At 71.4% G+C, this 55,167-nt stretch carries 54 protein-coding genes and 1 pseudogene (1 of these 55 only partly in view); 11 read left to right on the plus strand and 44 right to left on the minus strand.

All coding sequences use genetic code 11. The features are described from left to right. The 14 genes from OG386_RS14605 to proS all read right to left on the minus strand — a co-directional run. On the minus strand, window positions 1–208 hold the 5' portion of the coding sequence (locus OG386_RS14605) for a YraN family protein (protein WP_327383031.1). It extends 164 nt beyond the left edge of the window; only the first 208 of its 372 coding nucleotides appear in the window; the start codon lies at window positions 206–208; its stop codon lies beyond the left edge, outside the window. 126 nt (window positions 209–334) lie between these two features. Further along, the gene (locus tag OG386_RS14610) at window positions 335–643 is read right to left on the minus strand and encodes a DUF2469 domain-containing protein (protein WP_005311352.1); all 309 of its coding nucleotides are present in this window, start codon (window positions 641–643) and stop codon (window positions 335–337) included. A 55-nt stretch (window positions 644–698) separates the two neighbouring features. Continuing rightward, window positions 699–1,205 carry an NUDIX hydrolase gene (locus tag OG386_RS14615; RefSeq protein WP_328788538.1) on the minus strand — a complete coding sequence of 169 codons (507 nt, stop codon included), beginning with the start codon at window positions 1,203–1,205 and terminating at the stop codon, window positions 699–701. Further along, the gene (gene lepB, locus OG386_RS14620) at window positions 1,195–1,974 is read right to left on the minus strand and encodes a signal peptidase I (protein ID WP_328788539.1); all 780 of its coding nucleotides are present in this window, start codon (window positions 1,972–1,974) and stop codon (window positions 1,195–1,197) included. The genes OG386_RS14615 and lepB (OG386_RS14620) overlap by 11 nt, the downstream gene beginning before the upstream one ends. A gap of 43 nt (window positions 1,975–2,017) precedes the next feature. Further along, window positions 2,018–2,917 (minus strand): signal peptidase I, encoded by a 900-nt coding sequence (lepB, locus tag OG386_RS14625; protein ID WP_328788540.1) that lies wholly within the window; start codon window positions 2,915–2,917, stop codon window positions 2,018–2,020. Between the two features lie 112 nt (window positions 2,918–3,029). Continuing rightward, a complete protein-coding gene (lepB, locus tag OG386_RS14630; protein ID WP_328788541.1) occupies window positions 3,030–3,905 on the minus strand; it encodes a signal peptidase I in 876 nt (291 codons plus the stop codon). Next, window positions 3,898–4,635 carry a signal peptidase I gene (gene lepB, locus OG386_RS14635; protein ID WP_328788542.1) on the minus strand — a complete coding sequence of 246 codons (738 nt, stop codon included), beginning with the start codon at window positions 4,633–4,635 and terminating at the stop codon, window positions 3,898–3,900. Before lepB (OG386_RS14635) ends, lepB (OG386_RS14630) begins: the two co-directional genes overlap by 8 nt. A 45-nt stretch (window positions 4,636–4,680) precedes the next feature. Continuing rightward, on the minus strand, window positions 4,681–5,031 hold the full coding sequence (gene rplS / locus OG386_RS14640; RefSeq protein WP_030011886.1) for a 50S ribosomal protein L19: 351 nt from the start codon (window positions 5,029–5,031) through the stop codon (window positions 4,681–4,683). Between the two features lie 133 nt (window positions 5,032–5,164). Continuing rightward, the gene (gene trmD, locus OG386_RS14645; RefSeq protein ID WP_328788543.1) at window positions 5,165–5,986 is read right to left on the minus strand and encodes a tRNA (guanosine(37)-N1)-methyltransferase TrmD; all 822 of its coding nucleotides are present in this window, start codon (window positions 5,984–5,986) and stop codon (window positions 5,165–5,167) included. Next, a complete protein-coding gene (gene rimM, locus OG386_RS14650; protein WP_328788544.1) occupies window positions 5,986–6,555 on the minus strand; it encodes a ribosome maturation factor RimM in 570 nt (189 codons plus the stop codon). The genes trmD and rimM overlap by 1 nt, the downstream gene beginning before the upstream one ends. Window positions 6,556–6,680: 125 nt before the next feature. After that, a complete protein-coding gene (locus OG386_RS14655; RefSeq protein WP_030011889.1) occupies window positions 6,681–6,920 on the minus strand; it encodes an RNA-binding protein in 240 nt (79 codons plus the stop codon). A gap of 2 nt (window positions 6,921–6,922) precedes the next feature. Then, window positions 6,923–7,360 (minus strand): 30S ribosomal protein S16, encoded by a 438-nt coding sequence (gene rpsP, locus OG386_RS14660; protein WP_266605403.1) that lies wholly within the window; start codon window positions 7,358–7,360, stop codon window positions 6,923–6,925. A 248-nt stretch (window positions 7,361–7,608) separates the two neighbouring features. Then, window positions 7,609–8,205 (minus strand): hypothetical protein, encoded by a 597-nt coding sequence (locus tag OG386_RS14665; RefSeq protein WP_030012572.1) that lies wholly within the window; start codon window positions 8,203–8,205, stop codon window positions 7,609–7,611. A 228-nt stretch (window positions 8,206–8,433) separates the two neighbouring features. Beyond that, window positions 8,434–9,846 (minus strand): proline--tRNA ligase, encoded by a 1,413-nt coding sequence (gene proS / locus OG386_RS14670; protein WP_266605399.1) that lies wholly within the window; start codon window positions 9,844–9,846, stop codon window positions 8,434–8,436. Between the two features lie 131 nt (window positions 9,847–9,977). On the opposite strand from proS, the gene OG386_RS14675 reads away from it, so the two are divergent. Further along, window positions 9,978–10,685, plus strand: a complete 708-nt coding sequence (locus OG386_RS14675; RefSeq protein WP_328788545.1) for an SAM-dependent methyltransferase — start codon at window positions 9,978–9,980, stop codon at window positions 10,683–10,685. 10 nt (window positions 10,686–10,695) lie between these two features. Here the strand turns inward: OG386_RS14675 and ftsH are convergent, their stop codons facing one another. The 6 genes from ftsH to nsdA all read right to left on the minus strand — a co-directional run bounded on the left by ftsH (window position 10,696) and on the right by nsdA (window position 20,489). After that, window positions 10,696–12,669, minus strand: coding sequence for an ATP-dependent zinc metalloprotease FtsH (gene ftsH / locus OG386_RS14680; protein ID WP_443053171.1), 1,974 nt, complete (start codon window positions 12,667–12,669; stop codon window positions 10,696–10,698). A gap of 94 nt (window positions 12,670–12,763) precedes the next feature. Beyond that, on the minus strand, window positions 12,764–14,335 hold the full coding sequence (gene ffh, locus OG386_RS14685; protein ID WP_328788547.1) for a signal recognition particle protein: 1,572 nt from the start codon (window positions 14,333–14,335) through the stop codon (window positions 12,764–12,766). Window positions 14,336–14,563: 228 nt separating this feature from the next. Further along, window positions 14,564–16,990, minus strand: a complete 2,427-nt coding sequence (locus OG386_RS14690) for a [protein-PII] uridylyltransferase (protein WP_328788548.1) — start codon at window positions 16,988–16,990, stop codon at window positions 14,564–14,566. A gap of 17 nt (window positions 16,991–17,007) precedes the next feature. Then, window positions 17,008–17,346 carry a P-II family nitrogen regulator gene (locus OG386_RS14695; protein WP_030009357.1) on the minus strand — a complete coding sequence of 113 codons (339 nt, stop codon included), beginning with the start codon at window positions 17,344–17,346 and terminating at the stop codon, window positions 17,008–17,010. Further along, complete coding sequence (locus OG386_RS14700) at window positions 17,343–18,686, minus strand: ammonium transporter (protein WP_328788549.1); 1,344 nt, start codon at window positions 18,684–18,686, stop codon at window positions 17,343–17,345. Before OG386_RS14700 ends, OG386_RS14695 begins: the two co-directional genes overlap by 4 nt. 312 nt (window positions 18,687–18,998) lie before the next feature. Next, window positions 18,999–20,489, minus strand: coding sequence for a transcriptional repressor NsdA (nsdA, locus tag OG386_RS14705; protein WP_328788550.1), 1,491 nt, complete (start codon window positions 20,487–20,489; stop codon window positions 18,999–19,001). A gap of 420 nt (window positions 20,490–20,909) precedes the next feature. On the opposite strand from nsdA, the gene OG386_RS14710 reads away from it, so the two are divergent. Continuing rightward, entirely contained in the window at window positions 20,910–21,578 is a 669-nt protein-coding gene (locus OG386_RS14710) for a bifunctional DNA primase/polymerase (protein ID WP_328788551.1), read from the plus strand. A 113-nt stretch (window positions 21,579–21,691) separates the two neighbouring features. On the opposite strand, the gene ftsY is transcribed toward OG386_RS14710, so the two are convergent. Further along, the gene (ftsY, locus tag OG386_RS14715) at window positions 21,692–22,909 is read right to left on the minus strand and encodes a signal recognition particle-docking protein FtsY (RefSeq protein WP_328788552.1); all 1,218 of its coding nucleotides are present in this window, start codon (window positions 22,907–22,909) and stop codon (window positions 21,692–21,694) included. 144 nt (window positions 22,910–23,053) lie between these two features. On the opposite strand from ftsY, the gene OG386_RS14720 reads away from it, so the two are divergent. Next, window positions 23,054–24,517, plus strand: a complete 1,464-nt coding sequence (locus tag OG386_RS14720; protein ID WP_328788553.1) for a cytosine permease — start codon at window positions 23,054–23,056, stop codon at window positions 24,515–24,517. A gap of 63 nt (window positions 24,518–24,580) precedes the next feature. Then, window positions 24,581–25,567 (plus strand): LLM class flavin-dependent oxidoreductase, encoded by a 987-nt coding sequence (locus OG386_RS14725; RefSeq protein ID WP_030009363.1) that lies wholly within the window; start codon window positions 24,581–24,583, stop codon window positions 25,565–25,567. A 41-nt stretch (window positions 25,568–25,608) separates the two neighbouring features. Here OG386_RS14725 and OG386_RS14730 read toward each other — a convergent pair whose 3' ends face one another. The 4 genes from OG386_RS14730 to OG386_RS14745 all read right to left on the minus strand — a co-directional run bounded on the left by OG386_RS14730 (window position 25,609) and on the right by OG386_RS14745 (window position 32,039). After that, window positions 25,609–27,042: a sugar porter family MFS transporter gene (locus OG386_RS14730; protein ID WP_328788554.1), complete on the minus strand. Its 1,434-nt coding sequence runs from the start codon at window positions 27,040–27,042 to the stop codon at window positions 25,609–25,611. Window positions 27,043–27,225: 183 nt separating this feature from the next. Then, the gene (locus tag OG386_RS14735; RefSeq protein WP_328788555.1) at window positions 27,226–30,963 is read right to left on the minus strand and encodes an AAA family ATPase; all 3,738 of its coding nucleotides are present in this window, start codon (window positions 30,961–30,963) and stop codon (window positions 27,226–27,228) included. A gap of 227 nt (window positions 30,964–31,190) precedes the next feature. After that, complete coding sequence (locus OG386_RS14740) at window positions 31,191–31,409, minus strand: hypothetical protein (protein WP_030012524.1); 219 nt, start codon at window positions 31,407–31,409, stop codon at window positions 31,191–31,193. Between the two features lie 348 nt (window positions 31,410–31,757). After that, on the minus strand, window positions 31,758–32,039 hold the full coding sequence (locus tag OG386_RS14745; protein WP_030012523.1) for an acylphosphatase: 282 nt from the start codon (window positions 32,037–32,039) through the stop codon (window positions 31,758–31,760). A 135-nt stretch (window positions 32,040–32,174) separates the two neighbouring features. Between OG386_RS14745 and OG386_RS14750 the strand changes: the two genes are divergently transcribed. After that, window positions 32,175–33,182: a CAP domain-containing protein gene (locus tag OG386_RS14750; protein WP_328788556.1), complete on the plus strand. Its 1,008-nt coding sequence runs from the start codon at window positions 32,175–32,177 to the stop codon at window positions 33,180–33,182. 17 nt (window positions 33,183–33,199) lie between these two features. On the opposite strand, the gene OG386_RS14755 is transcribed toward OG386_RS14750, so the two are convergent. Next, window positions 33,200–33,811, minus strand: a complete 612-nt coding sequence (locus tag OG386_RS14755; RefSeq protein WP_327383051.1) for a flavodoxin family protein — start codon at window positions 33,809–33,811, stop codon at window positions 33,200–33,202. Window positions 33,812–33,938: 127 nt separating this feature from the next. On the opposite strand from OG386_RS14755, the gene OG386_RS14760 reads away from it, so the two are divergent. Then, window positions 33,939–34,343 carry a winged helix-turn-helix transcriptional regulator gene (locus OG386_RS14760; RefSeq protein WP_328788557.1) on the plus strand — a complete coding sequence of 135 codons (405 nt, stop codon included), beginning with the start codon at window positions 33,939–33,941 and terminating at the stop codon, window positions 34,341–34,343. On the opposite strand, the gene mutM is transcribed toward OG386_RS14760, so the two are convergent. The 9 genes from mutM to OG386_RS14805 form a co-directional block, all read right to left on the minus strand. After that, window positions 34,316–35,185: a bifunctional DNA-formamidopyrimidine glycosylase/DNA-(apurinic or apyrimidinic site) lyase gene (mutM, locus tag OG386_RS14765; RefSeq protein WP_328788558.1), complete on the minus strand. Its 870-nt coding sequence runs from the start codon at window positions 35,183–35,185 to the stop codon at window positions 34,316–34,318. The two genes, OG386_RS14760 and mutM, sit on opposite strands and share 28 nt — an antisense overlap. A gap of 117 nt (window positions 35,186–35,302) precedes the next feature. Further along, on the minus strand, window positions 35,303–36,151 hold the full coding sequence (gene rnc, locus OG386_RS14770; RefSeq protein WP_266605364.1) for a ribonuclease III: 849 nt from the start codon (window positions 36,149–36,151) through the stop codon (window positions 35,303–35,305). Between the two features lie 19 nt (window positions 36,152–36,170). After that, complete coding sequence (gene rpmF, locus OG386_RS14775; protein ID WP_003965982.1) at window positions 36,171–36,344, minus strand: 50S ribosomal protein L32; 174 nt, start codon at window positions 36,342–36,344, stop codon at window positions 36,171–36,173. Between the two features lie 2 nt (window positions 36,345–36,346). Further along, the gene (locus tag OG386_RS14780; protein ID WP_328788559.1) at window positions 36,347–37,015 is read right to left on the minus strand and encodes a YceD family protein; all 669 of its coding nucleotides are present in this window, start codon (window positions 37,013–37,015) and stop codon (window positions 36,347–36,349) included. A 111-nt stretch (window positions 37,016–37,126) separates the two neighbouring features. Continuing rightward, window positions 37,127–38,191 carry a cell division initiation protein gene (locus OG386_RS14785; RefSeq protein WP_328788560.1) on the minus strand — a complete coding sequence of 355 codons (1,065 nt, stop codon included), beginning with the start codon at window positions 38,189–38,191 and terminating at the stop codon, window positions 37,127–37,129. Window positions 38,192–38,294: 103 nt separating this feature from the next. Continuing rightward, window positions 38,295–38,774, minus strand: coding sequence for a pantetheine-phosphate adenylyltransferase (coaD, locus tag OG386_RS14790; protein ID WP_327388463.1), 480 nt, complete (start codon window positions 38,772–38,774; stop codon window positions 38,295–38,297). A 14-nt stretch (window positions 38,775–38,788) separates the two neighbouring features. Beyond that, window positions 38,789–39,367 carry a 16S rRNA (guanine(966)-N(2))-methyltransferase RsmD gene (rsmD, locus tag OG386_RS14795; RefSeq protein WP_328788561.1) on the minus strand — a complete coding sequence of 193 codons (579 nt, stop codon included), beginning with the start codon at window positions 39,365–39,367 and terminating at the stop codon, window positions 38,789–38,791. A gap of 73 nt (window positions 39,368–39,440) precedes the next feature. Beyond that, window positions 39,441–41,633 (minus strand): ATP-dependent DNA helicase RecG, encoded by a 2,193-nt coding sequence (recG, locus tag OG386_RS14800; protein WP_328788562.1) that lies wholly within the window; start codon window positions 41,631–41,633, stop codon window positions 39,441–39,443. Window positions 41,634–41,659: 26 nt separating this feature from the next. After that, the gene (locus OG386_RS14805) at window positions 41,660–43,330 is read right to left on the minus strand and encodes a DAK2 domain-containing protein (protein WP_328788563.1); all 1,671 of its coding nucleotides are present in this window, start codon (window positions 43,328–43,330) and stop codon (window positions 41,660–41,662) included. Between the two features lie 240 nt (window positions 43,331–43,570). Between OG386_RS14805 and rpmB the strand changes: the two genes are divergently transcribed. Further along, window positions 43,571–43,756: a 50S ribosomal protein L28 gene (rpmB, locus tag OG386_RS14810; protein ID WP_007266795.1), complete on the plus strand. Its 186-nt coding sequence runs from the start codon at window positions 43,571–43,573 to the stop codon at window positions 43,754–43,756. Between the two features lie 133 nt (window positions 43,757–43,889). On the opposite strand, the gene thiD is transcribed toward rpmB, so the two are convergent. Both thiD and OG386_RS14820 read right to left on the minus strand, forming a co-directional pair. Then, on the minus strand, window positions 43,890–44,690 hold the full coding sequence (thiD, locus tag OG386_RS14815; protein ID WP_328788564.1) for a bifunctional hydroxymethylpyrimidine kinase/phosphomethylpyrimidine kinase: 801 nt from the start codon (window positions 44,688–44,690) through the stop codon (window positions 43,890–43,892). Continuing rightward, window positions 44,687–45,670, minus strand: coding sequence for a thiamine-phosphate kinase (locus OG386_RS14820; RefSeq protein WP_266605349.1), 984 nt, complete (start codon window positions 45,668–45,670; stop codon window positions 44,687–44,689). Before OG386_RS14820 ends, thiD begins: the two co-directional genes overlap by 4 nt. A gap of 245 nt (window positions 45,671–45,915) precedes the next feature. Here OG386_RS14820 and OG386_RS14825 point away from each other — a divergent pair, with 245 nt between their 5' ends. Then, window positions 45,916–46,149 (plus strand): Lrp/AsnC family transcriptional regulator, encoded by a 234-nt coding sequence (locus OG386_RS14825; protein WP_030011290.1) that lies wholly within the window; start codon window positions 45,916–45,918, stop codon window positions 46,147–46,149. 23 nt (window positions 46,150–46,172) lie between these two features. Continuing rightward, window positions 46,173–46,685, plus strand: coding sequence for a DUF3515 family protein (locus OG386_RS14830; RefSeq protein WP_328788565.1), 513 nt, complete (start codon window positions 46,173–46,175; stop codon window positions 46,683–46,685). A gap of 94 nt (window positions 46,686–46,779) precedes the next feature. On the opposite strand, the gene OG386_RS14835 is transcribed toward OG386_RS14830, so the two are convergent. Genes OG386_RS14835 through OG386_RS14845 form a run of 3 tightly spaced genes read right to left on the minus strand, consistent with a single transcriptional unit; the run spans window position 46,780 to window position 49,736 of the window. Beyond that, window positions 46,780–47,937: a D-alanine--D-alanine ligase family protein gene (locus OG386_RS14835; protein ID WP_328788566.1), complete on the minus strand. Its 1,158-nt coding sequence runs from the start codon at window positions 47,935–47,937 to the stop codon at window positions 46,780–46,782. Window positions 47,938–47,976: 39 nt separating this feature from the next. After that, window positions 47,977–48,987 carry an NAD(P)H-dependent glycerol-3-phosphate dehydrogenase gene (locus tag OG386_RS14840; protein ID WP_328788567.1) on the minus strand — a complete coding sequence of 337 codons (1,011 nt, stop codon included), beginning with the start codon at window positions 48,985–48,987 and terminating at the stop codon, window positions 47,977–47,979. After that, entirely contained in the window at window positions 48,984–49,736 is a 753-nt protein-coding gene (locus OG386_RS14845) for a lysophospholipid acyltransferase family protein (protein ID WP_328788568.1), read from the minus strand. The genes OG386_RS14840 and OG386_RS14845 overlap by 4 nt, the downstream gene beginning before the upstream one ends. 190 nt (window positions 49,737–49,926) lie before the next feature. On the opposite strand from OG386_RS14845, the pseudogene cofC reads away from it, so the two are divergent. Next, a pseudogene (gene cofC / locus OG386_RS14850) lies at window positions 49,927–50,577 on the plus strand (2-phospho-L-lactate guanylyltransferase); the annotation flags it as partial. Between the two features lie 312 nt (window positions 50,578–50,889). Here cofC and OG386_RS14855 read toward each other — a convergent pair. From OG386_RS14855 to leuC, 4 genes are all read right to left on the minus strand, one after another. Next, complete coding sequence (locus OG386_RS14855; RefSeq protein ID WP_030009268.1) at window positions 50,890–51,570, minus strand: HU family DNA-binding protein; 681 nt, start codon at window positions 51,568–51,570, stop codon at window positions 50,890–50,892. Window positions 51,571–51,714: 144 nt separating this feature from the next. Beyond that, a complete protein-coding gene (locus tag OG386_RS14860) occupies window positions 51,715–51,942 on the minus strand; it encodes a hypothetical protein (RefSeq protein WP_030009267.1) in 228 nt (75 codons plus the stop codon). Between the two features lie 137 nt (window positions 51,943–52,079). Next, window positions 52,080–52,673 (minus strand): 3-isopropylmalate dehydratase small subunit, encoded by a 594-nt coding sequence (gene leuD, locus OG386_RS14865; protein WP_327383065.1) that lies wholly within the window; start codon window positions 52,671–52,673, stop codon window positions 52,080–52,082. Between the two features lie 3 nt (window positions 52,674–52,676). Continuing rightward, on the minus strand, window positions 52,677–54,101 hold the full coding sequence (leuC, locus tag OG386_RS14870) for a 3-isopropylmalate dehydratase large subunit (RefSeq protein WP_328788569.1): 1,425 nt from the start codon (window positions 54,099–54,101) through the stop codon (window positions 52,677–52,679). Between the two features lie 184 nt (window positions 54,102–54,285). Between leuC and ndgR the strand changes: the two genes are divergently transcribed. Continuing rightward, complete coding sequence (gene ndgR, locus OG386_RS14875) at window positions 54,286–55,002, plus strand: IclR family transcriptional regulator NdgR (protein WP_007266782.1); 717 nt, start codon at window positions 54,286–54,288, stop codon at window positions 55,000–55,002. The last annotated feature ends 165 nt before the right edge of the window (window positions 55,003–55,167 follow it).

Here is a 55,167-nt window from a genome sequence, read left to right on the forward strand (position 1 = left end):
CCATCGGATGCTCGAACTCGCCCGCCCGGCGGGTCTTGACCTCGCAGACGACGAGGGCGTCCCCGTCCCGGGCGACGATGTCGATCTCGCCGCCGCGGCACCGCCAGTTCCGCGCGATCACGGTCATCCCGGCCTCGGTCAGCCGCCGGGCCGCGAGTTCCTCGCCGTACCGCCCCAATGCCTGCTGTGCCACGCCCTTCGCGTTCATCCGGCACCACCTCCGGCACCGACGGTCCCGCACCCCCGCCCACCGTGTGGATCTTGGTGGACGGTCCGGCCGTTGTGGAGAACCGCCTCACCCTTGCGGGTGAGGCGGCTCGGCCGGTGCCGGCCCTCAGCTGCCGGGCAGCTCGAGATCGCTCTTGTTGAGCTCCTCGATGTTCACGTCCTTGAAGGTCAGCACCCGCACCTGCTTCACGAAGCGGGCCGGCCGGTACATGTCCCAGACCCAGGCGTCGGCCATGGAGACCTCGAAGAACACCTCCCCCTGGACCGAATGCACCTGCATCTCGTAGTCGTTCGTGAGGTAGAAACGGCGTTCCGTCTCGATCACATACTTGAACAGCCCGACGACGTCGCGGTACTCCCGATAGAGCTTCAGCTCCATCTCGGTCTCGTACTTTTCGAGGTCCTCGGCACTCATGGCATGTTCCCCTTCAGCCGTGCGTCCCCCTATTGTGCGCCAGGCCCCTGCGCCCCTAAACGATTTCCGGGGCCAGGACCACCGGCTCACCCGGAGGACCGTCGTCGAGCAGCGTACGGAGCAGCTCGGCGAGTCTGGTCGGGTACACCGTCTCACGGGCCGCGAGAAGTTCCTCGGAGGTCCACCACCTGGCTCCGGTGACGCTGCGCCGCTCCAGCTCGGTGAGGCCGCCCATCTCGGTCTCGGTCTGGGCGGTCCGGGCGAGGAAGTACCACTCGTCCTGTTCCCAGCGCCGCCCGTCGAAGGGGAAGGAGCAGTAGCGGTGCCACAGCACCGGACCCAGCTCCACCTCCGTGATCCCGGTCTCCTCCGCCAGCTCGCGCAGTGCGGCCTGCTCCCGGCTCTCGGTCCCCTCCAGTCCGCCGCCGGGGGTGAACCACCAGTCGTCGGAGGGGTCGGCGGGTTCGAAGCCGTGCAGCAGCAGGATCCGGTCCGCCGGGTCCAGCAGGATCACCCGCGACACCTTCCGGCGGCCGTGCCCGGCCGCCGGGTCAGCGGACACCGGCCCGCTCCTGTCGCCGGCCGCGGGCGAGGACCCGGGCGACCGGCCCGTACGAGGCCCCCAGCGCCACCAGGACCGCACCGGCCAGCACCGTCACCACCTGGAGGCGCAGCGGCCCGGGCCGCGAGATCCCGCCGGGCAGGGCGGCGTACGTGGCCGGCCGCTCCAGCATCGTCACGGAGGGCCAGGCCAGGGCGTCGACGCGGGCACTGACGGCCGAACGGGGCACGGACCCCTGCCCTGCCTCCTGCAGGTGGGCCCGGGAGTCCAGGGAGGCGGCCCGCCGGTCGCCCAGCAGGAAGAGGTTGCCCTCGGGGACCGCCACCTCGAAGGGGGTCGCGGTGGGCGCGGCCTGTCCGGGCGGCATGGCCAGGCCGGTCTCCGGCTTGGTGGTGTCGGCGTACGGCTCGTCCAGCGGGGTGCCGTTGACCGTCAGCTCGCCTGCCGCGCCGCAGCACTTCACGACGTCGCCGCCGATGCCGACGACCCGCTTGACCATGGGCGAATCGCTCCACAGGGAATCGGTGAAGATGACCACGTCCCCGCGGTGCACGTCGGCGCCGTCGATGCGCTGCGCCAGCACCCGGTCCCCGGGCTTCACCGTGGGCATCATCGAGTCCGTGGGGACCATGTAGGGCCGGTAGACGACCGCCCCCCACGCGAAGCCGCCCAGGAAGAGCGCAAAGCCGATGGCCACGGCGATTCCCGACAGCACATTGCCGAGACCGCCGCGGCCATCCTTGCCACGTATTGCTTGTGTTCCGCCCATTGCAGCGCCCCCACACTCCGGGATCGTCGACCTGGGCGGCACCCTACCCGCCGGTACGGCCCCTGGTCAGCTTCTGCCTGCGCCACATGACGAGCGGGACGGCTCCCACGAGCCCCAGCGCGGCCGGGCCGAGCCCGACGGGGGCGAGCCCGGCGGCCCCGAGGCCGAGCGCGGTCGCCGCGGCCTGGTTGCCGATGCCCGGCTGGTCGAAGGTGTCCGGGACCGGCAGGGTGGCCCAGCGGGTGACCGGCCACGCGACCACCACGGCCCGCCCGACGACCTTGTCCACCGGGACGAAGCCCTTGGTGGAGTCCTGCTGGTGGTAGCGGGAGTCCTCGGAGTTCTGCCGGTGGTCACCCATGACCCAGATCTTGCCCTTGGGCACGGTGATCGGGCCGAACGGGGCGTCGTCGCAGGGGGTGTCGCCGGGGTAGATGTACGGCTCGTCCAGCTCCTTGCCGTTGACGACGACCGGTCCCCCCTTCTTGCACTCGACCGTGTCCCCGCCGATCGCGATGACCCGCTTGATCAGGTCCTTCTCGGAGGCGTCCGGCATCAGGCCGATCTTGCTGAGCACCTGCTGGAAGATGTTCGGCTCGGGAGTGGGCTGCCCCGACAGCCAGTCCGCGGGGTCGTGGAAGACGACGACCTCGCCGCGCTCCGGCTCGGAGCCGAACCACGGGGTCAGCTTGTCCACCAGCACCCGGTCACCCATCTGCAGGGTGTTCTGCATCGAGGCCGACGGGATCGAGAACGCCTGGAGCAGAAACGTCTTGATCAGCAGGGCCAGCAGCAGGGCGATGCCGATGAGGAGCGGGAGCTCCTTCCAGAAGGACCGGTGCGCATGCTCCTTGGCATCGCCGTCCTCCTCGGCCTCGCGCTCGACGGCGTCGTCCGGCCGCTCCTCGCCTTCGTCGCGTCCGGACCGTGCGCCTACCGCCACGTCCCCCACATCCACTCCTCACTCGCGATTGCCGCCCGCGCCCAACGCGGCACGGGCCCTCCCCTCCCTTAACGAGCGGGAGTTCCCTAAGGCGCGGGAGACCGAGGACACACTATGCGAATGGTGCGCCCCGACGGCGCCGTCGTCGGCCGCGCCCCTCGCGCCGCGCCTGATCGGGCACCATTCGGAAGGTCGCCGGCTGCTCGAACTTGGCCCAGTGCCCGTAGGGCCAGGCGATCACGACGGCCTGCCCGACCACCCCGCTCTCGGGGATGGTGCCCTGGAAGCCTTCGTCGAGGTGGAACCGGGAATCGGACGAGTTCGCGCGGTGATCGCCCATCACGAAGAGCCGGCCCTCCGGCACCTGCACGTCGAAGGTGATGTCCGAAGGAGTGTTGCCCGGGTTCACGTACGGCTCATCGAGGGGCGATCCGTTGACGGTGATCCGGCCCTGACCGTCACAGCACTTGACGGTGTCCCCGCCGACGCCGATGACCCGCTTGATCAGGTCCTGCTCGTCGGCCGAGGGCAGCAGGCCGATGAAGGTCAGTGCCTGCTTGATCTGCTTGACGACGATCGGGTCCTTGGGGGGACGGGCCGCCTCGCCCTTGAGCCAGCCGCCGGGGTCCTTGAACACGACGACGTCGCCGCGCTCGATCTCGGAGCCGAACCACGGCGTCAGCTTGTCCACCAGGACGCGGTCGCCGATCCGGATCGTCTGCTCCATCGAGCCCGACGGAATGAAGAACGCCTGCACCAGGAAGGTCTTCAGGAGCAGGGCGATGCAGAGCGCCACGACCACCAGCAGCGGCACCTCGCCGGCCCGGCGCGTGCGACGGCGCCGGCGCACCTTGCGTGCCGTTCGGCGCCGTTCGGCCCGGCCGCCTTCCAGCCGGCCCCCCACCAGCGGAGCCGGGGTGGGCTCCGGCTCGGGTTCGGGCTCGAAGTCCGAGTCCCATCCGCCCTTCTTCCGCCCTCGGCTACCCATGGCTGCCGCCGACGCCGTCCCAGCGCGAGAGCGGCCAACCGATCCAGTCGGCCCGCCCGATCACGTTCTCCACTGGCACCATCCCCCCGCCCGGTTCCCCCAGGTGGTCCCGGGAGTCCCGGGACTGGGAACGATGATCACCCATGACCCAGAGGGTCCCAAGCGGTACGACGATCCGGAAGGGCACCGTCGAGGGTGCGTCGCCCGGATGGAGGTACGGCTCCTCCAGCGGCACGCCGTTGACCGACACCCGCCCTGCGGCGTCGCAGCACACCACGTCGTCGCCGCCGACCCCCACGACCCGCTTCACGAAGTCGGTGTCGGACGGCTCGGCCAGCCCGAGCGCCGAGGCCGCGCCGTGCAGCACGGCGCCCACCGGATGGCCGTCGGGGCGTTCGCGCACGAACGAGCCCGTGCCGTCGAACACCACCACGTCCCCGCGCTGCGGCTGTCCGCCGAAGCGGTAGGCCAGCTTGTTGACCAGCACCCGGTCCCCGACCTGGAGCGTCGGCTCCATGGAGCGGCTCGGGATCAGGAAGGGCTGGACCACGAAATTGCTGAACAGCAGCAGGAAGACGGTGCAGATCACACCGAGCACTCCGGCGCGGCGCCAGGTGAGGGGCCGCCCACCCGCCGTCCGCCAGGTACGAGAGAACGCAAAACGCGGCCGCCCGTCCCCCTCGAGGGGGGAAGAGTGGCCGCGCTGCGTGTGAGGTGCTTCGGTGTCCATACGGGTGCGAGCCTATCCGGCCGCCCCCGGACTCCGGGAGTGACCTCAGCGGTCGCGCTTCTCCTTGATCTTCGCGGCCTTGCCGCGGAGCTCACGGAGGTAGTACAGCTTGGCACGGCGAACGTCACCGCGGGTGACGAGCTCGATCTTCTCGAAGATCGGGGAGTGGACCGGGAAGGTACGCTCCACGCCGACGCTGAAGGAGACCTTGCGCACGGTGAAGGTCTCGGAGACACCGGCGCCCTGGCGGCGGATGACTACGCCCTTGAACTGCTGGATACGGGAGCGGTTGCCCTCGATCACGCGGACGTGCACGTTGATCGTGTCACCCGGGCGGAAGGCCGGGACGTCCGAGCGGAGCGTGGCGGCGTTGACGCCATCGAGCAGGTGAGACATGTTCTTCGTCTGCTTTCTTCGCATGACGCCACAGGTCGCCAGTGCGGGTTTCCGTAGAGAATTCGGGAGCTGCGGGACCCGGCGGACGACGGTCCCCCTGTGGCAGGGGCGCCCGCGAGCACACAGCAGCCGCCTATTCTTCCACGACCCGGGCCCTGCGCCAAAATCGGCCGTCGGCGGTCGGCTGCCAGCCCAGGACGGAGAGGATCTCCCGGTCCTTCTTGTCGAAGCCGGCGGCCTCGCAGCGCTCGATCAGGTCGGGGCGGTTCTGCGCGGTCCGGCGGAAGGCTTCGTCCCGACGCCACCGGGCGATCTTCCCGTGGTGTCCGCTGAGCAGGACCTCGGGGATGTCCCGGCCGCGCCACACCGGGGGCTTGGTGTAGACGGGCCCCTCCAGCAGGTTCGCCATCTCGCCCGGCGCGAAGGAGTCGTCGCGGTGCGATTCGGCGTTGCCGAGCACCCCGGGCAGCAGCCGGGCGACGGCCTCGGTGACCACCAGCACGGCGGCCTCGCCGCCCGCCAGGACGTAGTCGCCGATGGAGACCTCGTACACCGGCATGCGCGTGGCGTACTCGTCCATGACCCGGCGGTCGATGCCCTCGTACCGGGCCGGCGTGAAGATCAGCCAGGGCCGCTCGGAGAGTTCGACGGCCAGTTCTTGGGTGAAGGGGCGGCCGCTGGGGGTGGGGACGACCATGACGGGACCGTGCGCGCCCGCCTCGTAGCCGTCGGCCAGCGCGGAGTCCAGGGCCTCGCCCCACGGCTCGGTCTTCATGACCATGCCGGGACCGCCGCCGTACGGGGTGTCGTCCACCGTGTTGTGCCGGTCGTACGTCCACTCCCGCAGGTCGTGCACGTGTACGTCGAGCTGCCCGCGGGCGCGCGCCTTGCCGACGAGGGAGACGTTCAGCGGCTCCAGGTACTCGGGGAAGATCGTGACGACGTCGAGCCGCATCAGGCGTCGTCCCCGGAATCCGTGGCGTCCTCGTCCCGGGTCGAGACGATGACGGCGTCACGCTCGTCGATCAGCCCGGGCGGCGGGGTGATGACGCAGCGCTGCTCCTCCAGGTCGATCTCGGCGACGATCTCCTCCACGAAGGGGATCATCACCTCGGAGCCGTCCGGCCGCTCGACGATGAAGAGGTCCTGCGAGGGCAGGTGGGAGATCTCGGTGATCCGGCCGATCTCGGTGCCGTCCGCCAGCACCACGTCCAGGTCCATCAGCTGGTGGTCGTAGTACTCGTCCTCCTCCTCCGGCAGCTCGGAGGGGTCCACCTCGGCGATCAGGAGGGTGTTGCGCAGCGCCTCGGCACCGGTGCGGTCCTTGACGCCCGCGAAGCGGAGCATGAGACGCCCGCTGTGCACGCGGCCGGTCTCGATCGTCAGCGGTCCCACCGTCGCGGGCTCCGTCTTGAGCACGGCGCCGGGACTCAGTCGCAGTTCCGGCTCGTCGGTGCGCACCTCGACGGTGACCTCACCCTTGATGCCGTGGGCGCGGCCGATCCGCGCGACTACCAACTCCACTGTGCTCTTCCCTTACTGCGGCGTGGTTGCTCACATCAATGGTCGCTCCTGCCCGGGGGCAGAAACGACACGGGCCGGGGCGGGCGAACAACGCCCTCCCCGGCCCGTGCCGGTGAATCAACTGCTCAGCGGACCTGGTCCACGTCGACGAGGTCGACGCGGATCCCCCGGCCGCCGATGGCGCCCACGACGGTACGCAGAGCACGCGCGGTGCGGCCGTTGCGGCCGATCACCTTGCCGAGGTCGTCGGGGTGAACCCGGACCTCGAGCACCTGCCCGCGGCGCAGGTTGCGCGAGGCGACCTGCACTTCGTCGGGGTTGTCCACAATGCCCTTTACGAGGTGCTCAAGAGCCTCCTCGAGCATGCTCAGGCCTCGGTCGACTCGGCGGCGGCGTCAGCCTCGTCCGCCTTCTTGTCGGCCTTCTTCTTCTGCGTGATGGCCTCGCCCTTGCCCTCGCCGATGCCCTCGAGGGCCTTGGCGAACTCGTCGAAGGAGCGACGCTTGCTCTCCTTCGTCGCCGGCTGCAGGAGCGGCGCGGGGGCGGGGAGACCCTTGTGGGCCTGCCAGTCACCGGTCAGCTTCAGGATGGCGAGCACAGCCTCGGTGGGCTGGGCGCCGACGGACAGCCAGTACTGCGCACGCTCGGCGTTGACCTCGATGCGCGACGGGTTGTAGGTCGGGTGGTAGATACCGATCTCTTCGATCGCGCGACCGTCCCGGCGGGTGCGGGCGTCGGCGACGACGATGCGGTAGTGCGGCTGGCGAATCTTGCCGAGGCGCTTGAGCTTGATCTTGACTGCCACTGGAGTGGTGTCTCCTGAACTTGACGTGGTTGGGCACATGAGATGCCACGTGGGGTTGCGGTACTCGGGTGCCCGATGGACGCGTCAGCCGGAGGAGAGAGGGGTCCTATGCGACTGTCGAGTACAGCTAGCCATTGTGCCATACGCCTGCGGCGCGCTCAGCCGGGCGGGTAGGACCGGCCGCCCCGGTGGGGGCGGTGGCCCGGCGCCCGCCTCGCGGGGGGCCCCGGCGCCGACGGGGGCGGCGGTCAGGAGGCCGCCGCGATGGCCACGTCGGGGATGCGGAAGGGCTTCATGCAGCCACCGCATACGATCGGCGCTTGGGCCAGCACCGAGGGGACCACCCGGACGTTGCGCCCGCAGTCACAGACGGCCTTGACCCGCACGCCGCCGCCGGAGGAGCCGTGCCGGGCGGCCGGTCCGCGGAAGCTGCGCTTGGTGTCCGCCGCGGTGGCGGCCGTGTGCGCCTTCAGCGCGCGCTGCAGCCGCTCGATGGTGGGACGGTAGCGCCGCTTCGCCTCCGGATTGAGCGTGACCAGGGAGAAGCCGCTGCTCGCGTGCGGCTCCTCGGAGTGGTCCAGCCCCATCTCCTCGGCGATCGCGAGGAATCTTCGGTTGTGGTAGCGGCCGGCGCGCGAGGTGTCGCGGACACCGCGGGCGGCGGCGATGCCGTGGACTGCCTCGTGCAGCAGTCGCTCGAAGGAGAGCTCGGCGCCACAGGCGGACGACGACTCTCCGATCAGGGACTCGGGCGCGGCAAGGTCAGGCAGCTCGGGGTGGTACCGCTGAATATCGGCCCACGCCTGCGCCAGCTCTGCGGCGAGAACAGGTGGTGTCGTGCTCACGTCGTGACAACGAGCCGAGGTGCCCGGGTGTTCCGATTCCGGGCCATTCCAAATTTTTTGCACGTACCAGTCAGTTCACTCTGATGCGTCCTGACGAGGACGGGTGCGCCGATCTCAGGAGGAGTCGGTACGTAACGTCGACCACATCCTCCCGGTCGGCCGATACGAACCGGCCCCGGCGCGCGGCACGAGCCGCACGCCGGGGCACGAGAGGGCCGGTCGGCCCGGTCAGTACGAGCGCGCGACGATCGCGAGCGTACCGGGGGCGTCGTCCGCCTCCGGGACCGACCCGTCCTCGGCGATCAGGCAGCGCACGGAGACGGCCTGCTCGGCCAGCTTCGCCTCGCCCTCCGGACCGAGGTCCGCCCACGGGATCCGCGCCCAGCCACCGGCGACGGCGGCCTCGGCGGCCTCCCCGATCGTCGTGACGTCGGACGTGCGGGCCAGCCGGCGCTCGCGGGACTCGCGCAGCAGCTGCGCCTGGTCCTCGTCCAGCACCTTGGGCAGCAGGTCGGCGAGGGCGTCGATCTGCACGGGGGTCTTCCCGCCCGGGATCCGGCGGGCGAGCATCGCGGTGCCGGCCTCCAGGTCACGGGGACCGATCTCGATGCGGACCGGTACGCCCTTGAGCTCCCAGTCCACGGCGCGGCGGCCGAAGGGGGTGTCGACGCGGTCGTCGACCTGCACCCGCAGGCCGGCGGCCTTCAGCTGGGCACCCAGCTCACGGACCTTGGCCACGGCCTCGTCGCCCTTGATCGCCATGACGACGACCTGGACGTGCGCGAGGCGCGGCGGGACCCGCAGGCCGTTGTCGTCGCCGTGGGACATGATCAGGCCGCCGACCATGCGGGTCGAGACGCCCCACGAGGTCTGCCAGACGAGCTCCTGCTTGCCTTCCTTCGACAGGTACTGGGTGTTGAAGGCCTTGGCGAAGTTGGTGCCGAGCTCGTGGCTCGTGCCCAGCTGCAGGGCCTTGCCGTCGCCCATCATGCCCTCGAGGGTGAGGGTGTTGATGGCGCCGGCGAAGCGCTCCTTGGCGGTCTTGCGGCCGAGCACGACGTCGATGCCGAGCACGTTCGTCATGAAGTCGCCGTAGACGTCCGTGTGGATGCGGGCCGCGTAGTCGCGGGCGTCCTCGTAGGTGGCGTGGGCGGTGTGGCCCTCCTGCCAGAGGAACTCGCTCGTGCGGAGGAACACGCGCGGGCGCATCTCCCAGCGGACCACGTTGGCCCACTGGTTGATCAGCAGGGGCAGGTCGCGGTAGCTCTGGACCCACTTGGAGAAGTAGTCGTTGATGATCGTCTCGGACGTGGGCCGGACGACGACCGGCTCTTCCAGCTCCTTGCCGCCGCCGTGCGTGACGACCGCGAGCTCGGGCGCGAAGCCCTCGACGTGCTCGGCTTCCTTCGTCAGGTACGACTGCGGAATGAACAGCGGGAAGTACGCGTTCTGGGCGCCCGCGTCCTTGATGCGCGCGTCCATCTCCTGCTGCATCCGCTCCCACAGGCCGTAGCCGTACGGTCGGATGACCATGGTGCCTCGGACCGGACCGTTGTCGGCCAGCTCGGCCTTGTTGATCAGATCCTGGTACCAGCGGGGGAAATCCTCCGCCTGCGGGGTGAGAACGGGTGCCTTTGCCATGCCGCGAATCGTACGGCGCCCGGCACACGATGCGTGAATCGGGTGGCGCGCTCCTCTGGACGCGGGGGCGAATGGGGAGTTCTCTGGCAACGGGGGCAAGGGGGCGACACGGAATCAGGAGCGCTCTTTCGATGACACCGACGCCGACGGCCACGCTCGTCGCCCGGGACTGGGCGGAGATCCAGGAACGGATGCTCGTACCGCTGTACGAGGCGGTCTACGACCGGCTGGAGGTCGGGCCGGGCGACCGGCTGCTCGATCTGGACTGCGGGGCCGGGCTGCCCCTGCTGCTGGCGGCCGGGCGGGGAGCCGTGGCCACGGGCGTGGAGGCGGATCCGGCCCGGCGGGCGCTGGCCCGCGAGCGGCTGCTGGAGGTCCTGGCGGCTCCGCCGGAGCCGCCGGCCCCGCCCCGCCCGTACGACGCCCTGCTCGCCTTCTCCCCGGCCCCCGCGGCCCTGGCCGCGGCCCTGCCGGCGGTCCGCCGCGGAGGGGCGGTGGTCCTGGCCGACTGGGGGCCCGCGGAGCGCTGCACGGTGCCCTCGGTCCTCGGCGGCGGGCCCGCGCCGCGGGACCTGGACGCGCTGGTGGAGCGGGCCGGGCTGAGACCGGACGGTTCCGGGCGGGTGTTCTGCCCGTTCGGGTACGCGGACGTGGACAGCGCGGTGCGCGGACTGCTGTCGACGGGGCTCTACGACGCCACCGACGACGCCGACGACGACGCGGCCGATCCCGTGCTGGCGGAGAAGGAACTGGCCGAGGCGCTTCACCCGTTCGAGCGGTCCGACGGCGCCGTGTGGCTGCCGAACATCTTCCGGTACGTGATCGCCCGGGTGAACTGACGGCCGCTCCTCAGTCGGTGCCGTGCCCCTTCGTCAGCCGCGCGATGCCCGCGGCGGCGTAGGCGGCCGGTTCGTCCAGGGTCTCGTTGGCGAGGAGGGCCTGGGCCAGGGCGTCCAGCTGCGGCCGGTGGTCGCGCAGCAGGCGGCAGGCCTCCAGGTAGCACTCGTCCACGATGCGCCGCATCTCGTGGTCGACCGCATCGAGGGTGGCGGGGGCGGCGGAGAGTCCGTAGGGGCTCTGCCCGTCGGAGGGGATCGCGGTGAGGCGGCCGATCCGCTCGCTCATGCCCCAGCGGCCGACCATGCCGCGGACGATGCTGGTCACCTGCTCCAGGTCGTTCTCGGCGCCGGTGGTGATGACGTCGTAGACGACGTGCTCGGCCGCCATGCCGCCGAGCGCGCCGATGATGCGGCCGCGCAGGTACGGCTCGGTGTAGGCGTACCGGTCCGCGTCCGGGGTGGAGAGGGTGACGCCCAGCGCGCGGCCCCGGGGCACGATCGTGATCTTGCGGACCGGGTCGGCGCCCGGTTGGAGCATGCCCAGCAGGGCGTGGCCGCTCTCGTGGTAGGCGGTGCGGCGGCGCTCCTCCTCCGGCATGACCAGCGGCCTCTCGGCGCCGAGCTGGACCTTCTCCAGGGCGTCCGACAGGTCTGCCCCGGTCACCTGCGTCTGCTGGCGTTTGACGGCCAGCAGCGCGGCCTCGTTCGCCAGGTTGGCCAGGTCCGCTCCGGTCATCCCGGGGGTGGTACGGGCCACGTGTGCCAGGTCGACGCCGTCGGCGAGCGGGATGTCCCGGGTGTGGATGCGCAGGATGGCCTCGCGGCCGGCCCGGTCGGGCGGGGAGACGACCACCATGCGGTCGAAGCGGCCGGGGCGGGTGAGGGCCGGGTCCAGCACGTCCGCGCGGTTGGTGGCCGCGAGGACGATCACGCCCTCCGATCCGGAGAAGCCGTCCATCTCGGTGAGGATCTGGTTGAGGGTCTGCTCGCGTTCGTCGTGGCCGCCCATGGCACTGCCGCCGCCGCGGGCCCGTCCGATGGTGTCGATCTCGTCGATGAAGATGATCGCGGGAGCCACCTTGCGCGCCTCGGTGAACAGTTCGCGCACCCGGGAGGCGCCGACCCCGACGATCATTTCGATGAACTCGGAGGCGGAGGCGGAGAAGAAGGGCACCCCGGCCTCGCCCGCGACCGCGCGCGCCAGCAGGGTCTTGCCGGTGCCGGGCGGGCCGGAGAGCAGGACCCCGCCGGGCATCCGGGCGCCCATCTTCCGGTACGCCTGCGGGTTCTTGAGGAAGTCGACGACGTCGTTGAGCTCCCCCTCGACCTCGTCGATGCCCGCCACGTCCTCGAAGGTGGTGCGGCGGGCACCCGTCTCCAGCTCGACCGGCTTGGGCGGGGCCTTGCGGCCCAGCGCGCCCGTGCCGCCCATCCCGGAACCCATCCGGCGGGCGATGACCACCCACAGGAGGACCAGCAGCAGCATCGGGGCGAGGGAGAGCAGCAGGTTCGCGAGGAAGCTGCGCTGCACGACGACCGGGGAGGCCGTGACGGTCACGTTCTGCTTGGTGAGGTCGGCCCACAGCGCGTCGTCGGCGAAGGCGGGGCGCTGGGTGACGAATTTCGTGTAGTCGCCCTTGTCGCCGTCGGGCAGCGGCTGCTTGGCCTTGAGCTCGCCCTGAATGGCGTCGCCCTTGGAGTAGATCTTCTCGACGTTGCCCGCGGCGACCTGCTTGCTGAACTCGGTGTACGAGATGGTCGGCTCGTCCCCCTCGTTGAAGAAGGACAGCACGAGGTTGGCCAGCAGGTAGACGATCAGCGCGGTGAGGATCAGCCCCCGCCAGCCGCCGGGCATCCTCCGCTTCGGCGGAGCGGCGGGCGGTGCGCCTTCCGACCGCCAGGGGGTGTCGGCCCTGTCGCGGGGAGGTACGGGGGCGGGGCTGGGCACGGGGCGTCTCCTTCTGCCATCCTCCCGGCCGACCATAAGGGATAAATCGGGCCGTCGCCCCGGCGGAGGAACAGGAGGGCCCCGACCGTGCGAACACGGCCGGGGCCCTCCTCACCCACGTGCGCGGGTGCTACTTCATGAACTTCTTGAACTCGTCCGGAAGGTCGAAGTCCCCGCCGCCCTGGCCGCCCGCCGGAAGGCCGAAGGGGTTGCCGCCGGCCGCGGGCTCGATCGCCTGCGGGCCCTGCTCCCGGCGGGCCGCGGCTGCGGCCTCCTCTTCCTTGCGCTTCATCGGGTTGCCGCTCTTGCGCTTGCCCTTGGCCTGCTTGACCTGCTTCTTCTGCCGGCCGGGGCCGCCACCCATCCCGGGCATGCCGGGCATGCCCGGCATGCCGCCGCCCTGGGCCATGCGGGACATCATCTTGCGGGCGTCGAAGAACCGCTCGACCAGCGACTTGACCGCGCTGACCTCGGCGCCGGAACCCTTGGCGATACGGGCACGGCGCGAGCCGTTGATGATCGTCGGGTCGTGGCGCTCGGCCGGGGTCATCGACTTGATGATCGCGGCCATGCGGTCGACGTCACGCTCGTCGATGTTGTTGATCTGGTCCTTGATCTGGCCCATGCCGGGCAGCATGCCGAGCAGCTTGGAGATGGAGCCCATCTTGCGGACCTGCTCCATCTGGGCCAGGAAGTCGTCGAGCGTGAACTCCTTGGGACCCTTGGCGAGCTTGGCCGCCATCTTCTCGGCCTCGGCCTGCGAGAAGGTCTTCTCGGCCTGCTCGATGAGGGTGAGCATGTCACCCATGTCGAGGATCCGGCCCGCCATGCGGTCGGGGTGGAACGCGTCGAACTCGTCGAGCTTCTCGCCGTTCGAGGCGAACATGATCTGCTTGCCGGTGACGTGCGCGATGGAGAGCGCGGCACCGCCTCGGGCGTCACCGTCGAGCTTGGAGAGCACGACGCCGTCGAAGCCGACGCCGTCGCGGAAGGCCTCGGCGGTGTTGACCGCGTCCTGGCCGATCATGGCGTCGACGACGAAGAGGATCTCGTCGGGGCTGACGGCGTCGCGGATGTCCGCGGCCTGCTGCATCAGCTCGGCGTCGATGCCGAGGCGGCCGGCGGTGTCGACGATGACGATGTCGTACTGCTTGGTCCGCGCGTACTCGACGGAGTCCTTCGCGACCTGGACCGGGTCGCCGACGCCGTTGCCCGGCTGGGGCGCGTACACGGCCACGCCGGCGCGCTCGGCGACGACGCTCAGCTGGTTGACGGCGTTGGGGCGCTGGAGGTCGCACGCGACCAGCAGCGGGGCGTGGCCCTGCCCCTTCAGCCAGAGGCCGAGCTTTCCGGCGAGGGTGGTCTTACCGGCACCCTGGAGACCGGCCAGCATGATCACGGTGGGGGCGGTCTTGGCGAAGCGCAGCCGCCGGGTCTCGCCGCCGAGGATCGTGACGAGCTCGTCGTTGACGATCTTCAGGACCTGCTGGCCCGGGTTCAGGGCCTTGCTGACCTCTTCACCGCGCGCGCGTTCCTTGACGTTCGCGATGAAGGAGCGGACGACGGGCAGGGCGACGTCGGCCTCGAGGAGAGCGATACGGATTTCCCGGGCCGCTGCGTCGATGTCAGCCTCGGACAGCCGGCCTTTGCCGCGCAGGCCCTTGAAGGTATTCGCCAAGCGGTCGGAGAGCGTATCGAACACGGTGGTCGCGATTCCTCGGGTCGGGGGCGTTGTGGTCGTCCCCCAGGGTATCGGGCCCTTCCCCCATCCGGGGACCTGCCTGCTCCTGGTGCGGGTCTGCCGCTGCGCGGAGCTTCTCCCCGCCCCGCCCTTTCGCCGTTTCCCCGGGCTCCGCTCCGGACCCCGCGCCTTGAACGCCGGCGGGGCTGGATCTTCCAGCCCCGCCGGCGTTCGAGGCGCCCCATCCGGCTACGCCAGGGCCGACGCCACCAGGCCGGCCAGGGCCGTCGCCTCCGTGGGGTCGAGGGGCTTGCCCTCGGGGGTGGTCACGTACAGCGTGTCCACCGCGTTCGCGCCCAGCGTGGAGACGTGTGCGCTGCGGACCCTGACCCCCTGGGACTCCAGCGCCCGGCCGATCCGGTGCAGCAGGCCCACGGCGTCCGGCGCTCGCACCTCCAGGACCGTGGCGAGGGAGGACACGTCCGGGACGACCGTGACCCGGGGCGGCGGCGGGACCACCCCGCGCCGGCGCGGATAGGCCGCCTCGCGGTCGGCCAGCTTCGCCGGGACGTCCAGCGAGCCGTCCAGGGCGCGGACCAGGTCGGTACGGAGCCGGGCGGCCTGCGGCAGCGCGCCGTACTCCGCCGCCACCCGCCAGCGCAGCACCAGGACCTCGCCCAGCCGGTCCGGGAGCTCCATGGAGCGCAGGTCGGCCGCCCGCACCGTGAGCCGGTGCAGGGCCAGGACCCCGGCCACCGCCGGAAGGACCCCCGGCTGGTCGGGGACGGCGACGACGAGGTCCACGCCGACCGCGTCGCCCTCCTGACGGGCCTGGAGCGCCAGGACCGGCTCCCCGGTGCGCAGGGCCTCCACCGCCAGGCGTTCCTGTTCGGTGGTCGGGATCTCCGGCTCTCCGGCTGCCGGGGTCGTGCCGCGCAGTACGGCGGCGACCCGCGCGACGAGGTCCGCCACGAGTGATCCCCGCCACGCGCTCCACGCCGCCGGCCCGGTGGCCAGGGCGTCCGCCTCGGTCAGGGCGTGCAGTATCTCCAGCGTTCCCACCGAGCCCACGGCGTCGGCGACCGTGCGGACCGTGGCCGGGTCGTCCAGGTCGCGCCGGGTGGCGGTGTCGATCAGCAGCAGGTGGTGCCGTACGAGCGCCCCGAGCACGACGACGTCGTGCGGGTCGAAGCCGACGCGGGCGGCGACGTCGCGGGCGATGGTCTCGCCGGCCACCGAGTGGTCTCCCGGCCAGCCCTTGCCGATGTCGTGCAGGAGCGCGGCCATCAGCAGCAGGTCGGGGCGGCCGACCCGGCGGGTGAGGGCGGAAGCCCGCACCGCCGTCTCGATCAGGTGCCGGTCCACCGTCCAGGTGTGGACGGGGTTGCGCTGGGGGCGGCAGCGCACCCGCTCCCAGTCCGGGAGCAGCCGGGTGATCAGCCCCTCGGCCTCCAGGGCCTCCCACACGGCCACCGTAGGCTCCCCCGCCCCCAGCAGGGTCAGCAGCTGCTCGCGGGCCTCGGCCGGCCAGGGCACCGGGAGCGGTTTTCCCTGTGCCGCGAGCCTGCGCACGGCGTGCAGGGAGACGGGCAGGCCCGCCTGCGCGGCGGCCGCGGCGAACCGCAGGGCGAGTACGGGATCGCGGTCGGGGCGCGCGGCCAGGGCCAGTACGGCCTCGCCGTCGGACTCCACCACGCCTTCGGCCAGGGGGGCCCGCGCGGCGGCCCGGTCCCCGCGGGTGCCGAGCAGTCCGCGCAGCCTGGGCCGGGCGGCGCGCGCCCGCAGGACGCGTCCGACCTCCCGCCAGGTGACGTCCGCGGCGTAGGCGACGACGCGCGCGGCCTCGTACACCTCGCGCAGCAGCGCGTCCGCGTCGAGGAGTCCGAGCTGGGCCGCGACCTGGTCCTGTTCCTGGAGGGAGAGCCGGTCGGTGGCCCGGCCGGTGACCAGGTGCAGGGCGTCCCGGGCGTCCAGGAGCCGGCGCCGGGCCTCGGCGAGGCCCTCGCGCGGGGCGTCGGCCAGCCAGGACGCGGCGACCGCCCGCAGCGCGGTGACGTCGCGCAGGCCCCCGCGGGCCTCCTTGAGGTCGGGTTCGAGCAGGAAGCGCAGTTCTCCGGCCCGCTCGGCCCGCTCGCGGCACAGGGAGTCCAGTTCCGGGAGCCTCTTGGCCGCCTGGTTGCGCCAGTCGGCCAGTACGGAGGTGCGCAGGCCGGCGAGGAGTCCGGCGTCACCGGCGACGGTGCGGGCGTCCAGCAGGCCGAGGTGCACCTTGAGGTCCTCGGCAGCGGTGCGGCGGGCCTCGCCGGGGGTCCGTACCGAGTGGTCGAGGGCGAGGCCGAGGTCCCAGACCGGGTACCAGATGCGGTCGGCCAGCGCGCCCAGCGCCCGCGGCTCGGCCTTGCCGTCGTGCAGCAGCACCAGGTCGAGGTCGCTGCGCGGGGAGAGTTCGGCGCGCCCGTAGCCGCCGACGGCCACCAGCGTGGCACCGCGGACGCCCGTCTCCCGTACGGCGGTCGTGAACAGGTCGTTCAGCCATGCGTCGGTCAGCCCGGCCAGGGCGGAACGGCGCGAAGGCCCGGACTGCGACTCCTCCTGGAGGAGTCGCAGCCGGGCCGCGGCGTATCCGCTGGCTCCCGAGTCGGCCGTGTGGTCCGTGTTCTCTTCGACGCTCGTCACCCGGGAGCTCCCGTCACCTAGAGCGCGTCAGCGCCGCGCTCGCCGGTGCGGACCCGTACGACCGAGTCCACGGGGACGCTCCACACCTTGCCGTCACCGATCTTTCCGGTGGCCGCCGCGCTCACGATCACCCGGATCAGTTCCTCGGCGTCGGAGTCGTCGACCAGTACCTCGATGCGGATCTTGGGGACGAGGTCGACCTGGTACTCGGCACCCCGGTAGACCTCGGTGTGGCCGCGCTGGCGGCCGTAGCCGCTGGCCTCGGTGACGGTCAGTCCCTGCACTCCGAAGGCCTGGAGGGCTTCCTTGATCTCGTCCAGCTTGTGCGGCTTGACGATCGCGGTGATCAGCTTCATGCGTCAACCTTCTTGGTCGCGGCGGAGGGGGCGGGTGCGGCGGTGCTCCGCGAGGCGGCTCCGCCACCGGCTCCGCTGAAGTCGTAGGCCGTCTCGGCGTGCTCGACCTGGTCGATGCCGGCGACCTCGTCGTCCTCGGACACCCGCATCCCGATCGTCTTGTCGAGGAGGAGGGCGAGGAGCGCCGATGCCACCAGAGAGTAGGCGAGGACGGCGAAGACCCCGATGGCCTGCTTGCCGAGCTGTTCCAGACCGCCGCCGTAGAAGAGGCCGGCCACGTCGGACTGGACCCCGCCGGTGGCGAAGAGGCCGACGAGCAGGGAGCCGACCACGCCGCCGACGAGGTGGACGCCGATCACGTCGAGGGAGTCGTCGTAGCCGAACTTGTACTTGAGGCCGACGGCCATGGCGCAGAGCACACCGGCGATGACACCGATGGCGATCGCGCCGAGCGGGCTGACCGCACCGCCCGAGGGCGTGATGGCGACGAGGCCGGCGACCGCGCCGGAGGCGGCGCCCAGGGTGGTGAAGGAGCCGTGGCGCAGCTTCTCGTAGCCGAGCCAGGCGAGCATGGCGGCGGCGGTGGCGACCTGGGTGTTGACGAACATGACCGCGCCGACGCCGTCGTCGTTGCCGAGCCAGGAGCCCGCGTTGAAGCCGAACCAGCCGAACCACAGGAGGCCGGCGCCGAGCATCACGAGCGGGAGGCTGTGCGGGCGCATCGGGTCCTTCTTGAAGCCGACGCGCTTGCCGATGACGAGGATCACGCCGAGGGCGGCGGCGCCGGCGTTGATGTGGACGGCGGTGCCGCCCGCGAAGTCGATGACGCCGAGCTCGAAGAGCCAGCCGCCGGCGCCCCAGACCCAGTGGGCGACGGGGAAGTAGACGACGGTGACCCACAGCGCGGTGAACAGGACCCATGCGCCGAACTTCACGCGGTCGGCCAGCGCACCGCTGATCAGGGCGGGGGTGATCACGGCGAACATCAGCTGGAAGACGGCGAAGACGTAGACCGGGATGGTGTAGCCGTCCCACAGCTCGGTGATCCCGATGCCGCTGAGGCCGACGTAGTCGGAGTTCCAGCCGATGAGGGAGCCGGAGTCGGTGCCGAAGGCGAGGCTGAAGCCGTAGAGGACCCACAGGATCGTGACGATCCCGAGGCTGATGAAGCTCATCATCAGCATGTTGAGGCTGCTCTTGACGCGGACCATGCCTCCGTAGAAGAAGGCGAGTCCCGGGGTCATCAGCATGACCAGGGCGGAGCAGATGAGCATGAACCCGGTGTTCGCGGCAGACAGCGTCGGGGCGTCTGCCGCGAGGGTCGTGATGGCTGATGCCATCGGCGTCTCCTCGTCGTCGGTACGTTCGCGTGCGGGCGATCGTGAAAACCTGAGCGGCGTAAAAGGGGTGTCCGGCCGGGCTGGGGAGGCTGGCCGGTTAATGACCCCGAGATTCGCGCAGGCCGGTTTCCGGCGGCGCCGCTCGGTGTTTCGCGCCCGTGACGAAGAGGGCGGGCGTGTTACGCGTCAATGAACAGGTGGATCACGAAAAGCCGGCCGCGGCAGTACCCGGATGTCCTGGCTGGGGGAGCCTGATCGGGCTTCACGGGGTGACTGCCGCGGCCGGGGCCTCGGGGGCGGCCGCGCGGGCCGTCAGACGGCCTCCGCGGCTTCGGGGAGCCGGGAAGCGAGGTGGTCGGTGAGCCGGACCACCTCGGCGACGTCGCCGTACTCACGGGCGGCGGTGTCTACGGTCTTGCGCAGGCGGGTGTTCACCCGTTCGGACCGCACCTTTCCCGCCACGTCGAGGGCGCGGCCGACGAGGGCCGCGGCCTGCTCGGGCTCACGCTGGAGCAGGTGCACGGTGGCCATGCCGATGAGGTTGAGGGCGTAGGAGCGCTGGTGCTCCTCGTCCTTCTCGAAGAGCTCGACGGCCCGTTCCATGACGGGCTCGGCGAGGGAGGCGTACATGGGGCTGCGCCCGGCCACGTAGGCCAGGTCCCGGTACGAGTGGGAGTTCTCGCCGTTCAGCTCGGCCTCGGAGAAGAAGCGGATCCAGTCGGGTTCGGGCTCGCCCGCGAAGCCGACGTCGGAGAAGGTGTCCTCGGCCATCCGCACGGCCCGCTTGCACCGGCTGGGCTGGCCCATGTTGGCGTACGCGCGGGCCTCCATCGCATACAGCATGGCCTGGGTGCGCGGGCCGGCGCAGTCGCGGCTGCCGTACTGCGCGAGGTGGATGAGTTCCAGGGCGTCTTCGGGGCGGCCCAGGTGGATCATCTGGCGGCTCATGTTGGAGAGGATGTACGAGCCGAGCGGCTTGTCGCCGCCCTCCTTGGCGGCGTGCAGCGCGAGCACGAAGTACTTCTGCGCGGTGGGGTGCAGGCCGATGTCGTAGCTCATCCAGCCGGCCAGTTCGGCCAGTTCGGCGGCGACCTTGAAGAGCCGCTTCATGACCGGCGCCGGGTGGTTCTCCTGGAGCAGGTCGGTGACCTCGTGGAGCTGGCCCACGACGGCCTTGCGGCGCAGTCCCCCGCCGCACTGGGCGTCCCACTGGCGGAACATGACGGTGGTGGCGTCGAGGAGGTCGAGTTCCGGTTCGGAGAGCCGGGGCGGGCGGTGGCCGCCGAGGGCCCCCGTCGGCCCCGCCCCGCGCGGTCCCCGGTCGGCGGCCGGTACCGGGACGAGCCAGCGCTGCATGGGCTCGATGAGGGCGGGGCCGGCGGAGAGGGCGAGCGAGGTCCCGAGGAAGCCGCGGCGCGCCAGCATCAGGTCGCTGCGGGAGAACTCGCCGAGCAGTTCGACGGTCTGCGGGCCGGCCCAGGGCAGGTCGACCCCGGAGACGGAGGGGGTCTGGTGGGCGGTGCGCAGGCCGAGCTGCTCGATGGCGACGACGGAGCCGAAGCGCTCGGAGAACAGCTCGGACAGGATGCGCGGGACGGGTTCGCGGGGCTGTTCACCGTCGAGCCAGCGACGCACCCGGGAGGTGTCCGTGCTGATGTGGTGGGCACCCATCTGGCGCGCCCGGCGGTTGACTTGCCGGGCGAGTTCACCCTTGGACCAGCCGCTGCGGACGAACCACGAGGTCAGCTGCTCGTTGCGCGCAGCAGCATCCTCGATCGTTCCGCTTGCGCCGTTGCCGCTCACTGGAACGCCCCCATCCGCTCAGCATCTTCCACACGAAACCTTGGCCGGGACGCCGGGCGCCACCATGGACCTTCACAGGTCCTTCACATATTGCCTCCGGCATACCCACGGATGGGCCGCCTTCGGTTTCGTGTACCGAAAGTAATCCTACGATCACCCCTGCGGCGAGGTTGATTCCAGAAACGCCACCATTCGCCACCCCTTCGAATGAACTAGCCACCGGCCAGGCGCGATTCACTTGACACCGAGGTGAAAGCGGATCGGTTGGACTGGAGTGCGCTCGGGGCGCGCGCGGCGAGGAGTGCGCCGGGCGGCATCGGAGGACACCCCGCGGTGGGACGGCCGGCAGAGGTCCCGCCGAGGTCGTCGCACCGGCTTCGTAACCACCGGCACGTCCGACCCGTTGGAGGGGGCATGGGCATGGGCTTCACGATCGGCGGCAGCCGCAGCACCAAGGAGTTCCGCTCCGGCACCCGGCGCCGCGGCCGGACCTCGGAGTGCACGGCGGTGGCGGAGTACACCGGGCTGTGGGGGTGGGACGTGGTCCCCGGCGCCCGCGCCGCAGCCCCCGCCCGCGACTGCTCCTGCGGGGACGGGGCGTGCCCCGAACCCGGGGCGCATCCCCTGGCCTTCGCCCCCACGGTCCCGGCCGGGGCCACCCTGGACGAGGTCACCGAGGCCTGGAGCGAGTACCCGGGCGCCGCCGTACTGCTCCCCGTGGGCCGTTTCTTCGACGTCATCGAGGTCTCCGAGGAGGCCGGGCGGCGCGCGCTGGTGCGGCTGGAGCGGATGGGCCTGCCGCTCGGCCCGGTCATCGTCACCGCCGACGGTCGGGCGCAGTTCTTCGTGGCCCCGGGAGCGGCTGCCGAACTGCCGCAGTTGCTGTACCGGATGGGCTGGGACGACGCCGACCTCGACCTGCGGGCCCTGGGGCACGGCGCGTTCGTGACGGCCCCGCCCTCCGACCGCGCCGGGCTCGGTCACGTCGGCTGGCTGCGGCCGCCCGCGCTCGACTCCGCCGGCGGCCCGCCGCAGGCCAGGCTGCTGCTGGGGACCCTCGCTTACATCTGCCACCGCTTCCGGCGGTAGTCGCGTTCTGGTGGCGCGCCGGAGCCCCACCAGAGCCGCATCGGAGCCACGCATGACGGTGCCCCCGCGTTCCGGTGGAACGCGGGGGCACCGGTGTCCGTGCGGGACGGCGGTCAGTCGCCGATCAGGGCGTCCACGAACGCCTCCGGCTCGAAGGGCGCCAGGTCGTCCGGACCCTCACCGAGGCCGATGAGCTTCACCGGTACGCCCAGTTCGCGCTGGACGGCGACGACGATGCCGCCCTTGGCCGTGCCGTCGAGCTTGGTCAGCACGATGCCGGTGATGTCCACGACCTCGGCGAAGACACGGGCCTGGGTCAGGCCGTTCTGCCCGGTGGTGGCGTCCAGGACCAGCAGGATCTCGTCCAGCGGACCGTGCTTCTCCACGACGCGCTTGACCTTGCCGAGCTCGTCCATCAGGCCGGTCTTGGTGTGCAGGCGGCCCGCGGTGTCGATGAGCACCACGTCGGCGCCCTCGGCGATGCCCTCCTTGACCGCGTCGTAGGCGATCGAGGCCGGGTCGCCGCCCTCGGGGCCGCGTACGGTACGGGCGCCGACGCGCTCGCCCCAGGTCTGGAGCTGGTCGGCGGCGGCGGCGCGGAAGGTGTCGGCCGCGCCGAGCACCACGCTGCGGCCGTCGGCGACGAGCACCCGGGCCAGCTTGCCGGTGGTGGTGGTCTTGCCGGTGCCGTTGACGCCGACGACCATGATCACGCCGGGGGTGTCCTCGCCGCTCTCCGTCTTCACGGCGCGGTCGAAGTCGGTGCCGACCAGGGTCAGCAGCTCCTCCTTGAGCAGGGTGCGCAGGTCCGCCGGGGTCCGGGTGCCGAGCACCTTGACCCGCTCGCGGAGCCGGTCCACGAGCTCCTGGGTCGGCACGACACCGACGTCGGCGACGAGGAGGGTCTCCTCGATCTCCTCCCAGGTGTCCTCGTCGAGGTGCTCCCGGGAGAGCAGCGTGAGCAGCCCCTTGCCGAGGGAGTTCTGCGACCGGGCCAGGCGGGCGCGCAGCCGGACCAGGCGCCCGGCGGTGGGCTCGGGCACCTCGATCTCGGGCGCGGCCGGGGCCGCGGGCACGGGTTCGACTACCGGCGCCTCGACGGGAGCTGCGGCCTCCGGGAGTCCGACCTCCTCGATCGTGCGGCGCGGCTCTTCCGCCGTCTCTACGGCGTCCTCCCCCACCTGCGGCTCGGCAGGCGGAGCAGTGATGGTCGGCGTGCTCGGCGGTGCCGGCGGCGGCAGCTGCTTCTTCTTGCGGCTGCTGACCACGAGCCCGCTGATCACACCGACCGCGACCAGGGCGATGACTACAGCAAGGATGAGGATGTCCATAACCCCACCAGTATCGGACACGGCCACCCCGGAGCCGGGAACCCGGGCGTGCGGACCGGGACGTAAGCCGCGGTTTGTGGTTTTAGCAGCAAATCCATGATGATGAACGACTTCCCCTCATAACCTCCCCAACGGAGCAATCGCATGCCTGCCGAGCCCGCCGACGGCGCAGCCGAAACCGCGATCGAGACCCGCGGCCTGGAACCCGTCCCGGACAGCGAGCGCAGCGGCCGGGTCCGCGAGCTCGTACCCACCTGGGTCGCCGCCAACATCAGCGTGCTGCTGCTGACCATGGGTGCGGGGCTGGTGATCTTCAACAAGCTCAACATCTGGCAGGTGCTCGTCGTCGCGGTCGCCGCGCCGGTCGTCTCGTACGGGATCGTCGGCCTGATATCCATCGCGGGCAAGCGCGGCGGCGCCCCCGGCATGGCCCTGTCGCGGGCGGTGTTCGGGCAGCGCGGCAACCTCTTCCCGGGCGCCCTGATCTGGGTGGCCCGCTGGGGCTGGGAGACCATCAACGCGGTCAGCGGCGCCTACGCCGTACTGACCGTGCTCGACCTGCTGTTCGGGGTCCGCAGCAGCACCCCGCTCATCGTCGTCACCCTGCTGTTCTTCGTGGGCTGCACCTTCGTGGTCTCGGGCCTCGGCATCAACGCCCTGCGCGTCTGCTCCACGTGGTCGACGTACCTCTTCGGCGCGTTCAGCGTGCTCGTCCTCGGGTACCTGGTCTTCACCACCGACTGGTCCGCCGTCTTCGACAAGCCGGCCGGCTCCAGCGCGATGATGATCGCGGGCATCGGTACGATCGCGGCCGGCGGCATCAGCTGGGTGCCCTCGGGACCCGACTTCACCCGCTACCTGCCGCGCACCGCCTCCTCCAAGGGCATGGTCGGCGCGACGATCGGCGGCGCCGGCGTGGTCGTGCTCCCGATGGTCCTGATGGGCGCGGTGATGGCCGTCGGCACCCCGGACCTGGCCACGGCCCAGGACCCGGTGTCCTTCATCGGCGAGCTGCTCCCGACCTGGATCGCGGTCCCGTACCTGCTCATCGCACTCGTCGGCATGCTGCTGATCAACTCGATGTCGATGTACTCGGCCGGGTTCACCGCCCAGACCCTGGGCATCAAGGTCCCGCGGGCCGCGGCCGTCAGCGTCAACGCGGTCATCAGCCTGGTCTTCGGGTTCCTGCTGATGGTGGTCGCCACCAGCTTCTTCGGCTCGTTCATCTCCTTCCTGACCCTGCTGGCCGTGGCGTTCTCCGCGTGGATCGGCGTCTTCGGCGTGGACATGCTGCACCGCACGACCTACGACGGCCCCGCGCTGCTGGACACCACGCGGACCAGCGCCTACTGGTACAAGGGCGGCTTCGCCTGGCAGGCGATGACCGCCTGGGCCCTCGCCCTCGTCGTGGGCCTGCTGTTCACCAAGGTGGACTGGTTCGCCGGACCGCTCGCCTCCACCTGGATCGGAGAGAACGGCCTGGGCTGGGCGGCGGGCATCCTCACCTCGGCCGTGCTGTACGCCGTGCTGCCGCGCACGGCGCGGGTGGAGCCGGTGGAGCCGGCCGCGGCCGGTGAGCGCGAGCCCGCCGGATCCCTGTCCAACTGACGCCACGTCAGCTAACGTCCCCCTTCGCCCGCCCACCCACATCCGGCGAAGGGGGACTCCTCCATGCCCATCACCGTGGCCCGGTTCAATCTCGTCGACCCGAACGGCACCCCCGAGTCCCTCTCCGCCCGCTACAAGGCGGCGCTGGAGATGGCCCGGTACGCGGACGACCGCGGGATCGACACCGTCCAGACCGAGGAGCACCACGGCACCGACAACAACTGGCTGCCCTCCCCCTTCGCCTTCGCGGGCGCGGTCTTCGGCGCGACCCGCCGGATCGCGGTCACCGTCTCGGCGATCATCGGCCCGCTGTACGACCCGCTGAAGGTCGCCGAAGACATCGCCGTCCTCGACCTCCTGAGCGGCGGCCGCCTGGTGACGGTCGCGGGGATCGGCTACCGGCCCGAGGAGTACGAGCAGCACGGCGTGGAGTGGGGCCGGCGCGGCAGGCTCCAGGACGAACTGCTGGAGACCCTGCTGAAGGCGTGGACCGGCGAGCCCTTCGAGTTCCGCGGCCGCACGGTACGGGTCACCCCGACGCCGTTCACCCGGCCCCACCCGCTGCTGCTGGTCGGCGGCAGCTCCGAGGCCGCGGCCCGCCGCGCCGCCCGGCTGGGGCTGCCCTTCTTCCCCAGCGCGCACCTGCCGGAGCTGGAGGCGTACTACACCGCACGGCTGGCGGAGTACGGCACGGAGGGCTTCTGCATGATGCCGGCGGCCGAGACCCCGCTGCTGCACGTCGCGGAGGACCCCGACCGGGTCTGGGCCGAGCACGGCGAGCGCTTCCTGCACGAGGCGGGCACGTACGCGTCCTGGCAGTCCAAGGACATCCGCAGCGCCGTACGGTCGACCGCGCGCTCGGTGGCGGAGCTCCGCGCGGAGGGCGTGTACCGCATCCTCACCCCGGACGAGGCGGTCGCGTACGGCCGGGCCGCGGGCGAGGCGGGGAACCTGGTCCTGCACCCGCTGTGCGGCGGGATGCCGCTGGACGAGGGCTGGCGGAGCCTGCACCTGCTCTGCGAACAGGTACTGCCCCGGCTCAAGGACTGAGCCGGGGCAGCATCGAGGAGAAGGGGCGTTGGCGGGGGTGGTTACCCCATCTCCTCCAGCGCCTTGCCCTTGGTCTCCGGCACCCACTTGAGGATGAACGGGATCGAGAGCAGGGCGAAGCCGGTGTAGATCATGTACGCGCCGGACAGGTTCCAGTCCGAGAGCGTCGGGAAGCTGACGGTGATGACCCAGTTGGCGATCCACTGGGCGGCGGCGGCCACGCCGAGGGCCGCGGCCCGGATGCGGCCCGGGAACATCTCGCCGAGCAGCACCCAGACGACCACGCCCCAGGAGAGGGCGAAGAAGAGGACGAAGCAGTTGGCGGCGATCAGGGCCACGATGCCCTGGGCGTGCGGCAGGGAGATGTCGTCGCCGACCCCGGACTTGAAGGAGAAGGCCCAGGCGGCCAGGCCCAGCGAGATCGACATGCCGACGGAGCCGATGAGGGCGAGCGGCTTGCGGCCGATCCGGTCGACGAAGATCATCGCGATCACCGTGCCGATGATGTTCACGACCGAGGTCTCGAAGGAGTACAGGAACGAGGCGCTCGGGTCGATGCCGACCGACTGCCACAGCGAGGAGCTGTAGTAGAAGATCACGTTGATGCCGACCAGCTGCTGGAAGAGCGAGAGGCCGATACCGACCCAGACGATGGGCAGGAAGCCGAAGCGGCCTCCGAGCAGGTCCTTGAAGGTGGACTTGTGCTCGGAGCGCATCGCGTGCTCGATCTCGGCGACCCGTTCGTCCAGGTCGATCTTCGAACCCTCGACCTCGGTCAGCACCTTCCTGGCCTCGTCGTTGCGGCCGACGGAGATCAGGAAGCGGGGGGACTCGGGGATGACGAAGGACATCAGCCCGTAGAGGGCGGCCGGGACGACCATGACGCCCAGCATCCACTGCCAGGCCTCCAGGCCCGCGATGTTGCCGCGCTGGTCCCCGTCGGCGAGGTTCAGGATGGCCCAGTTCACGAGCTGGGAGACGGCGATGCCGATGACGATGGCGGCCTGCTGGAAGGAGGCGAGGCGGCCTCGGTAGGCGGCCGGGGACACCTCGGCGATGTAGGCGGGGCCGATGACGGAGGCCATGCCGATGCCGATGCCGCCGATGACGCGCCACATGGCGAGGTCCCACAGCGCGAACGGAAGGGCCGAACCGAGGGCGCTCGCGGTGAAGAGGAGGGCGGCGATCTGCATGCAGCGGATTCGGCCGATCCGGTCAGCGATGCGGCCCGCGGTGGCGGCGCCGAACGCGCAGCCGATCAACGCGGCGGCGATCACCTGGGCGAGCGCCGCGGACCCGACGTCGAACCGTTCGCGGATGGCGACGACGGCGCCGTTGATGACGGAACTGTCGTACCCGAAGAGGAAGCCGCCCATCGCCGCGGCCGCGGCGATGAAGATGACGTGGCCGAGGTGCTCGGGGTGCGGCGAGGATCCGCCGCCCGGTGCCGAGGCCCGCGATGTGCTGCTGGTCAAGGTGTGCTCCGTGGGGGTTTTGTCCGTCCTCACAGTGGCGCACAGTTCAAGATCGGGCACCACTCGAAGGCGGGAGACAGCGGAGCGAGCCTATGCGTTCAGTTTCTGAAGTCAATACTTGGCGTGAAGTTCACGTGTCCGGAAGATTGCCGACATTGAATTCACTTCTTGAATCTATGGCGCTCAGCGGAGCCGTTGGCTGATGACCTTGGAGACCCCGTCCCCCTGCATCGAGACGCCGTAGAGCGCGTCCGCGACCTCCATCGTCCGCTTCTGGTGCGTGATGACGATCAGCTGCGAGCTCTCCTGCAGCTCCTCCATGATCCGGATGAGCCGCTGCAGATTGGTGTCGTCGAGCGCGGCCTCGACCTCGTCCATCACGTAGAACGGGCTGGGGCGCGCCTTGAAGATGGACACCAGCAGGGCCACGGCGGTCAGCGAGCGCTCGCCGCCCGAGAGCAGCGACAGCCGCTTGACCTTCTTGCCCGGCGGACGGGCCTCCACGTCGACGCCGGTGGTCAGCATGTTGTCGGGGTCGGTGAGGATCAGCCGGCCCTCGCCGCCGGGGAACAGGCGCGAGAACACCCCCTCGAACTCCCGGGCCGTATCCCGGTAGGCCTCGGTGAAGACCTGCTCGACGCGCTGGTCGACCTCCTTCACGACTTGAAGGAGATCGGCTCTCGTCTTACGGAGATCCTCCAGCTGCTCGCTGAGGAACTGGTGGCGCTCCTCCAGTGCCGCGAACTCCTCCAGCGCGAGCGGGTTGACCTTGCCGAGCTGCTGGTAGGCGCGCTCGGCGACCTTGAGCCGCTTCTCCTGCTGCGCCCGGACGAAGGGGCCTGGGCGGTTGCGCGGGTCCTGCGGATCCTCCGGCAGCACCTCGCCCTCGGCGGCCGGGGACGGGGGCACCGGCTGGTCGGGGCCGTACTCCGCGACCAGCCCGACAGCCGCCATGCCGAACTCCTCCAGCGACTTGGCCTCCAGCGCCTCGATGCGCAGCCGCTGCTCGGCCCCGAGCACCTCGCCGCGGTGGACCGAGTCGGTGAGCTTGTCCAGCTCCCCCTTCAGTTCCCGGCCGCGGTTGCGCGCCTCGCCGAGCTCCCGCTCGGCGAGGCCCTTCGCCCGTTCGGCCGCCACCCGCTCCTCGTCGGCCCTGCCGAGCGACACCTCCACGTGCGCGAGGAGCTGCCGGGACCCGTCGGCCACCGCGCGGGCCACCTCCGCCTCGTGCCGCAGCCGGGCCCGGCGCCGCTCGGCGCGGGTCCGGGCCTCGCGTTCCGCACGGGCCGCGCGATCGAGTGAATCCGCCCGTCCGGCCAGCCCCTTGACCCGCTCCTCAAGGGTCCTCAGCTGCAGCCGGGCCTCCATCTCGGTCTGCCGGGCGTTGGCCCCGTCGGCCGCGAGCCGATCCCGCCGGGAGCCGTCCGGCTCCTCGTCCACCGGCATCTCCTCGGCGGTCGCGAGCCGCTCGGCGCACTCCTCCACCTCGGCCAGCGCCTGCTCCAGGGCGTCCTGGGCCCTGGCCGCGGCGGCGGCGCTGCGTTCGGCCTCGCCCGCGGCGCCCTTCGCCTGTCCGGCGAGCCGCCCGAGCTGCTGGGCGACCCCGGCCCGGGCCGCTTCCGCGGCGCGCCGCCGCTCGGCGAGCTCCTCGACCAGGGCGGCCGCGTCCTCGCGGCGCGCCTGGGCGGCCGCCCGGGCCCCGGCGAGCTCCTCGCAGCGCACGCCCAGCCGGGCCAGCTCGCCCGCGGCCTCGTCGACGGCCGCCTGCACCTCGATCAGGCTGGGTGCCCCGGCTGAACCGCCGTGCGCGAGGTGCGCCCCGAGCACATCGCCGTCGAGGGTCACGGCCACCGCCTCGGGCCGCTCCGCGACCAACGCCTCGGCCTCGTCGAGGGTTCCGACCACGACGTGGTCCCGCAGCACCCACTCCACGGCCCGCCGCGCCTCCGCGTCCCCGCCGACCAGCCCGGCGGCGGGTACGGGGGCGCCAGCCGGTCCGCCGCCCGCCTGCTGCTGCTGCTGCTGCTGCGAAGTCGATGCCCATGCCGGGGCGGACGTACCCGCGTTCGCCGGCAGGTGCGGTGCGGGTGCGCGGGCGGGCAGATCTCCGTCCCGGGAGGGGGCCGGATGGGGGACCGCTCCCCCGGATCCGGCTCCCCCTGCCCCGGCCGCGGGGCCGGCCGCGCCCTGGCCCGGGAGGGCGGGTGCCATCGGGGCGATCAGCAGGGTGGCGCGGCCCGCGTCCGCCTCACGGAGGTGGCGGATCGCCTCCGCAGCCGCCCCCGGGGAAGCAACCGCAAGCGCGTCCGCGGCCGAGCCCAGTGCGGCGGCCACGGCGACCTCGTACCCGGGGGCCACCGACAGCCGCTGCGCCGCCGGTCCCAGCAGCCCGGCCAGCCGCTCCCGCGCCGCGAGCAGTGCGCCCGTACCGTCCTTGCGGCGCAGCCCCAGCGCCAGCGCGTCCCGGCGCGCCGAGACGGCCGCCCGCGAGCGCTCCGCCCCGGACAGGTCCTCCCGGGCGGCGGACAGTTCCGCCTCCGCCCGCGCCAGCCGTTCCCGCGCGCGCTCGTGGTCCGTATCGGCCGACGGGTCGTCGAGCCCGCCGACCTCCTCGGCCAGCGCCTCGTACTCCTCCTGCGCGGCGGCGGCCCGGGACTGCGCCGCGTCCCGCGCCGCGACGAGCCGGTCGATCTCGGCCTGCGCCGCGCCCGCACGGGAGCGGGCCGCGCCGAGCCGCCCGGTCAGCCGGGCCAGTCCCTCGCGCCGGTCGGCGATGGCCCGCGCGGCGTCCCGCAGTCGGCGTTCCTCCTCGGCCAGCGCCCGCTCCAGCTCCGCCCGGTGCTCGGACGTGTCCTCCAGCGCCCGCGAGGCGGCCTCCAGAGCCGCCGTCAGTTCCGCCTCCTGCTCGCGGATCCGTGCGGCCTCCCGTTCCAACTCCTCGGGATCGCGACCACGCCGCTCCTCCTCGACCGGAGCCGAGGCGCTCTTGACCCGAGCGTCCGCCAAGGAGGCGGTCCCCCGGACGCGTTCGGCGAGCTGCGACAGCTCGTACCAGGTCTGCTGCGCCCGCTGCAGCCGCGGTACGAGTTCCCGTACCGCCTCCTCCAGCTCCGCCTCGCGCCGCACGGCGCCCGCGAGCTGGGCCTCGGCGGCCTCCTTGCGCTCCTTGAGCGCCGCCTCGTCCGCGATCTCCGCGTCGAGGGCGCGCCGCAGTACGACCAGGTCGTCGGCGAGCAGCCGCAGCCGCGCGTCGCGCAGGTCCGCCTGGATCACCGCCGCGCGCCGGGCGACCGCCGCCTGCCGTCCCAGGGGCTTGAGCTGGCGCCGCAGCTCGTCGCCCAGGTCCTGGACGCGCGCGAGATTGGCCTGCATCGCGTCCAGCTTCCGCAGCGCCTTCTCCTTGCGCTTGCGGTGCTTGAGCACGCCGGCCGCCTCCTCGATGAAGGCGCGGCGGCCCATGGGATCGGCGTGCAGTACGGAGTCCAGTTGGCCCTGTCCGACGATGACGTGCATCTCGCGGCCGATGCCGGAGTCGGAGAGCAGTTCCTGGATGTCGAGCAGGCGGCAGGTGTCGCCGTTGATCTGGTACTCGCTGCTGCCGCCGCGGAACATGATCCGGGTGATGGTGACTTCGGCGTAGTCGATGGGCAGCGCGCCGTCGGAGTTGTCGATGGTCAGGGACACCTCCGCCCGTCCGAGCGGCGGACGCCCGGTGGTCCCGGCGAAGATGACGTCTTCCATCTTCCCGCCGCGCAGGGACTTGGCCCCCTGTTCGCCCATGACCCAGGACAGTGCGTCCACCACATTGGACTTGCCGGAGCCGTTGGGGCCCACGACACAGGTGATTCCGGGCTCGAAGCGCAAGGTGGTGGCGGACGCGAAGGATTTGAAGCCACGCAGGGTCAGGGACTTGAGGTGCACGCCGCCGGACTCTACCTTTCGCGTTCGGTTTCACCCATGAAGGTGGTGGGCACAACTGACGCCAATGGGATCAGGCCCCCCACCTGGCCCTGTGGTCCGTGGGGCGGCGGTCGGGGAAAGAAGGCGGGGGAAGGGGCGGGGAAGAGCGCGAGGAAAGAAAGAAGGGACGCCGAAGCGTCCCTTGCAGATCATGCGGGGCTGGAGTCGAGCAACGAGTGAAGCGCGGGTCAGGTGAGCGCAGGCTCCGCCTGGGGTACGTCGATGTCGATGCTGCCGAGCAGCGAGTCTCCGTCGTGCTGAGCGGCGGCCGCGTTCAGCGCGTCATTTTCGGACTGAATCCGTACGAGCTCGGACTCGAGGTCCTGGACGCGCTGCTGAAGCCGTCGCATCTCGGCGAGGAGTCGCGGGTCGGAACCGCCGACGTAACCGAGAAGCGCCTTTGCCATGATGGATGGTCCTCCACACTGAGTGACCGACCGAAGCGGTGTGGGTCGTGAGGGAATCGCACCCGCGGATGTCCGGCAGCGACTGACAGTCACTGCGCTTACTACTGCCAACACTGCCAAACAGCTCAGGTGCGCGGGGCTTCCAGCGTCTCACCAAAAAGTTTGACGGTCAACACGATCACGCCCCGTATCGGCGGGCACCCCGGCCCCCGCAAGGGGCGTGGAGATCATCCTCACCTTCGAGCCTTCCACGGATCGTCCGCGTCGGCAACGCGTCGACGACGAATGCGCAGTTCCGACCATGTGCGGACGATCAGAGATGTGATGAGTGCATGATCAGTCGATCGGTCATCGCATCCCGAATCCGTCGTAGCCACCGCGCGGTGTGCCCCAGATCTCTGTCACTCCGTCCACCCGGCCGGGCGTGTCGGAGGAGCGCAACCAGTCGAGCAGCCGGTGGCAATTCTCACGTTGACCTTCGGCGACCACCTGCACTCGCCCGTCGTCGAGGTTGAGCGCGAAGCCGACGACCCCACCGATCTCCAAGGCGTTCTCCCTGGTGAACCAGCGGAAGCCCACTCCCTGCACACGGCCGCGCACCCAGGCGGTCAGACGGACGTCTTCATTCATGCGTGAACGCTAACCGGGCGAGCACATTGGGACACATCGCCCCCCTGGCCCCATGGCGTACAGTCGCGCAGCAATGAACTCACCCATTTGGGTGGGTAAGGGATGATCTTCACCCGGCAAGGAAGGCACGCTCCGATGGGCCGTCACCGACTCCCCGCCGCGCCGCACAGCGGCGGCAAGCGCGGCACCGCCCTGCGCACCGGTCTGCTGGGCATCTCGGTGGCCGTTGCCCTCGGCACCGCGGCCGTCACCACCGGCATGGTCCCGGTCGGCAGCTCCTTCCCCTATGTGGGTGTCAGCGGTACGGACGCCCCCACCACGGCGGCCAGGGCCAAGGCCCCGTCCACCCCCGACACGTCCCTGCAGCAGCAGAACGGCCTCGTGAACCTGTCCGGCCGCGCCTCCGCCGGCACCGGAGCGGGCAGCTCGTCCCCGAAGCCGTCGACCCCGGCCTCCCCGCCGGCGTCCGCTTCCCCGAGCCCCTCGCCGAGCGGCTCCCCGAGCGCCTCGCCCTCGCCGTCCGCATCGCCGTCCGCATCGGCTTCCGCTTCCGCCTCGCCGTCGGCCGCGCGGAGCACGGCCCCCGCCCCCTCGGCGACGCCTGCCCCGTCCACCAAGGCCCCGTCCGCCAAGGCCCCGCGCACGAGCCCGGCCGCGCCCGCGGTGCCCGCCGCGCCGACCGCCCCGGCACCCACCACGAGCCGGGCCCCGGCCCCGGCGCCGTCGAAGTCGGCCACCCCCGAGCCCCGCCCGCCCCTGGACGGCCACTCCGCGGAGGAGGCCGCCGTCGTCGACCTGGTGAACCAGGAGCGCGCGCTGGCCGGGTGCGGCCCGGTCCGGGCCAATCCGCCGCTCGCGTCGCTGGCCGGGGCCTTCAGCCTGGACATGGCCACCCGTGGTTTCTTCAGCCACGAGGACCCCGAGGGCAACACCCCCTGGGACCGCGCCACCAAGGCCGGCATCTCGGGCCTCGGCGGCGAGAACATAGCCCGCGGCCAGGGTGACGCCGAGGCCGTGATGAAGGCCTGGATGAACAGCCCGGACCACAAGGCGAACATCCTCAACTGCGAGTTCCGCACCCTGGGCGTCGGTGTCCACCTCGCCGCCGGCGGCCCCTGGTGGACCCAGGACTTCGGTTTCTGAGTCGAGCCCGCTGGGGCTCAGACCGCGGCGGCCGCCAGGGCCGCGCGGCCCGCGACGACGATGCGGGTCTGCTCGGTGACGCGGCGGCCCAGGTGCTCGGCGGTCGCGATGTCGGCCTTGTGGACCGCGTCCGCACCCTCGTCGGAGTTGGTCTGGGCAGCGGCACCGGCGAAGAAGCCGAGACGGTTCAGGTCGTTCTCGGAGGCCGTGCTGGAGTTCCAGCCCGGCTTCAGACCCAGGTTGACCCAGCTCATGCCGTGCTGCGCGGCCAGGATCTGGAAGAACTGCAGGGTGTGCAGCTTGTCGCCGCTCTTGGACGCGGAGTTCGTGAAGCCGGCCGCCACCTTGTCCTGCCAGGCGTCGCCGAACCAGCGCTTCGAGGAGGCCTCGGCGAAGACGTGGAAGGCGCCGGAGGCGGTGCCCATGTACGTCGGCGATCCGAAGACGATCGCGTCGGAGGCGTCGAGCAGCTCCCACTGGGCGTCGTCGATCTCGTCGACCTTGATCAGGTGAACGGTCGCCCCGGCTTCCACGGCGCCGCTGCGGACCGCCTCGGCGACGACGGCGGTGTGGCCGTAGCCGGAGTGGTAGGCGATCGAGACGACGGGGGTGTGCGTGATTGCGGACAAGGCTGATCTCTCCCTCGGGAAAACTCTCGTCGCGGCACAGGACGTGGTGCGACGAAAGAAAGACAACCACTAACTTTTAGAAAGCGCAACCCTCGAGTTAGCGCTGCCGAGGAGTACGCTGATCCGCATGGAGAACCCCGCCTGTACCGATGCCGCCGAGATGGAACAACCGTTCGATGTCTTCGCGCGCGCCTGCCCGTCCCGGGAAACGCTCGAACACGTCACCGGCCGCTGGGGCAGCCTCACCGTGGGCGCCCTGCGCGAGGGCTCGTGCCGCTTCAACGAGCTGCGCCGCCGGGTGGAGGGCGTGAGCGAGAAGATGCTCTCCCAGACCCTGCACGCGCTGGAGCGCGACGGCATCGTCCACCGCGAGGCGCAGCCCACGAACCCGCCGCGCGTCGACTACGAACTGACCCCGCTCGGCGTCGAGGTCGCGGACCGGCTGCTCGCTCTCATCCACTGCCTGGAGGGGAACATGCCGGCGGTACTGGGTGCCCGACAGTCCTACGACGCCACGCGCGGCGGCCGCTGACAGCGCGGGCAGAAGTAGCTCGACCGGTTCATCCACGGCCGGCGCCGCATCGGCGTGCCGCAGCGCCGGCAGGGTTCGTCCTCGCGCCCGTAGGCATCGAGCGAACGGTCGAAGTAGCCCGACTCCCCGTTCACGTTGACGTAGAGGCTGTCGAAGCTGGTGCCGCCGACCGCGAGGGCGGCGTTCATGACGTCCCGGGCATGGCCGAGGAGTTCCGCGCTCCGCGGGCGCGTGAGATGGGCGGTGGGGCGCTCGTAGTGCAGCTTGGCGCGCCACAGCGCCTCGTCCGCGTAGATGTTGCCGACCCCGCTGATCAGGGACTGGTCCAGCAGCGCCCGCTTGATGGTGGTCCGCTTGGCGCGCAGCGCGAGGTGGTAGGCGCCCTCATCGAACAACGGGTCCAGGGGGTCGCGCGCGATGTGCGCGATCACGTCGGGCAGCCCGTCGGTGCTGTCGGCGGCGACCTCGTGCAGCGAGAGGCCGCCGAAGGTCCGCTGGTCCACGAAGCGCAGCTCCGTCCCGGCGTCGTCGTCGAAGCGCACCCGGATCCGCAGGTGCTTCTCGTCGGGGGCGTCCTGCGGCTGCACCAGCAGCTGCCCGCTCATCCCGAGATGCCCGAGGACGGACAGGTCGCGGCCCTCCAGCGGCAGCCACAGGTACTTCCCGCGCCGCTGCGCCGCCCCGATGGTCTCCCCGCGCAGTCGCGCCGCGAAGTCGGCCCCGCCGCCCGGATGGCGCCGGACGGCCCGCGGGTGCAGGACCTCGACGGCCTCGACGGTCCGCCCCGCCACCCAGCGCTCCAGCCCCCGCCGTACGACTTCGACTTCGGGCAACTCGGGCACGGGGCACCTCCGGTGGGAGTGGATCTGATGCTCCCGGCGAGCGTACCGGCCCGCCCGGAAACGACAGCCGCCCGCCCCTGCGAGGCAGGAGCGGGCGGTTACGTCCCGAAGGAAGGGTCAGGCGTCCGGCGCCGAGTCGGCGGGCGTCGGCACCCCGCCGTTCTCGTTCCCGGCCGAAGCCGGGACTCCGGCCGGACCGGCGGTCGCGGCGGCTGCCGCGGCCGCAGTCCGCTCGTCCGCGGCGGCACGGATCCCGCGCCATGCGGACTCCGCGGCCTGCTGTTCCGCTTCCTTCTTGCTGCGGCCGGTGCCGGTGCCGTACGAGACACCACCGACGCGAGCGGCAGCAGTGAAGGTCTTCTCGTGGTCCGGACCGGTCTCGGAGACCAGGTACTCGGGCACGCCAAGGCCTTCGGCCGCCGTGAGTTCCTGGAGACTGGTCTTCCAGTCCAGGCCGGCCCCGAGGTTCGAGGACTTCTCGATGAGCGGGTCGAAGAGCCGGTGAACCAGCTCCGAGGCCGCGTCGAGGCCCTGATCGAGATAGACCGCGCCGATCACCGCTTCAAGGGTGTCGGCGAGGATGGAGGCCTTGTCCCGGCCTCCCGTGCCCTCTTCGCCCCGGCCGAGCCGGATGAAGGAGCCGAGTTCGAGGCCGCGTCCGACCTCCGCCAGTGCACGCGAGTTGACCACCGCGGCCCGAAGCTTGGCCAGCTGGCCTTCGGGGAGATCCGGGTGGGTCGTGTACAGCGTGTCCGTGACCACCAGGCCCAGCACGGAGTCCCCGAGGAACTCCAGGCGTTCGTTGGTGGGCAGACCGCCGTTCTCGTACGCGTACGAGCGGTGGGTCAGCGCACGCACCAGAAGGGCGGACTCGAGTTGGTACCCGAGCCGCCCTTCCAGAAGCGTGTGGGACGAGGCCGCGTTGTTACTGTCTGCCTGCTTCTCAGCGTTGGACAGCTCAGACATTGCGCCTCTCACCAGCCGCTCAGACCTCGAGGACCTGGCGCTTGTTGTAGGTGCCGCAGCTCGGGCACGCAATGTGCTGGAGCTTCGGCTCCTGGCAACGCTCGCACGAAACCAGGGTGGGGACCGCAGCCTTCCACTGCGACCGGCGGTGGCGCGTGTTGCTGCGCGACATCTTCCGCTTCGGAACAGCCACGGCTACTTCTCCTGCTTCTCGGCGGCGCCCTGAACTCCGTCAGAGGCAGTGCCGCTCATGTTGTCCTTCTCGCCGTCCTGATCGGTCACGACGAGTCCTTGCAATGCCGCCCAACGGATGTCGAGGGCGTCATGGTGGTGGTCCGGGTCGTCGTTCAGGCTGAGCCCGCAATCGGGGCACAGTCCGAGACAGTCCTCCCGGCACACCGGCTGCATGGGCAGTGCGAGCACCACCACATCCCGCAGCACGGGTTCGAGGTCGAACAAACCGTCCTCGAGGAAGAGCGTGTCCTCGTCGTCCTCGGCGTCGTCGGCCGGTTCCGCCTTGGAGCGGCTCCGGTCGTCGGCGTCAGGGTACGAGAACATCTCCTGGAAGTCCGCCTTGAGCTCGCGCTCGACGGACTCCAGACACCTTACGCACTCCCCTACGGCCGACGCACGGGCGGTGCCTGTGACAAGCACCCCTTCCATGACCGACTCCAGGCGGAGGCTGAGCTTCACCGGCGCGCCTTCCGGCACTCCGATGACGCCGACGAGACCGAAGTCCGCCGGTGCCGCGATCTCACGGGACAGCCGCTGCATGGCACCAGGACGCCGGCCCAGCTCGTGCGTGTCGAACACGAGGGGGTTGCGGTGGTCGAGGCGGGTATTCAGGGCCGTTCCTGCTTTCACAGATCGCTGAAGATCAAAAATTCCGCCGCACTAGGGCAGCATGGATCGCGGTGCATACGCGCGACCGAAGAGCCAGGATACCCGCAGCGGCGCCCAGCGCCCAATCCGGCCCTAGCGCCCCTGTTCGTACTGGCGCAGCTGGTCCAGGTTGATCATGCTCGTGTCGAAGAGGCTGGTCTCGTCGAGCGCGGGCTGCTGGGCCTGCGGCTGGTACGCGGCGTAGGGATCGGGCTGCTGCGCGTCGTAGTGCGCGGCGTAGGCCGCTCCGGTGGAGCCGCCGCCCGCGGTGGAGTACGGGTCCGACTGCTGCTGGTAGCCGCCGTACGGGTCCTGGTAGGAGTAGGCGTCCTGCTGCTGGGCGGCGGGCTGGGCGGGCTGCTGGTAGCCGTACGTGTCGTACACGGGCTCCGCCTGTGCCGGGATCGGCGCCTGCGGGTGCAGCGGCTCCGGCTCCGCCAGGCCCGCCAGGAAGTCCGAGTCGCTCGCCGAGCGGGACTGCTGTCCGCCCACCGCGTCCTGGGCGGCCATGTGCACGCCCAGGTCGTCCGTCGGGACCCGGCCCAGCAGCTTCTGGCGGCCGCGGCCCACGGCCTCCAGGGTCTTGGAGAGCACCGCCTCGAAGGTCGCCAGCTTGGTGTCCACGTAGGCGTCCGCCTGCTGCCGCTGCGTCTCGGGGTCGTGGCTGCGCTCGGGCGCGTCCATGTCCGGGTAGCCGTGCTCGTCCAGACCCGGGCCGCGGCCCAGGAGCTTCTCCCGGCCCCGGTCCACCGAACCGATGGTCTTGGTCAGCACGACCTCGAAGTTCGCGAGCTTGCTGTCGACGTAGTCGTCGGCCTCGGCCCGGATCTCCTCGGCCTCCCGACGGGCCTCCTCCAGGATCCGGTCCGCCTCGGCCTGGGAGCGCCGCGCGATCTCGGTGTCGGAGATCAGCGAACCGCGCTGGTTGTGGGCCGCGTCGATGATCCGCTCCGCCTCCCGGCGGGCCTCCTCGACCATCTGCTCGCGGCCGCCGATGAGCTCCTGGGCCTGGGCGAGCGAGCCGGGCAGCGCCTGGCGCACCTCTTCGAGCTGCTCCAGGAGCTCGGCGCGGTTGATCACGCAGGAGGCCGACATGGGCATGGACCGGGCGCCGCCGACGGCCGCGACGATCTCGTCGAGCTTCTTCTGCACGTCCATGGGGGCTCGCACTCTCTCGGCCTCAGGCGGTTCCTGAGACGGACGGGACGACTGTACGGCCACCGGGCGGGCCCCCGACACAGCCTGACGCCCCGTCAGGCGATCAGCGGTTGCGCAGCCTCTCCCGGAGCGCCGCGTGGACGTTCGCCGGCAGCAGGTGGGCGACGTCGCCGCCCCAGGCCGCGACCTCCTTGACCAGCGTGGAGGACAGGAAGCTGTAGGCGGGGTTGGTCGGGACGAACAGCGTCTCGACGCCCGACAGGCCCATGTTCATCTGGGCCATCTGAAGCTCGTAGTCGAAGTCGCTGACCGCGCGCAGGCCCTTGACGATGGCCGGGATGTCCCGCTGCTTGCAGAAGTCGACGAGCAGCCCGTGGAAGGCCTCGACCTCGATGTTGCCGTAGTCGGCCGTCGCCTCGCGGATCAGCTCGAGCCGCTCCTCGACGGTGAACAGGCCCTGCTTCGACGGGTTGATCATCACCGCGACGTGCACGACGTCGTAGAGCCTGGAGGCGCGTCCGATGATGTCGAGGTGTCCGTTGGTGATGGGGTCGAAGGACCCCGGACAGACGGCGCGTCGCAACTGAACTCCCTCGTTCATGATTCTTCGCTGGTGAAAGCGGCGCGGCCGTACCAAAGGGTGCCCTCGCCGTACTTGCGCGATCGGAGCGGCTCGAAGCCCTCGGGCCACGGGAAGGCGCCGCTCCTGGTGCTGCGTTCCACGGTGACGAGCGCATCGCCGGTGATCCAGCCATTGGACCGGAGTGTGAGGAGGATCTCCCGCAGGTCCGCGCTGTCCACCGCGTACGGCGGATCCAGGAAGACGATGTCGTACGGGTCCCCCGCGGGCCGGGCCGCCACGATCTGCTCGGCCTTGCCCGCGCGGAATTCCGCGCCGGGCAGGCCCAGCGTCCGGATGTTGTCCCGGATCGCCTTGGCGGCCTTGGCGTCGGCCTCGACGAGCAGGGTGTGGGCCGCGCCCCGGGAGAGGGATTCCAGGCCGACGGCGCCGGAGCCGCCGTACAGGTCGAGCACCCGGGCCCCTTCGACGCCGTGCAGCGACTCCCAGGTCGAGAAGAGGCCTTCGCGCATCCGGTCCGAGGTCGGCCGGGTGCCGGTGCCGGGGGGCACGGCCAGCCGTCGCCCGCCGGCGCTGCCGGCGATCACGCGGGTCATCTGGGGTCCTTCGGTACGGCGGTAGGGGGGTGCCCCGGCGCTGCCGCGGCACTCCAACGATAGGTCGTGCCGCTCAGCCCTTCTCCAGGTACTGCTCGCGCTCGGTGTCCAGCAGGGCGTCCAGCGCGGTCCGCAGACCCGGCAGGTGTTCCAGCGCGGGGTCCTCGGCGACGACGCGGGTGGCCTCCTCCCGCGCCTGGGCGATGACCTCCTCGTCCTCGATGACGGCGAGCATGCGCAGCGAGGAGCGGACCCCGGACTGGGCCTGGCCGAGCACATCGCCCTCGCGGCGCTGTTCCAGGTCGATCCGGGAGAGTTCGAAGCCGTCGAGGGTGGCGGCGACGGCGGCCAGTCGGGCCCGGGCGGGGCTGGCCTCGTGCATTTCGCTGACCAGCAGGCACAGACCGGGCGCGGAGCCCCGGCCGACGCGGCCGCGCAGCTGGTGGAGCTGGGAGACGCCGAACCGGTCCGCATCCATGATCACCATGACCGTGGAGTTGGGGACGTTCACCCCGACCTCGATGACGGTGGTGGCGACCAGCACCTTGACCTCGCCGGCGGCGAACCGGCGCATGACGTCGTCCTTGTCGGCGGGGTCCATCCGGCCGTGCAGCACCTCGACGCCCAGTCCCGCCAGCGGTCCGCGCGTGAGCTGCTCGGCGATCTCCACGACCGCGAGGGGCGGCCTCTTGTCGCCGTCGTCCTCGGCGGACTTCTTCTTGGGATCGTCCTCCCCGTCCCCGATGCGCGGGCAGACCACATAGGCCTGGTGCCCCTTCTCGACCTCCTCGCGGACCCGTTCCCAGGCCCGCGCGAGGAAGTGCGGCTTGTCCTTCGAAGGCACCACGTGCGTGGCGATCGGGGAACGCCCGGCCGGCAGCTGGTCGAGGACGGAGGTCTCCAGGTCGCCGAAGACGGTCATGGCGACCGTGCGCGGGATCGGGGTCGCCGTCATCACCAGCAGGTGCGGAGGTTGCTTCCCCTTGGACCGCAGCGCGTCGCGTTGCTCCACCCCGAAACGGTGCTGCTCGTCCACGACGACCAGGCCGAGGTCGTGGAACTGCACCTTGTCCTCGATCAGCGCGTGCGTGCCGATCACGATCCCGGCCTCACCGGTGACCAGGTCGAGCAGGGCCTGGCGGCGCGCGGGCATCCCCATGGAGCCGGTGAGCAGCACCACCTTGGTGCCCCGGTCGGAGCCGCCGAGCATGCCCCCTTCGGCGAGCTCTCCCATCATCTCGGTGATGGAGCGGTGGTGCTGCTGGGCGAGCACCTCGGTGGGCGCGAGCATGGCCGCCTGCCCGCCACTGTCCACGACGGCGAGCATCGCCCGCAGTGCGACCAGGGTCTTGCCCGAGCCGACCTCTCCCTGAAGGAGGCGGTGCATGGGGTGTTCGGTGGCCAGGTCGTCGAAGATCTCCTTGGAGACGGCCTGCTGGCCCTGGGTGAGGGTGAAGGGCAGTTTCGCGTCGAAGGAGTCGAGCAGGCCGCCGGGGACCGGGCGGCGCGGGACGGCCGGGAGCTGGGAGTCGGCGTGCCGGCGGCGGGCCAGGGCGACCTGGAGGACGAAGGCCTCGTCCCACTTCAGGCGCTGGCGGGCGTCCTCGATGTCGGCCTTGGTGCCCGGGCGGTGGATCTTCAACAGGGCCTCGGTGAGCGGGACCAGCCCGCGGCCCTCGCGCAGGGCGGGCGGCAGCGGGTCCACGGCGTCCTGGGCGCTGGGCAGCACCGCGTCCACGCACTTGGCGATCTTCCAGGACTCCATCTTGGCGCAGGCGGGGTAGATCGGGATGAGCTGGTTGGCGAAGGCGGTCGCGGCGTCCCGGTCCGAGGCGTCCGCGCCCAGCGGCTCGTAGGCGGGGTGGGAGAGCTGGAGCTTGCGGTTGAACATGCCGACCTTGCCCGCGAACATGGCGCGGGTCCCCGGCAGCAGGTCCTTGTGCGGCTTGTGGACCCCGGCGCCGAAGAAGACCAGCTGGAGGCGGCCGCTGCCGTCGGTGATGGTCACCTCCAGGCGCTTGCCGCGGCCCCCGTTGAAGGTCAGGATCCGGGCGTCGGCGACCTGTGCGACGACGGTCACGTGCTCGTCGATCTGGTCGGCGAGCTCGGCGAGCGAGGTCAGCTCACCGCGCTCGGCGTACCGCCGCGGGTAGTGGTGGAGCAGGTCCAGGGCCGTGTGCAGGCCGAGCTGTTCGGCCAGCACCTTGGCGGTGGCGGGACCGAGCGTCTTCTTGAGGTCTTCGTCGAGCGCGGGCACGTGTTCCATTGCACACCATGGTGCTGACAAGCCGGCTATTCCACCCCGACGAGGAGCGGAGCCGAGTACCGGCCGCCCCGGTAGGTGACGGTGTCCACCGCGAGGTGGCCCTGCTGGACGTAGGCCTCCAGGCGCTCGGCGACGGCGTCCGGTACGTCGGGTCCCAGGACCAGGGTGACGAGTTCGCCGCCGGAGCCCAGCATCCGGTCCAGGACGGCTTCGGCGGTCTCGGCCAGGCCCGAACCGATCACCGCGACGTCCCCGTCGATGAGGCCGAGCACGTCGCCGGCCTGGCAGATGCCGGCCGAGGTGAAGGACTGCCGTTCGGCGAAGGCCAGTTCCCCGTACCGGGTGGCGCCGGCGGCCGCCGTCATGGCGACCACGTCCTCGTCGAAGCTGCCCTCGGGGTCGTGCACGGCGAGGGCGGCCAGGCCCTGGACCGCGGACCGGGTGGGGATCACGGCCACCCGTACGCCCTCGGCGCGGGCCTGTTCGGCCGCCGCGGCCGCGGCGGCGCGCAGTTCGGCGCCGCCGGGCAGCAGCACCACCTCGCGGGCGTGCGCGCGGCGGACGGCGTCGAGCAGTTCGGCCACGGCCGGCGGCTCCCCGGGGCGTACGAGCACGGTGGTCGCTCCCGCCTCCCCGCACAGCCCGGCCAGTCCCTCGCCGGGGACGACGGCGACCACGGCCCGCTGGGCGCGCTCGCCCCGTGCCCGGCGGCGCTCGTCCCCGAAGTGGGTGATCCGTATCCGGTAGGGCCGTCCGGCCACGACTCCGGCCTCCACGGCCGCGCCGGGGTCGTCGACGTGGACGTGGACGTTCCACAGTCCGTCGCCGCCGACCACGACCAGGGAGTCGCCGAGTCCGTCGAGGCGTTCGCGCAGTTCGCCGACGGCCGCCTCGGAGGCCTCCAGCAGGTAGATCACCTCGTACGCGGGTCCGTCCTCCTCCTGCGCGCAGGGGTCCGGCGACGACGGGACGGGCACCGCGCGGCCGCGCACCGGTTCGACGGCCGGTTCCTGGCCGGACAGGGCCTGCCACAGGGCGCCGAAGACGACGACCAGCCCGCAGCCCCCGGCGTCGACCACTCCCGCCCGGCCCAGTGCGGCGAGCTGCCCGGGGGTGTCGGCGAGGGCGGCGCGGGCCCCGTCGTAGGCGGCCCGGGCCACCTCTGACGCGGTCCCGGCGGCGGCTCCGGCCGCCTCGCCGGCCCGGGCGGCGGCGCCGGCGACGGTGAGCATGGTGCCCTCCACCGGGTGCGCGACGGCCGCGTACGCCTCCTCCGCGGCCCGGGTGAGCGCGCGGGCCAGCAGCCCGCCGGGGCCCCGTCCGGCCTGTTCCGCCGGCTCGGCGGGCTCGGCGCCGAGTACGTCGGCCACGCCGCGCAGCAGCTGCGCCAGGATCGTCCCGGAGTTCCCGCGGGCGCCCACCAGGGCTCCGTGCGCCCAGGCCCGTACGGCCTCGGCCAGGGAGGTCCGCCCTGTGCCGTCGGTCACCTCGGGGAAGGCCTCGGCGAGGCCTCGGTCGGCCGATTCGGCGGTGAGGTAGAGGTTGGTGCCGGTGTCGGCGTCGGCGACCGGGTAGACGTTGATCGCGTCGATGTCCTCGCGGGCCCGGCCCAGTGCGGCCAGGGCCAGCGAGCTCCAGGTGCGCACCGCTTCGGCGTCGAGCTCGTCAGGGGACTGCGGCTGCGGCTCGTGCGGCACCGGGCGTTCCTCCTCGTGCGGGCCAGGGTTCACCGCAGGGTAACGAAGGACCGCCCGTGCTTCGGGACCGCGGGGCGGCAGCAGCGGCGGCCATGGTAGTTTTCTTGGACGGACGCAGTCGTTGTATGCTGCTCCGGTTGCCCGGCGAGAGTCGGGCCATTCCCCCGGCAAACCACTTCAGACCTCTGAATCCGGTGCGCCGGTTTCACTGTAATTGCATCTGAAGTCTTGGAGTGACCTGTGGCTGCCAACTGCGACGTTTGCGCCAAGGGGCCGAGCTTCGGCAACAACATCTCCCACTCGCACCGCCGCACCTCGCGTCGCTGGAACCCGAACATCCAGCGCGTCCGTGCCGTGGTCAATGGGACGCCGAAGCGCCTCAACGCCTGCACCTCGTGCATCAAGGCCGGCAAGGTCTCGCGCTGACGCCTCCCGTCGTAGCGCAGCCCTTTCCGGTTGCCAAAAAGGCCGGTTCACCTCTGGTGAACCGGCCTTTTGCCTTGTCCGGGGGCCTGGTCGGACACCCGGCCGGTGGGCCGGCCTGGCCGTCGCGGCGGGTTCAGCGCCACTGCCAGGCGTGATCCACCGGGCCGATGCCCCCGCCGAGCGCGAAGCCGGCGGCGATGGCGCCCGTGACGTACTCCTTGGCGGCCGTGACCGCCTCCGGGACGGTCAGTCCCTTCGCCAGGCCCGCCGCGATCGCGCTGGCCAGGGTGCAGCCGGTGCCGTGGGTGTGCCGGTTGTCGTGACGCGGGGCGCGCAGCCACCGCTCCTCGGTGCCGTCGGTGAGCAGGTCCACCGCCTCGTGGCCGTGCGCCGCGAGGTGTCCGCCCTTGATCAGCGCCCACCGCGGCCCGTGGCCGAGGACCGCGTCGGCGGCCCGCCGCATGTCGTCCTCGGTCTCCACCACCACACCCGTGAGCTGGGCCACCTCGTCCAGGTTGGGGGTGGCCACCGTGGCCCGCGGCAGCAGCTCCTTGCGTACGGCGTCCAGCGCCGAGGCGGCGAGCAGCGCGTCCCCGTGCTTGGAGACCCCGACGGGGTCCACGACGGCCGGGGCCCGGGTGTCCGCGAGCAGCGCGGCCACCGTTTCCACCAGGACGGCGGAGGAGAGCATCCCGGTCTTCACGGCCCGGACCCCGATGTCGTCCGTCACGGCCCGGTACTGGGCCGTGACGGCCTCGGCGGGCAGTTCCCATACCCCGCGTACCCCGAGCGAGTTCTGCGCCGTCACGGCGGTCACCACGCTCATGCCGTGCACCCCGAGCGCCAGCATGGTCTTGAGGTCGGCCTGGATGCCCGCGCCGCCGCCGGAGTCGGATCCGGCGACGGTCAGGCACAGCGGCGGGGCGGTGCTCACAGCGCGCCGTCCTGGGCGGCCGGGTCGGCCCCGAAGTGGTCCCAGCCGCCGGTGCTGGTCCAGGGCGCGCCGTCGACGGTCACCTGGGGCAGCGCGGAGCGGTTGAGCACCTCGCCGATGACCTTCCAGCGGGCGGGGAGCTTCACGTCGGGCGGGAAGGTCGCCACGATCGCGTGGTCCTCTCCTCCGGTGAGCACCCACTGCAGCGGGTCCACGCCGACGGCCTGTCCGATGTCGTGCATCTGGGTCGGGATGTCGACGGCGGCCGAGCGCAGGTCGATCCGTACCTTGCTGGCTTCGGCGATGTGCCCGAGGTCGGCGATCAGGCCGTCGCTGACGTCGGTCATGGCGGTGGCGCCGAGTCCGGCGGCCGCGGGGCCCGCGTGGTACGGCGGCTCGGGGCGTCGGTGCGCCTCGACGAAGGCCCGCGGGGAGCGGAAGCCGCGCGAGAGCACGGCGAAGCCGGCCGCGGACCAGCCGAGCCAGCCGGTGACGGCGACGACGTCGCCGGGCTGGGCCCCGGAGCGCAGGACGGGCTCGTGGTTGCGCAGGTCGCCGAGGGCGGTGATGGCGACGGTGATGACGTCGCCGCGGACGACGTCCCCGCCGACCACGGCCGCGCCGGCGACCTGGCACTCGTCGCGGATTCCGTCCATCAGCTCGGTGGGCCAGGTGACCGGCAGTTCGGCGGGGACGACGAGGCCGAGCAGCAGCGCGGTCGGCACCGCGCCCATGGCGGCGATGTCGGCGAGGTTCTGCGCGGCGGCCTTGCGGCCGACGTCGTAGGCCGTGGACCAGTCGCGCCGGAAGTGCCGGCCCTCCAGCAGGATGTCGGTGCTCGCCACGACCCGCCGGTCGGGGGCGGACACCACCGCGGCGTCGTCGCCCGGTCCGAGCCGGACCGCCGGGGTGGTGGTGAGCCGTGAGGTGAGCTCCCTGATCAGCCCGAACTCCCCCAGCTCGCCGACAGTGCCCTTCATCGCTGTGCCCCTTCTTGCCCAGTCCGCTTGCGGTCGCGAGCCGTCTCAGCTCTGGGTACCGTCAACAGATACGTCAACTTCTGCTCTCCGTACGCCCCGCCGTGCGTGGCGCCGGGCCCGCGGGTCTCCCCGCGGCGCACGGCGACGCGGTACCGTGGCGTCCCTTCTTCCCCCGGCCCGTTCAATCGTGTGGGGCCCACCCGAAGGTTAGGGGAAATGATCCTCGTGGCCGCCCTGGAGGTTCCGTGGTACAGGCGTACATCCTTATCCAGACCGAAGTGGGCAAGGCGTCGTTCGTCGCCGAGTCCATCGGCCAGATCCCGGGGGTGATCCAGGCCGAAGACGTGACGGGCCCGTACGACGTGATCGTGCGCGCCCAGGCCGACACCGTGGACGACCTCGGCCGCATGGTGGTCGCCAAGGTCCAGCAGGTGGAGGGGATCACCCGCACCTTGACCTGCCCGGTGGTCCATCTGTAGCCCCCGTCTACTCTAGGCCGGTGATGTCCCTCCACCGCCGGCCCCTGCGTGTCCGCGCCTTGTCCGCCGTGCCCGCCTCGATGGCCGTCCTGGCCGCCGCGGCGTGCTCCCCGGGCGGGTCCGACGAAGCCCGGGTGGACCCACCGCCCACACCGCCCGCCGCCGTCGCGGGACTCTGTGCGGCACTGCACAAGGAGCTCCCCGAGACGGTGGCCGGCCTGGCGCGGACCAGAACCGAACCGGAGTCCGATCTGACCGCCGCGTGGGGCGGTTCGGCGATCGTACTGCGGTGCGGTATCCCCAAGCCCCGCAAGATGCTCGATCCGAAGCAGGAGGGCGTCCACGTGAACGGAGTGGCCTGGCTGCTGGAGAAGCTCGACGACGGTTCCGGCGGCGGGTTCCGGTTCACCACCGGGATGCGGCTGGCCTACACCGAGGTCCAGGTCGACAAGGAGCACTCCACGGATGCGGGCATGCTGGTCGGCCTGTCCACGGCGATCACCGCGACCGTGCCCGAGGGCATCGCCTCCTACTGAGTACCGCGCTCCGCCCACCCGGGTACCGAGCACACCGCCGCCCGCCGACCGCCTTCGAAGGCGGTCGGCGGGCGGTCGGCTTTTCGGACGACTGTCAGCGCAGGCCGGTGGAGCGGCGCAGGGCCGCCTGGATCAGGCGGTCCACCAGCTCCGGGTACTCGATGCCCGTCTTCTGCCACATCAGCGGGTACATGGAGATCGGCGTGAAGCCCGGCATCGTGTTGATCTCGTTGATGACGAACTCGCCGTCTTCGGTGAGGAAGAAGTCGGCGCGCACCAGGCCCTCGCAGGACGCGGCCTCGAAGGCCTCGATCGCGAGCCGCTGCACCTCGGCGGTCTGCTCCGGGGTGAGCGGGGCGGGCACGATCCCGGTGGCGGAGTCGATGTACTTCGCCTCGAAGTCGTAGAAGTCGTGGCTGGACACCGGCGGGATCTCGGCGGGGACGCTCGCGCGCGGCCCGTCCTCGAACTCCAGGACCCCGCACTCGATCTCGCGGCCGCGCAGCAGCGCCTCCACGATGATCTTCGGGTCGTGGCGCCGGGCCTCCTTGACCGCGGCGTCCAGGCCGGAGGCGTCGTCGACCTTGGTGATGCCGATGGAGGAGCCGGCCCGGGCGGGCTTGATGAACAGCGGCCAGCCGTGCTCGGCGGCGAAGTCCAGGATCTTGCCCGTGGCGGCGTCCCGGTCGGCCTCCCACTCACGGGGGCGGATGGTCACGTACGGGCCGACGCTCAGCCCGAAGGAGGTGAACACCCGCTTCATGTAGTCCTTGTCCTGGCCGACGGCCGAGGCGAGGACGCCGGAGCCGACGTACGGGATGCCGGAGAGCTCCAGGAGGCCCTGGAGGGTGCCGTCCTCGCCGTACGGGCCGTGCAGCACGGGGAAGACGACGTCGACCTCGCCCAGGGCCTTGGGGACGGCGCCCGGTTCGGTGTAGACGACCTGGCGGCTGGCGGGGTCGACCGAGAGCACGACGGCGCCGTCCTCGGAGTCCGCGAGCTCCTCGACACTCGGGAGCGTGCGGTCGGCGATGGCCATCCGCTCGGGCTCGTCGGCGGTCAGCGCCCATCGGCCGTCCGTGGTGATGCCGATGGGCAGCACCTCGTACTTGGAGCGGTCGATGGAGCGCAGTACGGCGCCCGCCGTGACGACCGAGATGGCGTGTTCCGAGCTGCGGCCGCCGAACACGACGGCCACGCGGGGCTTGCGGCCCTGCTGCTCAGGGGTCTGGGGGAGGTTCTCGCTGCTCATATCGCCACGAGAGTACCCGCTCAAGCGTCCGGAAAGGAGCTAGCGACGTTCCGGTTTGGCGCTGCGACCCATCAGGTCCTTGAGCGCGACCAGGGTCGGCTTGCCGTGGTGGACGATGTCCACCACCGTGTCGGTGATCGGCATGTCCACCCCGTGGCGGCGGGCCAGATCCGCCACCGACTGGCAGGACTTGACGCCCTCGGCGGTCTGCTTGGTGACCGCGATGGTCTCCTCCAGGGTCATCCCGCGGCCGAGGTTGGTGCCGAAGGTGTGGTTCCGGGAGAGCGGCGAGGAACAGGTGGCGACCAGGTCGCCGAGGCCCGCGAGGCCGGAGAAGGTGAGCGGGTCGGCGCCCATCGCCACGCCGAGGCGGGTGGCTTCGGCGAGTCCGCGGGTGATGAGCGAGCCCTTGGTGTTGTCGCCCAGGCCCATGCCGTCCGCGATGCCGACGGCGAGGCCGATGACGTTCTTGACGGCGCCGCCGAGCTCGCAGCCCGTGACGTCGGTGCTCGTGTACGGGCGGAAGTACGCGGTGTGGCAGGCGGCCTGGAGGCGCTGGGCCACGCTCTCGTCCACGCAGGCGACGACGGAGGCGGCGGGCTGGCGCGCGGCGATCTCGGCGGCCAGGTTGGGGCCGGTGACCACGGCGATGCGCTCGGCGGGGACCTTGGCCACCTCCTCGATGACCTCGCTCATCCGCTTGGCGGTGCCGAGTTCGATGCCCTTCATCAGCGAGACGAGCACGGTGTCGGGGGCCAGCAGGGGCGCCCACGCGGCGAGGTTCTCGCGCAGGGTCTGGGACGGGACGGCGAGGACGGTGAAGTCCGCGCCGGCCGCGGCCTCGGCCGGGTCGGTGGTGGCCCCGAGGTTCGCGGGGAGTTCGACGCCGGGGAAGTAGTCCGGGTTGGTCCGGCCGGTGTTGATGGAGTCGACCACCTCCTGGCGGCGGCCCCACAGCGTCACCTCGCAGCCGGCGTCGGCGAGCACGATGGCGAAGGCCGTGCCCCAGGAGCCTGTTCCGAAGACGGTCGCCTTCACGGGACGTGTCACTTCTTGCCCTCCCCTGCGGCCTTGCGCCGCTGTTCCGCCCTGGCGTTGCGATGGTCGTACGGCTGCTCGGGCGCGGTCTCGCCGCGCACCTCCTCCAGCAACGCGGTGATGGCCGCCATGATGACCTCGGTGACCTCCCGGAGGACCTCCGGGGTGGGTTCCCGGTCGTAGAAGGCGGAGAGGTCCACCGGCGGTCCGGCGAGCACCTGGAGGGTCTTGCGCGGGAAGAGCCGGACCTTGTTCTCCTTGGCGTAGGGCGGCATCGCGAGGTTCGCGCCCCACTGGGCCACCGGAATGACGGGCGCCCTGGTGATCAGCGCCACGCGGGCGGCGCCGGTCTTGCCGGCCATGGGCCACATGTCGGGGTCGCGGGTGAGGGTGCCCTCCGGGTAGAAGGCCACGCATTCGCCCCGCTCGATGGCGTCCACGGCGGCCCGGAATGCGTCCAGGGCGTTGGTGGACTCCCGGTAGACGGGGATCTGTCCGCTGCCGCGCAGGATGGCCCCGACGACGGGGACCTTGAAGAGGGCGGCTTTGGCGAGCAATCGGGGCACCCGGCCGCTGTTGTACTGGAAGTGCGCGTACGAGAGCGGGTCCAGATACGAGTTGTGATTGACGGCGGTGATAAAACCGCCCTCGGCCGGAATGTGCTCCATTCCCCGCCAGTCCCGCTTGAAGAGCACTACCAGCGGCGGTTTTGCGATGACCGCCGCCAGGCGGTACCAGAAGCCGATTCTGCGGCGGGACACTCGGACACCTTCCTCTAGGACCGGTGCGCGGCTTGGGCACCTCGTCGGCCGGACAAGTGTCACCCCACGCCCGGTCTCTGTCGAGAACACCGTACGCCCCGCTCACCCCGCCGGACTCCCGGGTTGCCCGGGCGGAGGCGACAATGGGCCGACACATGACCCGGCCATGACCTGACCGTGGCCGAAGGACGTGCCGGAGCGCACCGGAGGGAAGGGGTCCGTCACGAACGCCGTCTGGAGTCTGGTGGTCCCGCTGAAGCCCCTGGCGGTGGCGAAGAGCCGTCTCGCCCGGGCGGTGGGCGCCTCTCGTCCGGGCCTTGCCCTGGCCTTCGCCCAGGACACCGTCGAGGGGGCCCTGGCCTGCACGGCGGTCTCGGATGTGGTGGTCGTCACGGACGACGCCGCGGCCGGTGCGGAACTGGCGCGGCTCGGGGCGCGGATCGTCCCGGACGCCCCGGCGGCCGGGCTCAACGCGGCCCTGGGCCACGGGGCGCGGGCGGTGCGGTCGGGGCGGCCGGGGGCCGCGTTGGCCGCGCTGAACGCCGATCTGCCGGCGCTCCGACCCCGGGAATTGCAACGCGTGCTCGAAAACGCTTCGATATTTCCGCGGGCATTTCTGGCGGATGCGGCCGGAATCGGGACGACCCTGCTTTCTGCCGCGCCGGACGTGGAATTGACCCCCTCCTTCGGGGGGCCGTCACGGGCCAGGCATTCGGCCTCGGGGGCGGTGGAAATCGCCCTGGCGGACGTCGACAGCGTGCGCCGGGACGTGGACACCGCGGCCGATCTGCGCACCGCGCTCACCCTCGGTGTGGGGCGCCACACCGCCCGATACAGTGCCCGTATGCAGGCGACCGCGTACACGTACGACTCCCAGACCCGCAGCGGCAGCGTGCTGCTGGACGACGGCACTCCGGTGCCCTTCGAGGCCCCGGCGTTCGACGCGGGCGGCCTGCGGCTGCTGCGGCCCGGGCAGCGGGTCCGGATCGAGACGGACGGCGCGGGCGCAGACCTGCGGATCACCCTCGTGACCCTGCAGACGTTCTGAAGGGACGGCCGCCCGCGACCCCGACCGGTCGCCGGTGCGGCGGACGCACCGCGGGCCGGCTCCCCCACACGGGGAAAGCCGGCCCGGCCTGTGTGACGCGTGCCCCTACTTCTTGCGGGCGGTGGTCTTCTTCGCGGTGGCCTTGCGCGTCGCCGTCTTCTTGGCGGGCGCCTTCGTCGCTGCGGTGACCTTCTTGGCCGCCGGCGCGGTCTTCTTCGCCGCGGCGGTGGTCTTCTTCGCGGCGGCAGTGGTCTTCTTGGCCGCGGCGGTGGTCTTCTTGGCGGCCGCGGTGGCCTTCTTCGCCGTGGCGGTGCTCTTCACCGCAGCCTTCTTGGCGGTCGCCGTGGCCTTCTTGGCCACGACCTTCTTTGCGACCGTGGTCTTTGCCGCGGCCTTCTTGGCGGTGGTGGCCTTCTTCGCCGCGGCCTTCTTGACCGTCGCGGAGGCACCACCCGTGAGGCTGCCCTTGGGCGCCTTCTTCACCGACACCTCGCCACCCTTGGGGAGCTTCTTGGTGCCGCTGACCAGGTCTTTGAAGCCCTGGCCGGCACGGAAGCGGGGCACAGAGGTCTTCTTGACCCGGACGCGCTCACCCGTCTGCGGGTTGCGGGCGTAACGGGCCGGACGGTCGACCTTCTCGAACGAGCCGAAGCCCGTGACCGAGACCCGGTCGCCCGCGACGGTAGCGCGGACGATCGCGTCCAGTACCGCGTCGACAGCGTCCGCGGCCTGCTGGCGGCCGCCCAGCTTGTCGGCAATCGCTTCTACGAGCTGCGCCTTGTTCACGTCTTCCCCTTCGGAGACTTCGCCAGAACGAATGTGTTCAAGCTTATTTCGCACGTTAGGCGGATATATACCGCAAATCAAACACGAAACGGGCTAATCACCCTAGTGCCGCAACGCTGTAGGCCGTTACGGAGTTCCTTCGCATCAGTCGCCTTCAGGGAATCGACCCTCGTCGAGGTCCTTCATCAACCTGTCCAGGCGCCTTGCCGCATCGGCGAGATCATGCTTCGCCGCGGCCGTGACGACCAACAGCTTCCGGGACAGCGCCATCCTTACGCCCTCCGGGACTTGCAGTGAGCGCACCCGTGTGTGTGCTTCTTTCAGCCGGTCCGCGACGAGTTCGTAGAGCTCGAGTTGACTGTCGCGTTCCATGCACAGATTGTGCCATCTGGGGCGAGTTGTCGCCTCACGGGGCCTCAACAAACGGCTGTGCCCCCCGCTGGAGGGCGGGGGGCACGGTGTTGTCGACGTGATCACCCGAAGGTGAATAAGCGCTGATCAGGCAGGAATCAGGCCTGAATCGTGCGCGGCTTGAAGGTGGGGCGGGCGCTTTCGTACGTGGCGATGTCCGCTTCGTTCTGAAGGGTGAGCGAGATGTCGTCCAGCCCCTCCAGCAGACGCCAGCGGGCGTTGTCGTCGAGTTCGAACTCCGCGACGACGCCTTCCGCTCGCACCTGGCGGTCGACCAGGTCGACCGTGATCTCGGCGGTCGGGTCGGCCTCCGTCAGCTCCCACAGCCGCTCGACGGTCTCCTGCGGGAGGACGACGGTCAGCAGACCGTTCTTCAGGGAGTTCCCGCGGAAGATGTCGGCGAAGCGGGAGGAGATGACCGTCTTGAAGCCGAAGTTCTGCAGGGCCCAGACGGCGTGCTCGCGCGAGGAACCCGTACCGAAGTCGGGGCCGGCGACCAGTACGGTCGCGCCGGCGCGCTCCGGGCGGTTCGTGACGAACTCGGGGTCCTTGCGCCAGGCCTCGAAGAGCCCGTCCTCGAACCCGTCGCGGGTGATCTTCTTCAGCCAGTGGGCCGGGATGATCTGGTCGGTGTCGACGTTGCTGCGGCGCAGCGGGACGGCCCGGCCGGTGTGGGTGGTGAAGGCTTCCATGGTTCAGACTCCGGCGGTCGCGTCGGCGGCGGACAGGTCGGCGGGCGAGGCCAGATGGCCCAGCACCGCGGTGGCGGCGGCCACCTGCGGGGAGACCAGGTGGGTGCGCCCGCCCTTGCCCTGCCGGCCCTCGAAGTTGCGGTTGGAGGTGGACGCGGAGCGTTCACCGGGCGCCAGTTGGTCGGGGTTCATGCCCAGGCACATCGAACAGCCCGCGTGCCGCCACTCGGCGCCGGCCTCCTTGAAGACCTTGTCCAGACCCTCTTCCACGGCCTGCAGGGCGACGCGGACCGAGCCCGGGACGACCAGCATCCGTACGCCGTCGGCGACTTTGCGGCCCTCGACGATGCCGGCGACGGCGCGCAGGTCCTCGATGCGGCCGTTGGTGCAGGAACCTACGAAGACGGTGTCGACCTTGATGTCCCGCAGCGGCTGTCCGGCAGTCAACCCCATGTATTCCAGGGCCTTTTCGGCGGCCAGGCGCTCCGAAGCGTCCTCGTACGAAGCCGGGTCGGGGACGTGCGCCGACAGCGGCGCGCCCTGGCCCGGGTTGGTGCCCCAGGTGACGAAGGGGGACAGCGCGGTGCCGTCGATGACGACCTCCGCGTCGAAGACCGCGTCGTCGTCCGTGCGCAGGGTCTTCCAGTACTCGACCGCCGCGTCCCAGTCCTTGCCCGTGGGGGCGTGGTCACGGCCCTGCAGGTAGTCGAAGGTGGCCTGATCAGGGGCGATCATGCCCGCGCGGGCGCCGGCCTCGATCGACATGTTGCAGATGGTCATGCGGGCTTCCATCGACAGCTCCTCGATGGCCTCGCCCCGGTACTCCAGGATGTAGCCCTGGCCGCCGCCGGTGCCGATCTTGGCGATGATCGCCAGGATCAGGTCCTTCGCGGTGACGCCCTCGGCCAGCGCGCCGGTGACGGTGATGGCCATCGTCTTCGGGCGGGCCAGCGGCAGCGTCTGGGTGGCCAGTACGTGCTCGACCTGGCTCGTGCCGATGCCGAAGGCCAGCGCACCGAAGGCGCCGTGCGTGGAGGTGTGCGAGTCGCCACAGACCACGGTGGTGCCGGGCTGGGTCAGGCCCAGCTGCGGTCCCACGACGTGGACGACGCCCTGCTCGACGTCACCCAGCGAGTGCAGGCGCACGCCGAACTCGGCGCAGTTCGCCCGCAGCGTCTCCAGCTGGGCGCGGGAGACCGGGTCGGCGATCGGCTTGTCGATGTCGAGGGTGGGGGTGTTGTGGTCCTCGGTCGCGATGGTGAGGTCGAGGCGTCGGACCTTGCGGCCGGCCTGGCGCAGTCCTTCGAAGGCCTGCGGGCTGGTCACCTCGTGCAGCAGGTGCAGATCGATGAAGAGGAGGTCGGGCTCGCCTTCGGCGCGCCGGACGACATGGTCGTCCCAGACCTTCTCCGCGAGTGTCCTACCCATCGCTTTCCCTCCGGCCGGCCGGTTGTGCCGGCGCTTCATAGAGATCTTGTGCGCCGTGCCGTCCGTACCCCACGTCCCGGACGACGGCTCGGACCCAGTGGTTCGTGGACCCGCACATACAGACTCGCTGGTTCTTGGAAAAATTGAACTTGCGTTTCACAGTGTGAGACGCGAATATCGTTTCATGGACAACTCTAGCGGCGTCGGCGTTCTCGACAAGGCAGCTCTGGTATTGAGCGCACTGGAGTCCGGTCCGGCCACCCTCGCCGGGCTGGTCGCGGCGACAGGGCTCGCACGACCCACGGCACATCGCCTTGCCGTGGCACTGGAACACCACCGGATGGTGGCGAGGGACATGCAGGGCCGGTTCATCCTCGGACCGCGGCTGGCGGAGCTCGCCGCCGCGGCCGGCGAGGACCGCCTGCTGGCCACGGCGGGACCGGTACTCACCCACCTCCGTGACGTGACGGGAGAGAGCGCGCAGCTCTACCGCCGTCAGGGAGACATGCGCATCTGCGTGGCGGCCGCTGAGCGGCTGTCGGGTCTTCGGGACACCGTCCCGGTGGGCTCGACGCTTCCGATGAAGGCCGGTTCGGCCGCGCAGATCCTGATGGCTTGGGAGGAGCCCGAGCGGCTCCACCGCGGCCTTCAGGGCGCGCGCTTCACGGCGACGGCGCTCTCGGGCGTACGGCGTCGCGGCTGGGCGCAGTCGATCGGCGAACGGGAGCCCGGCGTGGCCTCCGTCTCGGCGCCGGTGCGCGGGCCGTCGAACCGCGTGGTGGCCTCCGTATCGGTCTCCGGACCGATCGAGCGGCTGACCCGTCACCCGGGCCGGATGCACGCCCAGGCCGTCATCGACGCGGCCGCCCGGCTCACGGAGGCCCTGCGCCGCTCCGGCTGAGCCCCTCCCCGGCCCACAGGGCCACTCCCCCGCCCGCCCTCCGGGTCCGGGGGCGCGTACGACGCCGCACACGTCCAAACACGCGCCTCCGGACCCGCACTTACATGCCCGCCGGCGCAACGCGAAAGAGGCCCTCCGCGATGAACGCGGAGGGCCTCTTCGATG

The organism is Streptomyces sp. NBC_00273 (assembly GCF_036178145.1).
Lineage (GTDB): Bacteria > Actinomycetota > Actinomycetes > Streptomycetales > Streptomycetaceae > Streptomyces.

What these genes read in the sequence shown, in the direction of transcription:
- OG386_RS14610 (WP_005311352.1), bottom strand. Translation starts at nt 643, where the DNA reads ATGAGTGCCGAGGACCTCGAAAAGTACGAGACCGAGATGGAGCTGAAG.
- lepB (WP_328788539.1), bottom strand. Translation starts at nt 1,974, where the DNA reads ATGGGCGGAACACAAGCAATACGTGGCAAGGATGGCCGCGGCGGTCTC.
- lepB (WP_328788541.1), bottom strand. Translation starts at nt 3,905, where the DNA reads ATGGGTAGCCGAGGGCGGAAGAAGGGCGGATGGGACTCGGACTTCGAG.
- lepB (WP_328788542.1), bottom strand. Translation starts at nt 4,635, where the DNA reads ATGGACACCGAAGCACCTCACACGCAGCGCGGCCACTCTTCCCCCCTC.
- rplS (WP_030011886.1), bottom strand. Translation starts at nt 5,031, where the DNA reads ATGTCTCACCTGCTCGATGGCGTCAACGCCGCCACGCTCCGCTCGGAC.
- trmD (WP_328788543.1), bottom strand. Translation starts at nt 5,986, where the DNA reads ATGCGGCTCGACGTCGTCACGATCTTCCCCGAGTACCTGGAGCCGCTG.
- OG386_RS14655 (WP_030011889.1), bottom strand. Translation starts at nt 6,920, where the DNA reads ATGCTCGAGGAGGCTCTTGAGCACCTCGTAAAGGGCATTGTGGACAAC.
- proS (WP_266605399.1), bottom strand. Translation starts at nt 9,846, where the DNA reads ATGGCAAAGGCACCCGTTCTCACCCCGCAGGCGGAGGATTTCCCCCGC.
- OG386_RS14675 (WP_328788545.1), top strand. Translation starts at nt 9,978, where the DNA reads ATGACACCGACGCCGACGGCCACGCTCGTCGCCCGGGACTGGGCGGAG.
- ftsH (WP_443053171.1), bottom strand. Translation starts at nt 12,669, where the DNA reads ATGGTCGGCCGGGAGGATGGCAGAAGGAGACGCCCCGTGCCCAGCCCC.
- OG386_RS14695 (WP_030009357.1), bottom strand. Translation starts at nt 17,346, where the DNA reads ATGAAGCTGATCACCGCGATCGTCAAGCCGCACAAGCTGGACGAGATC.
- OG386_RS14700 (WP_328788549.1), bottom strand. Translation starts at nt 18,686, where the DNA reads ATGGCATCAGCCATCACGACCCTCGCGGCAGACGCCCCGACGCTGTCT.
- OG386_RS14710 (WP_328788551.1), top strand. Translation starts at nt 20,910, where the DNA reads ATGGGCTTCACGATCGGCGGCAGCCGCAGCACCAAGGAGTTCCGCTCC.
- ftsY (WP_328788552.1), bottom strand. Translation starts at nt 22,909, where the DNA reads ATGGACATCCTCATCCTTGCTGTAGTCATCGCCCTGGTCGCGGTCGGT.
- OG386_RS14720 (WP_328788553.1), top strand. Translation starts at nt 23,054, where the DNA reads ATGCCTGCCGAGCCCGCCGACGGCGCAGCCGAAACCGCGATCGAGACC.
- OG386_RS14725 (WP_030009363.1), top strand. Translation starts at nt 24,581, where the DNA reads ATGCCCATCACCGTGGCCCGGTTCAATCTCGTCGACCCGAACGGCACC.
- OG386_RS14740 (WP_030012524.1), bottom strand. Translation starts at nt 31,409, where the DNA reads ATGGCAAAGGCGCTTCTCGGTTACGTCGGCGGTTCCGACCCGCGACTC.
- OG386_RS14745 (WP_030012523.1), bottom strand. Translation starts at nt 32,039, where the DNA reads ATGAATGAAGACGTCCGTCTGACCGCCTGGGTGCGCGGCCGTGTGCAG.
- OG386_RS14750 (WP_328788556.1), top strand. Translation starts at nt 32,175, where the DNA reads ATGGGCCGTCACCGACTCCCCGCCGCGCCGCACAGCGGCGGCAAGCGC.
- OG386_RS14760 (WP_328788557.1), top strand. Translation starts at nt 33,939, where the DNA reads ATGGAGAACCCCGCCTGTACCGATGCCGCCGAGATGGAACAACCGTTC.
- rnc (WP_266605364.1), bottom strand. Translation starts at nt 36,151, where the DNA reads ATGTCTGAGCTGTCCAACGCTGAGAAGCAGGCAGACAGTAACAACGCG.
- OG386_RS14785 (WP_328788560.1), bottom strand. Translation starts at nt 38,191, where the DNA reads ATGGACGTGCAGAAGAAGCTCGACGAGATCGTCGCGGCCGTCGGCGGC.
- rsmD (WP_328788561.1), bottom strand. Translation starts at nt 39,367, where the DNA reads ATGACCCGCGTGATCGCCGGCAGCGCCGGCGGGCGACGGCTGGCCGTG.
- recG (WP_328788562.1), bottom strand. Translation starts at nt 41,633, where the DNA reads ATGGAACACGTGCCCGCGCTCGACGAAGACCTCAAGAAGACGCTCGGT.
- OG386_RS14820 (WP_266605349.1), bottom strand. Translation starts at nt 45,670, where the DNA reads ATGAAGGGCACTGTCGGCGAGCTGGGGGAGTTCGGGCTGATCAGGGAG.
- OG386_RS14830 (WP_328788565.1), top strand. Translation starts at nt 46,173, where the DNA reads ATGTCCCTCCACCGCCGGCCCCTGCGTGTCCGCGCCTTGTCCGCCGTG.
- OG386_RS14835 (WP_328788566.1), bottom strand. Translation starts at nt 47,937, where the DNA reads ATGAGCAGCGAGAACCTCCCCCAGACCCCTGAGCAGCAGGGCCGCAAG.
- OG386_RS14860 (WP_030009267.1), bottom strand. Translation starts at nt 51,942, where the DNA reads ATGGAACGCGACAGTCAACTCGAGCTCTACGAACTCGTCGCGGACCGG.
- leuD (WP_327383065.1), bottom strand. Translation starts at nt 52,673, where the DNA reads ATGGAAGCCTTCACCACCCACACCGGCCGGGCCGTCCCGCTGCGCCGC.
- leuC (WP_328788569.1), bottom strand. Translation starts at nt 54,101, where the DNA reads ATGGGTAGGACACTCGCGGAGAAGGTCTGGGACGACCATGTCGTCCGG.
- ndgR (WP_007266782.1), top strand. Translation starts at nt 54,286, where the DNA reads ATGGACAACTCTAGCGGCGTCGGCGTTCTCGACAAGGCAGCTCTGGTA.